Source organism: Streptomyces sp. GLSS-08, from assembly GCF_056387915.1.
In genome coordinates this window covers 113,794-169,419 of record NZ_JBWJAQ010000006.1, presented here as the reverse complement: position 1 = coordinate 169,419, position 55,626 = coordinate 113,794, and the positions used below count along the sequence as shown (strand labels likewise).

Here is a 55,626-nt window from a genome sequence, read left to right as displayed (position 1 = left end):
TCGGCGGCGTACGGCCAGGAGTACTTCGGGCCGGGCCCCGACACCGCCGCGGACGACGGCTCCGCCGGCTGGGTGGGGCCGCTCGCCGGCGGGCTCGGCGCGGCACTGCTCGCCGCGTCGGTCGTCCTGTGGCGCGGACGCAGGGGCTCACGCGGGTACGACGCCTAGGAAGACGCTGGGTACGGCTTCCCGCAAGACGCGGGGGGTTGCACTCCCGGGAAGCCTCCGGCGGCGGGCACCGCGCCCCCGCCGCGGGCGCCCGGCGCGCGTCCGCGCCCCGCTCCGCCCGCGCTACGCGTCCGTGTCCCGGAACGCGGAGACCGTCGCCTTCGCCGCCGCCTCCACCAGCGCGACACCCCTGGCCTTCGTCGAGCTGCCGTACGACAGCGCCGCCACCAGGTAGTCGCGCCCGTCGACCGTGATCCGTCCGATGCTGTTGACGTCCCACAGTCCGGTCGTGCTGCGCGCCAGCCACCCGTTCTTCAGCGCCCACCCGGACTCGGGGGCGGAGGCCGCCGCCGAGACACCCCAGCGCTGCCCCGCAGCTATCCGGCCCATCAGCGTCCGCAGATATGTCCGCGAGGCACTGCCGAGTTCCGAGTCGTCCCCGAACACCTGGCGCAGCAGGACGAGTTGGTCGGCCGCCGTGGTCCGCGTCAGCCCCCACAGGCCGCCGTCCCCGCCCGTCGTCCCGGTCAGCCCGAAGCGGCGGTTGGCGGCATCGAGACCGGCCGAGCCCCCGATGGCGTTCCACAGCGCCGTCGCGGACGCGTTGTCGCTGTCCTCGATCATCGCGGTGGCGTACGTCCGCTCCCGCGCCGTCAGCCGCCGGTCCGCGTCCTGCGCCTGGAGCAGCAGCGCCGCCAGGATGTCCACCTTGACGATGCTGGCCGTGTCGAAGGCGCCGTCCCCGTACGCCGCGCCCGCACCGGACGCCACGTCCAGCACGGCGACCGAGACGTCGGCCGTGTCCTCGACGGTCACCGACCGCATGGCCCCGGCCAGCAGCGCGTCCCGGTCCGCCGAAGGCTCCGACGCGTGTTCCACCGACGCCTCCTCACCGGTCGCCGGCGACGCCGTGGACGACGCCGAAGACGCGACGACCCCCGCGTCGGCGTGCGCCTGGGCCTTCACGTGGGCGGTGCCCGCCGCCGTGGCACCCACCAGCACGGCGGACGCCAGCACGGTGCAGAGGAGGGGGCGGCGTCCGCCCGGCCGGACACGCAGGCGAGCTCTGTGGGAGTCCATGCCCGGGATGCTGGGCGCCGGGCCTGTGCACACCGTGGGACGGAGGTGAGACACGCGTCAGGGAAATCTGAGAAACGTGTGAGCGGCGCTCGCGCCGGGGCGCCGGGGCCGCGGATTCCCGGCCCCACCCCACCGATAGGGTCGTGACCGTGGCGAACAAGAACATTCCCGACCCCGGCTTCTCCGACGACGACGGCTCCGCCGATCCCCGGCTCAGCGCGGCGCTCGCGGCCTGGGCCGAGGACCGCACCGCCGTGACCCCGGTCCTGGAGGCACTCAAGGGCGCCCGGCTGCTCGTGCCCGTGGTGGCCGTCCTCGGCGAGGTCGAGCAGGACGAGAACGGGCTGCGCCACGAGAAGACCAGCGACATGGCGGTGCCGACCCTGAAGGCCGGGAACCGCACGGCCCTGCCCGCGTTCACCTCCACCGAGTCGCTCGCCCGCTGGGACCCGCAGGCCCGCCCCGTCGCCGTACCCCTGCACCAGGCGCTGCGGGCCGCGGCGCACGAGAAGGCCGACACGCTGCTGCTCGACCTCGCGGGACCGGTGCCCTACGAGCTGACCGGCCCCGCGCTGCTCGCGCTCGCGGAGGGGCGGACGAACACGGACCCGCTGCGCGACCCGGCCGTCGCCGGGGCGGTACGCACGGCGCTGGCCGCCGAGCCCGCCGTGCTCCGCGCCCACCTCGGGCCCGGCCGCGGGGACGGCACCCTCGCCCTCGTCCTCGATCCGTCCGCGGCGCCCGCCGAGGCCGTCCGCGCGATCGCCGGGCGGCTGGCGGCCGACGAGACACTGAGGGCCCGCCTGGTGCGCGGTCTCGACCTGGCACTGCTGCCGGCCGAGGCGACGCTTCCGGGCGAGCCCCTGTACGTACGGGACGCGTGAATCAGCCGTAGACAGGACCCGTGTACTTCTCGCCCGGGCCCTGGCCGGGCTCGTCCGGGACGAGCGACGCCTCACGGAACGCCAGCTGGAGCGACTTCAGGCCGTCGCGCAGCGGCGCGGCGTGGAAGGAGCTGATCTCGGTCGCGCTCGCGTCGAGCAGCCCGGCCAGCGCGTGCACCAGCTTGCGCGCCTCGTCCAGGTCCTTGTGCTCCTCGCCCTCCTCCGTCAGACCGAGCTTCACGGCGGCGGCGCTCATCAGGTTGACGGCGACCGTCACGATCACCTCTACCGCGGGGACCTCCGCGATGTCGCGGGTCATGGTGTCGAAGTCGGGGTTCTGGGGAGGGGTCTCACTCATACCTCCCACGATAGGTCCACGCCGGACGTGCTCCCGACGCAGCCCCCGCCGCCCCGGTTAGCCGTGTCCCGCCGGAGCTGCTAACCTTGTGTAACGACCGGCCGGACACTCCTGTGTTCCGGCCCACAAGTGGAGGCTCCGAACTCCCACCCGACTGTCCCCCGGGACGGCGGGTCACCCGGTCAGGCGGCCCCCATCGTTCCGTACGGACGATGGAGTCGCCCGAAGTGCGCCCCGCGGTTGACCGCGGCGGTGCTCCGGTAGTCCTTGGAGCCCCGCCTGTGTCCCGTCCGGGGCATTTTTCATGTCCCGCGATGGTTGGTCCCAGTGTCATCAGAGACATACGCGGCTGTCCGCCAGACCGCCGTGTGGTGCTACCGAGGAGGATCCATCAGCGCCGAGCCCCGCATCAACGACCGGATTCGCGTTCCCGAAGTGCGACTTGTCGGTCCTAGCGGCGAGCAGGTCGGGATTGTTCCGCTTGCCAAGGCCCTTGAGCTTGCTCAGGAGTACGACCTCGACCTGGTCGAGGTGGCGGCGACAGCTCGCCCGCCCGTCTGCAAGCTCATGGACTACGGGAAGTTCAAGTACGAGTCGGCCATGAAGGCCCGTGAGGCGCGCAAGAACCAGGCGCACACGGTCATCAAGGAGATGAAGCTCCGGCCGAAGATCGACCCGCACGACTATGACACGAAGAAGGGTCACGTCGTCCGGTTCCTCAAGCAGGGCGACAAGGTCAAGATCACGATCATGTTCCGTGGTCGCGAGCAGTCCCGGCCGGAGCTCGGCTACCGACTGCTGCAGCGTCTCGCTTCGGACGTCGAGGACCTCGGGTTCGTCGAGTCGAGCCCGAAGCAGGACGGCCGAAACATGATCATGGTTCTCGGCCCGCACAAGAAGAAGACCGAGGCGATGGCCGAGGCCCGCGAGGCCCAGGCGGCCCGCAAGGCGGAAGCGAAGGCCAATCCGGGCAAGTCGCAGAACGCCGCGGAGAGCGACATCGACGGTGAGGACCTCACCGACGACGTCGAGACCGACGAGGCTCCGGCCGAGGCACCCGCCGAGGCCTGATCCCAGGGCGACGGCCCCGGGGCACCCAGGACGAGAGTCCGGGGGCCCAGGGGCGGCAGTTCTGGGATGTCAATCCATACACATGACGTTCTGACGTGCCCGGTTTCGCGACCGGGCACCGGAGCGCCACTGACGAGGAGAGAACGGCGCTATGCCGAAGAACAAGTCGCACAGCGGTGCCAGCAAGCGCTTCAAGATCACCGGCTCCGGCAAGGTGCTCCGCGAGCGTGCCGGCAAGCGCCACCTGCTCGAGCACAAGTCGTCCCGACTGACGCGTCGCCTCACCGGCAACGCCGAGATGGCCCCGGGCGACGCCAAGAAGATCAAGAAGCTTCTCGGCAAGTGACGTACGGGCGCCCACGCGCCCCGCGTCTGGACCGGGACCCTATCGATTTCGGGCCGTGTGACCACATCCACGGCCCCGCTACAAGGAGTTAAAAAGTGGCACGCGTCAAGCGGGCAGTCAACGCCCACAAGAAGCGCCGGGCGATCCTCGAGGCGGCCTCCGGCTACCGCGGTCAGCGTTCGCGCCTGTACCGCAAGGCCAAGGAGCAGGTCACCCACTCCCTCGTCTACAACTACAACGACCGCAAGAAGCGCAAGGGCGACTTCCGTCGGCTGTGGATCCAGCGCATCAACGCTGCGGCCCGCCAGAACGGCATGACGTACAACCGCCTCATCCAGGGTCTGAACGCCGCCAACATCGAGGTGGACCGCAAGATCCTCGCGGAGCTGGCCGTCAACGACCCCAACGCGTTCGCCGCGCTCGTCGAGGTCGCGCAGAAGGCGCTGCCGTCGGACGTCAACGCGCCGAAGGCCGCCTGACACCTGGCGCTGGCGTGAGCCGGTAGTGCATCGGACCCGCAGGCCGTCACGGCCTGCGGGTCCGACTGCGTCCGGAGCCGCCGCGACCGCCCCGGGTGCGCCGGTCCGGCACCGCCGGGTTCACCGCCGCGGCCGGGAAGACGTCCCCGCACTGCCGGGGAAGACTCCGCACCCTCCATGAATCCCGAAGGTGAACCCATGCCCGCCGCCACCGAGTTGATCTCTCCGCGCTCGCCGCGTGTGTCCGCCGCACGGCGGCTGGCCAGGCGGAACTTCCGGGGCAAGGAGCGGCTGTTCCTCGCCGAGGGGCCGCAGGCCGTGCGGGAGGCGGCGGCGCACCGGCCCGGCCGCGACGCCACGCTCGTGGAGCTGTTCGCCACCGTGGAGGCGGCCGACCGGTACGCCGACATCGTCGGGGACGCCCGAGCCGCGGGCGCCCGCCTGCACCTCGCCGACGAGGACGTGATCGCCGACATCTCGACCACCGTCACCCCGCAGGGGCTCGTCGGCGTCTGCCGGTTCCTGGACACCCCCTTCGAGGAGATCCTGGCCGCCCGGCCGAAGCTCGTCGCCGTACTGGCCCACGTGCGGGACCCGGGGAACGCCGGGACCGTCCTGCGCTGCGCGGACGCCGCCGGAGCCGAGGCCGTCGTGCTCACCGACGCGTCCGTCGACCTGTACAACCCCAAGGCCGTACGGGCCTCCGTCGGCTCGCTGTTCCACCTGCCCGTCGCCGTCGGCGTGCCTGTGGAGCGGGCCGTCCAGGGGCTCAAGGACGCCGGCGTGCGCATCCTCGCCGCCGACGGGGCGGGAGAGGACGACCTCGACGACGAGCTGGACAAGGGGACCATGGGCGGGCCCACCGCCTGGGTGTTCGGGAACGAGGCCTGGGGGCTCCCGGAGGAGACCCGCGCCCTGACGGACGCCGTGGTGCGCGTCCCGATCCACGGAAGGGCCGAGAGTCTGAACCTCGCCACCGCCGCAGCCGTATGTCTCTACGCGTCCGCCCGTGCACAGCGCGCCTCCGGAGGGTGCCGCTCCGTCACCGAGAGCTAGTAGGGTGACGGGCTCGGGGGCCCACTGCGCCGGACGAGAGGTGGGGTACGGGGATGGGTGTCGGCACGAGGAGAGCACCGGGGGCACGGGACCTGCGCGGCACCCCCGCGGCCCGGCGCGGTGAACTCGCCGAACTCGGAGCCGAGTCGGGCATCGGCCCGGACGACCTGCCGGACGGACTCGTCGTCGCCGACGAGCACGGCCACGTGATCTGCTTCAACGCCGCCGCCGCCCGGATCACCGCGGTGCCCGCCGCCGACGCCCTCGGGCGCCGCCTGGAGCGGGTCCTGCCGCTGGAGGACCTCGAAGGCCGCCGCTGGTGGCAGCTCACCGACCCGTACGGCGGCCTCGCCATCCGGGTCGGACAGCCCGAGCGGAACCTGCTGCTGCCCGGCGGGCGCGAGGTGCTGGTCTCCGCCCGCTACGTGCGCACCGGACCCACCGGCCCCGTCCACCGCGTCATCGTCTGTCTGCGGGACACCGAGGCCCGCCGCCGCACCGAGCGCAGTCACGCCGAGCTGATCGCCACCGTCGCCCACGAGCTGCGCTCCCCCCTCACCTCGGTCAAGGGGTTCACCGCGACCCTCCTCGCCAAATGGGAGCGCTTCACCGACGACCAGAAGAAGCTGATGCTGGAGACGGTGGACGCCGACGCGGACCGCGTGACCCGGCTCATCGCCGAGCTGCTCGACATCTCCCGGATCGACTCCGGGCGCCTCGAAGTGCGCCGCCAGCCCGTCGACATCGGCGCCGCCGTCGGCCGCCACATCCAGGCGTACGTCGCCGCCGGCCAGCCCGCCGACCGTTTCCTGCTGCGCATCCGGCATCCGCTGCCCGACCTGTGGGCCGACCCCGACAAGGTCGACCAGGTGCTCAGCAACCTCCTGGAAAATGCCGTGCGCCACGGCGAGGGAACCGTCACCATCGACGTCACGCCCTCGGCGTCCCCGCGCGACCGTGCGGACGACGACGGCACGGCGCACGCAGCCACGTCGGTCACCGTGAGCGACGAGGGCACCGGCATCCCGGAGGAGTCCATGAACCGCGTCTTCACCCGCTTCTGGCGGGGTAGCAAGCGCGGCGGCACCGGGCTCGGGCTCTACATCGTCAAGGGCATCGTCGAGGCCCACGGCGGCACCATCACCGTAGGCCGCGCGCCCGGCGGCGGCGCCGAGTTCCGATTTACGCTGCCCGTGGGCACCCCGGCGTACCTCCTCTAGCGCCGCACGGGTCCCACGGGCGCAGCCGCAGCGAGCCTGCCCGGACGCCCAGTCGGGGAGAGGCTCCCACCCCCGTTAGACTCGGCCTTTGGCACCTTTGCGTCCCCGTTTCAGGGACGATGCGTCCCCCCGAGTCGGGACGGGGACCATCCGCCAGCCAACCGGAAGCACGGGAAGAGATGTCGGCACCGAATAAGTCGTACGACCCTGTAGAGGTCGAGGCCTTGAAACCGGAAGAGATCGAGCGCATGCGGGACGAGGCGCTCGCCGCCTTCGCGGCCGCCGGCGACCTCGACGCGCTCCAGGAGGCCAAGGTCGCCCACACCGGCGGCGCCTCGCCGCTGGCCCTCGCCAACCGAGAGATCGGCGCGCTGCCCCCGCACGCCAAGGCCGAGGCCGGCAAGCGGGTGGGCCAGGCCCGCGGCGCCGTGAACAAGGCCCTCGCCGCTCGCCAGTCCGAGCTGGAGGCCGAGCGCGACACCCGGGTCCTGGTCGAGGAGGCGGTGGACGTCACCCTGCCGTACGACCGCGTACCGGCCGGCGCCCGCCACCCGCTGACCACGTTCATGGAGCGGGTCGCGGACGTCTTCGTGTCCATGGGATACGAGATCGCGGAAGGCCCCGAGGTCGAGGCGGAGTGGTTCAACTTCGACGCCCTGAACTTCACGCCCGACCACCCGGCCCGGCAGATGCAGGACACCTTCTTCGTCCAGGGCCCCCGGGGCACGGACGGCGACGAGTCCGGTGTCGTGCTGCGCACGCACACCTCGCCGGTGCAGGCCCGCGCCATGCTCGACCGTGAGCCGCCCGTCTACGTGGTGTGCCCCGGCCGGGTCTACCGCACGGACGAGCTGGACGCCACGCACACCCCGGTCTTCCACCAGATCGAGCTGCTGGCCGTCGACGAGGGCCTGACCATGGCCGACCTCAAGGGCACCCTGGACCACATGGTCCAGTCGCTCTTCGGCGCCGACATGAAGACCCGGCTGCGGCCGAACTACTTCCCCTTCACCGAGCCGTCCGCCGAGATGGACATGCTCTGCTACGTCTGCCGGGGCGCGTCCGTCGGCAACCCCGACCGGCCCTGCCGCACCTGCTCCAGCGAGGGCTGGATCGAGCTCGGCGGCTGCGGCATGGTCAACCCGCGCGTCCTCGTCGCCTGCGGCGTGGACCCGTCGAAGTACAGCGGATTCGCCTTCGGGTTCGGCATCGAGCGGATGCTGATGTTCCGCCACAACGTGGAAGACATGCGAGACATGGTCGAGGGTGACGTCCGGTTCACCCGGCCGTTCGGGATGGAGATCTGATGCGGGTCCCGCTTTCCTGGCTGCGGGAGTACGTCGACCTGCCGGCCACCGAGACCGGCCGCGACGTGCAGGCCAGACTCGTTTCCGCCGGCCTGGAGGTCGAGAGGGTCGAGCAGCTCGGCACCGGCCTCAAGGGCCCCCTCGTCGTCGGCCAGGTGCTGACCATCGAGGAACTGGAGGGCTTCAAGAAGCCCATCCGCTTCTGCACCGTCGACGTCGGCCGGGCCAACGGCACCGGTGAGCCCCAGGAGATCGTCTGCGGCGCCCGCAACTTCGCCGTCGGTGACAAGGTCGTCGTGGTCCTCCCCGGCGCCGTGCTGCCCGGCGACTTCGCGATCGCCGCGCGCAAGACGTACGGCAAGACCTCGCACGGCATGATCTGCTCGGGCGACGAGCTGGGCATGGGCGACGACGGCTCGCACGGCATCATCGTGCTGCCGCCGGAGTACGAGCCCGGCACCGACGCCATCGAATTGCTCGAGCTCGTCGACGAGGTCCTCGACATCGCCGTTACGCCCGACCGCGGCTACTGCCTGTCGATGCGCGGCGTGGCCCGCGAGACCGCCATCGCGTACGGACTGCCGCTGCGCGACCCGGCGCTGCTCGACGTGCCGGCGCCGAACGCGTTCGGGCACCCGGTGCGCGTCCTGGAGCCGCGGGGCTGCGACCGCTTCACCGCCCGCACGGTCACCGGCCTCGACCCCGAGGCGCGCTCCCCGATCTGGCTGCGGCGCCGCCTGCAGAAGGCCGGGATGCGTCCCATCTCGCTCGCCGTCGACATCACCAACTACGTGATGCTGGAACTCGGCCAGCCCCTGCACGCGTACGACCGCTCCCGCATCCAGGGCGCGATCGGCGTGCGCCGGGCCGAGCAGGGCGAGCGGCTCACCACCCTCGACGGCGTCAAGCGCACGCTCGACGCCGGGGACCTGGTGATCACCGACGACCGCGGGCCGATCGGCCTCGCGGGTGTCATGGGCGGCGCCGACACCGAGATCGACGACACCGAGGGCACCACCACCGAGGTCGTCGTCGAGGCCGCGCACTTCGACGCGATCTCCGTCGCGCGCACCGCCCGCCGGCACAAGCTGGCCTCCGAGGCGTCCAGGCGCTTCGAGCGCGGCGTCGACCCCGAGGCCGCCGCGGCCGCCGCGCAGCGCACCGTCGACCTGCTCGTCCTCCTCGCCGGCGGCACCGCCGACGCGGGTGTCACGCAGATCATCGCCCCGTCCGCGCCGCACACCATCGCGATCCCGGCAGACCACCCGGACCGGGTCGCGGGCGTCGAGTACGGCCGCGAGACCGTCGTGCGCCGCCTCCAGGAGGTCGGCTGCGACGTCTACGGGCAGGACGAGCTGATCGTCACCGTGCCCTCCTGGCGTCCCGACCTCACGGACCCGAACGACCTCGCGGAAGAGGTCATCCGGCTCGAGGGCTACGAGAACCTGCCCTCCACCCTGCCCAAGCCCCCCGCGGGCCGCGGTCTCACCGACCGGCAGCGCACGCACCGCCGGTTCGGCCGCGCGCTGGCCGGCGCCGGGTTCGTCGAGGCGCCGAACTACCCCTTCCTCGGCGAGCACGTCTTCGACCAGCTCGGACTGGACGCCGACGACCCCAAGCGAAAGGTCGTCAAGCTGGCCAACCCGCTCTCCGACGAGGAGCCGGCGCTCCGCACCACGCTGCTGCCGGGCCTGCTCGGCGCGCTGCGCCGCAACGACGGCCGGGGCAGCCACGACCTCGCGCTGTTCGAGACCGGTCTCGTCTTCCACCCGCGCGAGGAGCAGCGCGTCGCGGTGCGGCTGCCCGTCGACCGCCGCCCCACCGACGAGGAGATCGCGTCGCTGACCGCCGCGCTTCCCGTCCAGCCCCGGCACGCCGCCGTCGTCCTCGCGGGCGCCCGCGAGCAGGCCGGCTGGTGGGACAAGGGCCGGCCGGCCGACTGGGCCGACGCCGTCGAGGCGGCACGCACCCTGGCCCGGGAGACGGGCACCGAACTCCTCGTCCGCACCGGCCAGTACGGCCCGTGGCACCCGGGCCGCTGCGCCGAGCTCGCCGTGGTGATCGACGGCGCCGAGCAGGTCGTCGGGTACGCCGGTGAGCTGCACCCGCGGGTCGTCAAGGCGCTGGGCCTGCCCGCGCGCACCTGCGCGGCGGAGGTGGACCTGGACGCGCTGGAGCAGGCGAGCGCGGGGCTCCCGAAGGGCCCGCACATCTCGTCGTTCCCGGTGGCCACCCAGGACGTCGCGCTGGTCGTCGAGAAGTTCGTCCCCCACGCGGACGTGGAGGCGGCGCTGCGTGAGGGCGCCGGTGAACTCCTGGAGTCCGTCCGGCTGTTCGACGTCTACGAGAGCGAGCAGCTCGGTGAGGGGATGAAGTCCCTGGCCTACGCGCTGCGGTTCCGGGCCGCCGACCGCACCCTGACCGTGGACGAGGCCTCCGCGGCCCGTGACGCGGCCGTCGCCCTGGCGGCCGAGCGCACCGGGGCGGTGCTGCGCGGGGCGTGACCGTGCTGGGTCACCGCTGGTGACCCAGGTTGACGGTGAGTGAGGGGCACGTCCGGATTGCCGGATGTGCCCCTCACTCGTTCGGGTGACAACTGCGGGCGATCTGGTCCGATCGGGGCATGCGGTCGAAAGAATCGGACCGGCCCCGGGGGTGTCGACGGACACCCCGGGCCATTCTGCGCAGTCAGGGCCTGATGGGGGGCCGTCGGCATGATCCGTATCAAGGCTGGGGCGGTCCGCAGGGCGTGGCCCCGGAGGCACTCCCGGCCGTCGGGGCGGACGGCTCTCCCGGCGCGGGGCCGCCGGGGCGAGCCGGGGACCCGGCTGACGCGCGCGGTCCGCCGGGCCGGGCCACGAGCGCGGCTGGCCCGTGCGGTCCGCCGGACCGGCCGGCAGCCCGCGCGCCGGACCGTCCGCCGTGCCCTGTCGATGGGGCTCCCCATGCTCTGGGGCGCCGGCGCCGTCACGTACAAGCTGAGCTGCCCGCTCGCCCAGCAGACCGGGCTCGGTGCCCGGATCGTCACCAGCGCCGTGTTCTTCGTCGTAGGCACGGGGCTCGTCGTCCACGTCCGGCGGACGCTGCTGCGCGAGCTCCGGCAGATCCGCAAGGTCGCCGGTGCCGCGCAGAGTGTCCTGCTGCGTCCGCCGCCCCCGCGGATCGGCGGCCTCGACATCGCCGCGGCCCAGCTCTCCGCGGAGCGCGGCGCCGTCGTCGGAGGCGATCTGTACGAGGTGACAGCCACCGAGCACGGGGTACGGGCCGTGATCGGGGACGTCCGCGGCCACGGCCTCGGCGCCCTCACGACGGCCGCGGCCGTCCTAGGCAGCTTCCGCGAGGCCGCGCACGACGAACCCGACCTCACCGGGGTGCTTACGCGGCTCGACCGTGCCCTGGCCCGGCATCTGCGGGAGCGGGCGAGAGCCGAGCATCCCGCGGCGGGTTCCGAGCCCGACAGCCCGGTCGCGGAGGAGTTCGTCACCGTACTGCTCCTGGAGATCCGCCGCGACGGCGAGCTGCGTGTCCTCAACTGCGGTCACCCTTGGCCCTATGTGCTGCGCGGTGACCCGGCCCAGGGCGGAGCGGCCGTCCGGGTCGAGCCGCTCTCGTGCGGCGAACCGCTGCCGCCGCTCGGCCCGTTCCCGCTCCCGGCCGATCTGACGCCGTCAGCCCATGGGCGGCTGCTGCCCGGTGACGCCCTCGTGCTGCACACCGACGGGGTCGAGGACGCGCGGGACGCCCGTGGCCGGTTCTTCTCGCTGTCCGCCGCGCTCGCCGAGTGCGTCCGTACGCGGCCCGTCTCACCCCAGGCCGTGCTGGGCGCCGTCTTCTCCGGGCTGCGGCGCCACAGCGGCGGCCCGCCGACCGACGACGCGGCGCTGCTCGTACTCCACAACACCCGTCAACCCGCCCCGCGCCAGGGCGAGCCCGTGGGCCACCGCGCACACCCCGTCGTGTGAGCTCGGCGCGCCGTCCGCCCCGCCGCGGAGTGTCGGGCAGGCGGCCGGGCGGACGGCGCGGAAGCGGGCCGCCGCACTGTACGAGGGGGAGCCGGCGGCCCGCCCGGCCTCTTGCGAGGCAATTCAGTCAAGCGGCCCGAAACGCTCCGCAACAGCGCGTGCACTGCGTGGATTCGGGCATTCCGATCACACCCCGTGTGAAGCCGGACGCACTACGCTGTCGACACCGAGCCATTGGAGGGCCTCCATGCAGCCCAACACTCTGCTCGACGCGATTCTCGACGAGGCCGGGATCTCCCACGCGGGTCTCGCCGCGCACGTCAACCAGGCGGGCCGGGCGCGCGGCCTCGCACTGCGGTACGAACACACGGCCGTGGCGCGGTGGTTGAAGGGGCAGCGTCCCCGCGGCCAGGTGCCCGACCTGATCTGCGAGGTGCTCGCGGGCCGACTGCACCGGCCCGTCACGCTCGACGACATCGGTCTCGGGGTGCCCGGCGAACCCTCCGTCCCGCACGCCACCTCGCTCTCCGGCTTCGTCGAACGGGCCACGGCTCTGTGGCGCTCCGACGAACAGCAGCGGCCGCACATCCTCGGCGCCCCGGCCGTCACCGGTACGCCCGCCGTGATGCCCGTGTGGGAGTGGGAGAACCCGCCCGAGGACGTCGACGTCTCGCGCGGCGGCCGCCACCGGGTCAAGATGGCCGACATCGAGATGCTCCGCGCGGCCCGCGCCCACTACGAGCAGATGTACCGCAAGGCGGGCGGCGTCGCGACCCGCACCCGGATCGTCGGCTTCCTCAACTCCGAGACCGCGCCCCTGCTGCGCGGCAGCTACACCGACGAGACCGGCCGTCAACTCCACCGCGCCACCGGCGGGCTGGTCGCCGTCGCGGGCATCTGCGCCTATGACTCCGACGCGCACGGACTCGCCCAGCGCTACTTCCACCAGGCACTGCGCCTGGCAAAGGCCAGCGGGGACCGGGGACTTGGTGCCTACGTGATAGCGCTGCTCGTCAACCAGTCGCTGTTCATGCGGGAGTACCGGCAGGCCGTCGCCTTCGCCGAGGCCGCGCTGCGTGCCGCGGGCCGGCACATCACCCCGGCGCTCGCCTCCGACCTCTATGCGATGCAGGCCAAGGCGTACGCGCATCTCGGCGACGGCAGCAGCGCGCTGTCCTGCATCCGGCGGGCCGAACTGGCGGCCGAGCGCATCCGGCGCGGTTACGAGCCCGACGAGACCGGCTATGTCCAACCGGGCCTGGTGAACGTACAGGTGGCGGAGGCACTGCTCAGTCTCGGGGACCTGGTGGCCGCGGCCGAGCACGCCGCGGCGGCGGTGGACACGCCGGCGCACGACCGGGGGCGGGTGCACCGGCTCGCGATGCTCAGCCAGATCGAGCTGCGCCAGGGCAACGCCGACAAGGCGGTGGCGACCGCGGTCCAGATGGCCGAGCAGGCGCGGGGGATGGAGTCCCAGCGACTGCGCGACAGACTGCGGGCGGTACGCGAACACCTGGTGACCAGCGGCTGCGCCGGTACGGCCGAGGCCGCCGAACTCATCGACGGGGCCCTGCGCGTACCGCTGTAGAGGACCCGGGCCACCCTGCCGCACGCCCGCGGGGAGCCCGTGGGAGCACCTCATGCCGTGCCGGGGAGACGGGCTGTCCGTTCCCGCGCGCGGAGCACCGCGCCTGCCGCCGCGCCGTGAGCCAACTGCCGCGAGCCTGCTGCCACGACGCTCCTGCTGCGATATTGCCATCTACTCGGCGGAAGGTGGCAGAACCGTGCAGTGGACGAAACAGAACGAACAAACTGTGTATGAAAACCGCTGGTTCAGCGTCAATCTCGCAGATGTCGAGCTGCCGGACGGCCGGCATCTCGATCACTTCCTGATAAGGCTGCGGCCCGTGGCCGTGGCCACCGTGGTGAACGAGGCCAACGAGGTACTGCTCCTGTGGCGGCACCGCTTCATCACCGACAGCTGGGGCTGGGAGCTGGCGGCGGGCGTCGTCGAGGACGGCGAGGACATCGCCGTCGCGGCGGCCCGCGAACTGGAGGAGGAGACCGGCTGGCGGCCGGGACCCCTGCGCCGTCTGATGAGCGTCGAGCCCTGCAACGGGCTCACCGACGCCAGGCACCACATCTACTGGGCCGACGAAGGCACGTACATCGGGCACCCCGTGGACGACTTCGAATCGGACCGCCGGGAATGGGTTCCCCTGAAACTCGTCCCGGACATGGTCGCCCGCGGTGAGGTCCCGGCCGCCAACATGGCGGCCGCACTGCTTCTCCTGCACCACTTGAGGCTCGGTCAGGACGCCGTGCCCTGATCCCCCCGGGCGTCCTGTGGCCCTAGCGGCCGAGGGCCTGCCAGATCGCCACGACGAGTGCGCCCACGGCCGTGACGGCCGCGACCGCGGGCAGCGGCCAGCGGGAGTGTTCGAGGGCGACGACCCGTGCGCTCAGGTCGTCGAGCTCCTTGGCGGTCTGTTCGGCACGGTGACTCAGCAGAGCCAGCCCTCCCTCGACGCGCGCGTGCGCCACGTCGAGGCGGCGCCGTAACTCTGCGAGTTCCCCCTGGACCACGGGATGCTCCCGGTCGACGGTCACGTGATCGCTCCTTTGCGTAGTCATCACATCCCCTTCCTGCGCACGGAAAGTCAACTCGCCTGGTGGGTGCGCGGGGAGCGTGTGCGAAGGGCATATGCGAGCCCGGCGCGCACACGGTGTGTGAATGGAGCGGGCCCGGCTCGCGAAGGAGAGCCGGGCCCGCTTCCCGCCCCATGGTGACGGAGCGTGTTCGCGGGCGCGAGTGAGGTGGGGTGATCGCGCCGCCATGGCCGAGACCGGACGCAGGTGGCCGGATCGAGCGCCTTCGCCCGGTACCGGGGACGACCCGGGAACGGATTCAGGAGTAGGTGTAGAACCCGGAGCCCGTCTTCCGGCCGAGCCGGCCCGCGTCGACCATGCGCTGGAGCAGCGGGGGAGCGGCGTACAGCGGCTCCTTGTACTCCTCGTACATCGAGTACGCGACCGAGGCCACCGTGTCCAGGCCGATCAGGTCGGACAGCTTGAGCGGACCCATCGGGTGGGCGCAGCCCAGCTCCATGCCGTTGTCGATGTCCTCGCGGCTCGCGATGCCCGACTCGAACATCCGGATCGCCGAGAGCAGGTAGGGGATGAGGAGCGCGTTGACCACGAAACCGGAGCGGTCCTGGGCGCGGATCGCGTGCTTGCCGAGGATCTTCTCGACGAGTACCTGCGCCCGGCTGAGGGTCCCCTCGGAGGTGGTCAGCGCCGGGATCAGCTCGACGAGCTGCTGCACGGGCGCCGGGTTGAAGAAGTGGATGCCGATGACCTGGTCGGGACGCGAGGTGGCGACGGCCAGCTTCACCAGCGGGATCGAGGAGGTGTTGGAGGCGAGGATCGCGTCCTGCCGGGTCACCACCTGGTCGAGGATCTGGAAGATCTCGGTCTTCACCTGCTCGTTCTCGACGACGGCCTCGATCACCAGGTCACGGTCGGCGAACTCGCCGAGGTCCGTGGTGAAGGTGAGCCGGTCCTGGGTCGCCCGCAGCTCGTCCGCGGAGATCTTTCCGCGCTCGGCCGCCTTGGAGAGGGAGTTGAACAGGCGGGTACGGCCAATCTCCAACGCCTCGCCGGTGGTCTCGGCGACCTTGACGTCAAGGCCGGCACGGGCGCACACCTCGGCGATGCCCGCCCCCATCTGGCCGCAGCCCACCACTCCGACGCGTTCGATGTCGGTCACATCGTCCCTTTCGCTGATCTTCGTGCCCGCAGGTCCCCCGTTGTCCGGTGCCTGCTCCGATCGAGCACGTTACTCCGGAAGTGCCGGTGATCGATCGTCCGGGTCGGGCATGCTGGGCCGGGAAACGATCCGTGACCGGGCGGATCCGCAGCGTATGGGGGTGCACGGATGGGGCGGGTGTCACGTCGGGCGTTCGCGGTGGCCGCGCTGGCCACGCTGTCGGGCCTGCCGGCCGCGGGGGACGCGGCGGCCGATCCCGGTGCGCGAGGCGCGGGCGCGCGGAGGCGGGCGGTGCGCGAGATGCGCGGCATGTGGCTGGCGACGGTCGCCAACCGCGACTGGCCCTCGCGGGCCGGCCTCACCGCGGCCGAGCAGCGCGCCGAACTCCTGGCCCATCTGGACACGGCGGTCAGCCGCCGCCTCAATGCCGTGATCTTCCAAGTGCGCCCGACGGCCGACGCGTTGTGGCCCTCGCCGTACGAGCCCTGGTCGCAGTACCTCACCGGCGTCCAGGGCCGGGACCCCGGCTGGGACCCGCTCGGCACGGCGGTCACGGAGGCGCACGCCCGGGGGCTCGAACTGCACGCGTGGTTCAACCCGTACCGGATCGCCAACCACACCGACCCGACGCGGCTGATCGCCTCGCATCCCGCCCGGCTGCACCCCGACTGGGTCGTGCCGTACGGCGGGAAGCTGTACTACAACCCGGGTCTGCCCGAGGTGCGCGCGTTCGTGCAGGACGCGATGCTCGACGCGGTGCGCCGGTACGAGATCGACGCCGTGCACTGGGACGACTACTTCTACCCGTATCCGGTGGCGGGCCAGGTCTTCGACGACGACGCGGCGTACGCGGCCCACGGCGCGGGTTTCCCGGACCGTGCCGCCTGGCGGCGGCACAACATCGACCTGCTGGTGCGGGAGACGGCCGCCCGCGTCCGGCGCGTGAGGCCCGGTACCCGGTTCGGGATCAGCCCGTTCGCCGTGTGGCGCAACGCGGCGAGCGACCCGCTCGGCTCGGACACCCGGGCCGGCGTCCAGACGTACGACGATCTGTACGCGGACACCCGGACCTGGGTGCGCAGGCGCTGGATCGACTACATCTGCCCGCAGGTCTACTGGAACATCGGCTTCGCCGCCGCCGACTACGCGAAGCTGGTGCCGTGGTGGGCGGAGGCCGTCAGGGGCACCGGCGTACGGCTGTACGTGGGCGAGGCGCTGTACAAGGCCGGCGACCCGGCCCAGCCCGCGGCCTGGCAGGACCCGGCCGAGCTGTCCCGCCACCTCACCTTCGCCCGGGACCACCCTCGGGTGCGCGGCCACATCTTCTTCTCGGCCAAGGAGGTGTCCGTGGACCGGATCGGGGCGATGGCACGGGTGGTCGCCGATCACTACGGACGGCCGGGACCGAGCCGGTAGCGGGCGCCCGTGCCGCCGACGGCGCACCGGTGGCCGGCCGATGCCCGCCGGACGTGGTCAGCCCGCGGTTCGGCCCCCGGGTGGCGGGAGCCGGGTCGGTCATGCCGGGAGAGCGCGGCTGCCCCGCGGTTCGGCCCCCGGGTCGCGGGAGCCGGATCGGTCACGGCGGGAGAGCGCGGTGCCGCGCAGTTCGGCGCCCGGGTGGCGGGAGCCGGATCCGTCACTGCGGAAAGTGCGGCTGGACCATGGTGTCCCTGTGGCGGATCTCGGAGTCCGGGCCCGGCGACATCACTGCCTCGTGCCCGTCCTGGAAGCGCACACGGTACGGGGGAGTGCCTTCCGCCCCCATGACCTCGGTGATCTCCGCGACCTTGTCGTGCTGGCCGACGATCCTGCCATGCGTCACCAACTGGTCGCCCACGGTTGCACGCATCGTGAGGGCCTCCTCGTCACGTGCCGGATTTGGTCCGTGCGACAAGTCTACGGCCGACGGCTGCCGTTGACACGGCCCGTGGCCGGAGGTCAGCCCCGCGCCCGCTGGGTGAGCGCGATGCAGACCAGCACGGCCCCGGCTGTCAGGGGTGCCGCCGGGGTGAGGTGCTCCCCGAGGAGCAGCACCGACCACACCAGGGTGAGCAACGGCTGTGCCAACTGCAACTGGCTGGCCTTCGGGACCCCGATGGCGGCCATGCCCCGGTACCAGACCACCAGGCCGAGGAACTGCGAACCGGCCGCCACCCACAGCAGTCCGACAACACTGTGCGCCGTGAGCCGGACGGGCTCGTACGACAGCGCGATGAGCGCGCCCGGCACGGAGAGCGGCAGACACAGCACCAGCGCCCACCCGATGACCTGCCACCCCGGCATGACCCGGGCCAGCCGGCCCCCCTCGGTGTAGCCGGCAGCGCAGACCAGCAGGGCGGCGAAGAGATACGCGTCCGCGCCGGTCAGCCTCCCGCCGCTCTGCTGCACGGTGAACGCGATCACCGCGGCCGCCCCGGCGAGCGCGGCGGCCCAGAAGGTCCGGGAGGGCCGGGCACCGGTGCGCGCCGCGGAGAGCAGGGCGGTCGTCAGCGGCAGCAGCCCGACCACGACGGCCGCGTGCGAGGTGGTGGCCGTCTCCAGCGCGAGGGTCGTCAGCAGGGGGAACCCGAGCACGACACCCGCGGCGACCACGGCGAGCCCGGCCCAGTGCCGCCGCACGGGCAACGGGACGCGCAGCGCCAGCAGACAGCCGCCCGCGACCAGCGCCGCGAGGACGCTGCGGACCGCCACGAGGGACCACGGGCCGAAGCCCTCCAGACCCCAGGCGGTGGCGGGGAACGTGAGCGAGAAGGCGGTGACGCCGAGGGCGGCCAGGAGGGTGCCCGTGCGGGCGTCGCCCCGCTGCTGTGCGTCGCCCCGGTGGTCCGAGCGGGCGCTGTCGGGCGGGTCCGGCGGGCCGGTGGGCGAGCTGCCGGGCGGGTCCGGCGGGCCGGTGGGCGAGCTGCCGGGCGTGCTGACCGCTATCGCAGTCCGAGCGGTAGCGCTATCCTGTACTGTCATGCAAGAGCGTAGCAGCGTCGGTGAACTGGCGAATCAGCTGAGGCGGGAACTGAACCGCTACTCTCCCGGTGGAAAGCTGCCGTCGAGTCGGGCCCTGGTCGAGCGGTTCCGGGTCAGCCCCGTGACCGTGTCGCGGGCGCTGGCGCAGCTGGCCGCGGAGGGGCTGGTGGTGACGCGGCCGGGAGCCGGAGCCTTCCGGGCCGCGGCGCGTACCGCTCCCGTCGCGGCCGGCGACACCGCCTGGCAGACGGTGGCGCTGAGCGCGGACGCCGCCACCGAACTGGTACCGCGCACCGTGGACGCCTCCGGCGTGCTGGTGTCACTGGCGGCCCCGCCACCCGGCGTGATCGAGTTCAACGGCGGCTACCTCCATCCCTCCTTGCAGCCCGAGCGGGCGATGGGCGCCGCCCTGTCCCGGGCGGGGAGGCGGCCCGGGGTCTGGGGGCGGCCGCCCGTCGAGGGCCTCCCGGAGCTGCGGGAGTGGTTCGCCCGGTACATCGGCGGGGCCGTCTCCGCGGCGGAGGTGCTGATCACCGCGGGGGGCCAGTCGGCGCTCACCACCGCGCTGCGCGCGCTCGCCCCGCCCGGTGCGCCGGTCCTCGTCGAATCGCCCACCTACCCGGGCATGCTGGCGATCGCCCGCGCCGCGGGGCTGCGTCCCGTGCCGGTGCCGGTGGACCCGGACGGGGTGCAACCCGCCCTGCTCGCCGACACGTTCCGGGCGACGGGCGCCGGCGTCTTCGTCTGCCAGCCGCTGTTCCAGAACCCGACCGGAGCGGTCCTCGCGCCCGAGCGGCGCGGCGAGGTGCTGCGTATCGCCCGGGAGGCGGGGGCGTTCGTCGTCGAGGACGACTTCGTGCGGCGGCTGGCGCACGAGGACGCCGGCCCGCTGCCCCGGCCGCTCGCCTCGGAGGACCCCGACGGAGTCGTCGTGCACGTGAACTCCCTGACCAAGGCCACCTCGCCGAGCTTCCGGGTGAGCGCGCTCGCCGCCCGCGGCCCGGTCCTCGAAAGACTGCGCGCCATCCAGGTCGTGGACACCTTCTTCGTGCCGCGGCCCCTGCAGGAAGCGGCCCTGGAACTCGTCGGCTCGCCGGCCTGGCCGCGCCATCTGCGGTCCCTCTCGGCCGAGTTGAAGCACCGGCGCGATGCCATGACCTCGGCGCTCCGCCTCCACCTGCCCGAACTCGCCCTGCCGCACATCCCGTCCGGCGGCTACCAGCTCTGGGCGCGCCTGCCCGACGGCACGGACGAGGCCGCGCTCGTCGCGGGGGCCCTGCGGGCGGGCGTGGCCGTGACGCCCGGCCGTCCCTACTTCAGCGCCGAACCGCCCGCCGGACAACTCCGGTTGAGCTTCGCGGCCGTCGCGGGCCCGGGAGAGATCACCGAGGGCGTACGGCGACTGTGCGCGGCGTGCGACGAGGTGCTCGGGCGGACCGGGGATCAATGAGGTGGACCGGGACGCCGCTTCCGGCCGGCGCCCTCGGGGGTGATCCCGTCAATACCCTCAGTTACACCTCTTGACCTGCGAAGTTTCGCGCTCCACCATCGCCGCATGCCTCTTCGGGTCACCTTCGTCGCTGCCGCGCGCAGCTCCGCGCTGCTCGCCGAGCGCTTCGAGGACGACCGGCCGCTGGACCAGGCCGGCTGGGACGAAGCGCAGCGTGCCGCAGGCGGACTCGTGCCGCCGGCGGCCGCCGAGTCGCGCTACTGCTCGCCGACCCCGCGCAGCAGGGCGACCGGCGACGCGCTCGGCTATGCGCCGCTCGTCCAGGTCGCGCTGCGCGACTGCGACATGGGGCGCTGGCGCGGCTTCACGCTCGGCGAGGCGATGGCCCGCGAACCCGAGGCCGTCGACTCCTGGCTCGCCGACCCGCATTCGGCCCCGCACGGCGGGGAGTCGCTGGCGTCCTTCGTCTCCCGGGTGGGCGACTGGCTCGACACCCGGCCCGTCGGTGACGGCGGCCGGATCGTCGCCGTGGTCGAACCCTCCGTCGTCCGGGCCGCCCTCGTCCATGCCCTGCAGGCCCAGCCGTCCGCTTACTGGAACATCGACGTCCGACCCCTGTCGACGGTCACCGTCACCGGGCACAAGGGGCGCTGGAACCTGCGCCTGGAGTCCGGGCCCGAGCGCCACCAGGGCTAGTCCCCCTTGGCAGGCGGACGTAGTCGGTGGTGAGGACGAGGTCCTTGGCCGGGCCGCCCACCCGCCACACCGTCCGCCAGCGGTCCGCGTCGTGGACCGTGAACTCGCCCCGGTAGAGGTCCGCGGCGCAGGGGTGGCCGGCGGCATGGCGGCCCGTGGACAGGTCGAGGTCGTGGAAGAAGCGGCCGTCGGAGAACCGTACGACCGCGGTACCCGCGCGGTCCCCGGGCCGGAACCACAGCGTCCGCTCGGCGGGACGGGGAGTGCCCTGCCAGACGAAGGTGCCGCATTCGTGGTGCAGGAGGCCGTCGCTGCCGTCCTCGGGCGGTGAGAAGACCGTAGTGCCGGTGAACCGCCCCTCTGTGCCTGCCGCGAGGTCCGCCACCCGGCGCTCCACCCGCCAGCTCCCGGCCAGGTAACCCAGTACGTCGGCCACCGGCCTGAACTCGCCCATCCCGCCCTGCTCTCCGCCACATCCGACCCGGCACACGCCTGCGCACATCCGATGCTGCGCAACCCATTGACGCGCTTCGGTCACCTTCCTATCTTGCCGTTCGAAGTACTGATCAGCGTCCGGGATTTCGAACAACCTCAGACTACAGAGCCGCGGAGTATCCATGTCACCCACCCGCACCCGCTGGAGACTCGGTCTCACGGCCGCCGCGCTTCTGGTGGCCTCGGCCGTCGTGCCCGGCCCCGCGAACGCCGCCGACGTCACCGACTACTCGATCACCGTCGACCCGAAGGGCTCGGGAGCGAAGATCGACGACACGATGTACGGCGTCTTCTTCGAGGACATCAACCGCGCCGCGGACGGCGGGCTGTACGCCGAGCTCGTCCAGAACCGCTCCTTCGAGTACAGCACCGCGGACAACGCGTCCTACACCCCGCTCACCTCCTGGGACACCAGCGGCACCGCCCGGGTGGTGAACGACGACGGACGCCTCAACGCCCGCAACCGCAGCTATCTCACCCTGGGCGGCGACTCCTCGGTCACCAACTCCGGCTACAACACCGGGATCAGGGTCGAGCGCGGCAAGGTCTACGACTTCTCGGTCCGGGCCCGCGCCGACGCGGCCACGTCCCTCACCCTGACGCTGCACGACGCCGACGGCACACTCGCCCGGGCCCGCCGGGTCGGCGTGCGCGGCGGATGGGCCCAGTACACGGCGAAGTTCACCGCGAGCCGTACCAGCAGCACCGGCCGCCTCACCGTGGCCGCCGGCCGTCCCGCGGCGCTCGACATGATCTCGCTGATGCCGCGGGACACCTACAAGGGCCATGGTCTGCGCAGGGACCTCGCGGAGAAGATCGCCGCCCTGCACCCGGGATTCGTACGCTTCCCGGGCGGCTGCCTGGTCAACACCGGCAGCATGGAGGGATACGACGAGGCCTCGGGCTACGAACGCAGCCGCTCCTACCAGTGGAAGGACACCGTCGGTCCCGTCGAGCAGCGCGCGACGAACTCCAACTTCTGGGGCTACAACCAGAGTTACGGCCTCGGATACTACGAGTACTTCCAGTTCTCGGAGGACGTCGGCGCGATGCCGCTGCCCGTCGTGCCGGCGCTGGTCGCCGGCTGCGGCCAGAACCGGGCCACGGACGACGACGCCCTCCTCGCACGGCACATCCAGGACACCCTCGACCTGATCGAGTTCGCGAACGGCCCCGTCACCAGCGAATGGGGCGCGAAGCGGGCGGCGATGGGCCACCCCCGGCCCTTCCACCTCACCCACCTCGAGGTGGGCAACGAGGAGAACCTGCCCACCGAGTTCCTCGCCCGCTTCGAGAAGTTCCGCGCGGCCGTCGCGGCCGAGTACCCGGACATCACCGTGATCTCCAACTCCGGTCCCGACGACAGCGGTTCGATCTTCGACACGGCCTGGAAGCTCAACAAGGACGCGGACGTCGACATGGTCGACGAGCACTACTACAACAGCCCGCGGTGGTTCCTGCAGAACAACGACCGCTACGACTCCTACGACCGCGGCGGCCCCAAGGTCTTCCTCGGCGAGTACGCCTCGGGCGGCAACACGTTCAAGAACGCCCTCGCCGAAGCCGCCTACATGACCGGCCTGGAACGCAACGCGGACGTCGTGAAGCTGGCCTCGTACGCCCCGCTGCTCGCCAACGAGGACTACGTCCAGTGGCGGCCCGACATGATCTGGTTCAACAACCACGCCTCGTGGGGGTCGGCCGACTACGAGGTGCAGAAGCTCTTCATGCGCAATGTCGGCGACCGGGTGGTGCCCTCCACGGCGAGCGGCACACCGGACGTGAGCGGGCCCCTCTCCGGCGCGGTGGGCCTGTCGACGTGGGCGACCACGGCCGCGTACGACGATGTCCGCGTCACCGGCGCGGACGGGACCACCCTGCTCGACGACGACTTCAGCGGTGACGCCGGACGGTGGACCCACACGGGCGCCGGCAGCTGGAGCGTCCAGGACGGCCGGTACGTGCAGAGTGACGAGGCCGCCACCGACACCATGGTCTCGGCGGGCGACCCCGCCTGGCACGACTACGACCTGCATGTGAAGGCCACCAAGAAGTCCGGCAAGGAGGGCTTCCTCGTCGCCTTCGGCGTCAAGGACACCGGCAACTACTACTGGTGGAACCTCGGCGGCTGGAACAACACCACGTCGGCGGTGGAACAGGCCGTCGACGGCGGCAGGTCGACCCTGCTCTCCAAGCCCGGCTCGATCGAGACGGGCCGCGCCTACGACGTCGACATCAAGGTACGGGGGCGCCAGGTCACCCTCTACCTCGACGGCGAGAAGTGGGGGACCTTCACCGACGACAAGCCGGCCGAGCCGTTCCGGCAGGTCGTCACACGCGACGCCAGGAGCGGTGACCTGATCGTCAAGGTCGTCAACGCCCAGTCGGCGGACGCCCGTACGGCCGTCGACCTCGGCGGCGCGAAGGTCGCCTCCAGGGCGAAGGTCACCACGCTGGCCGCCTCGCCCGACGCGGTGAACAGCGAGAGCGGGACCACCGTCGCGCCCGTCACGTCCACCTTCGTGGGGGTCGCCGACAGGTTCACGTACACCTTCCCGGCGAACTCCGTGACCTTCCTGAGGATCAGGACGCGGTAGGCGCCGAGGGCGCGGACGCCCCGGCCGGACGACGGGTCACCGGCCCGTGGTCCGGCCGGGGCCGACCGGGACCCCCGGACTCCCGAAGCCCGAAGCCCCGGATGTCCCCCCGGTGCCCGCGGGGCCGCCCGGCGCGTCAGCTCACCCGCTCGGCGAGGAAAATCTCCCAGGTGAGCTTGCCGACGTCGTTGCCCCCGAGGGCGAGGTTCTCGCCGGCGCGGTAGGCCCTGCCTGCCTTTCCCGGCATCCGGAGCGGCAGCAGCGGACGGCGCTTGCCGCACGCTTCCAGGTAGTCGCGCAGCAGGTCGCCCAGCGGGTAGACCGTCGGGCCCGCGAGCGGAGCCACCAGGCCGGCGGGCTGTCCGAGGGCCAGCTCGGCCAGCCGGGCGGCCACCTCGCGCGAGTCCACGGGCTGGAACCGCAGGCCGCCCGGGACGGGGACGACCGGCATCTTCGCCATCTTCTGGGCCATCGTGAGGACGAGGTCGTGGAACTGGGCGGCCCGCAGCATCGTCCAGGGAATCCCCGAGTCGGTGATCGCGCGCTCCGCGGCCAGCTGCGTCCTGAACCAGCCCAGCGGCATCGTGTCGGCTCCGATGACCGAGATGTGCACGAGGTGCTTCACACCGGCGCGCTGCGCGGCCCGCACCAGGTTCCGCGCCACGGTGTCGTCGCCCTTGTTGCCGCCCGCCAGGTGCACCACCGTCTCCACCCCGGCCAGCGCCGGCTCGACGCCCCCGCCCTTGAGCAGGTCGACCGCGACGTACTCGACACCGTCACCGGACGTGCCCCCGCTGCGGTTCAGCACCCGTACCTCGCGGCCCGCCGCCCGCAGCAGCGGGACGACGTGGCGGCCCAAGGTGCCCGTGCCGCCGGTGACCAGGATCGGGGAGGTCTTCATGGCAACTCCTGAAGTGTTCGGTCCGGAAGCCGTACTCCCGGGACGCTCGGCTGCGTTGAGTGGATCTACTGTTCTGACACCCGGCGACGAAGGAATGTGACACGGTGGACGAACGTGAATCGCTGACGGCGCGTTTCGAGGAACAGCGGCCCCACCTGCGGGCGGTGGCGTACCGCATACTCGGCTCGCTCGGCGAGGCCGACGACGCGCTTCAGGAGGCCTGGCTGCGGGCCGGCCGTGCCGACGTCGGCAGCGTCGAGAATCTCGGCGGCTGGCTGACCACGGTGGTGGCCCGGGTGTGCCTGAACATGCTGCGTGCGCGTGAGCACCGCCGCGAGGACCCCCTCGACGGACAGTTCCCGCCCGACGGACAGGTGTCGCACCCGGTCGTCCAGCCGGAGTCCGGGCACGATCCCGTGCGGGAGGCGGAGCTGGCCGACTCGGTCGGCCTTGCGATGCTGGTGGTGCTCGACACGCTGGCGCCCGCCGAGCGGCTCGCCTTCGTGCTGCACGACATGTTCTCCGTACCGTTCGACGAGATCGCCCCGCTGATCGAGCGTTCCACGGCCGCGACGCGACAGCTCGCGAGCCGCGCGCGCCGCCGGGTCAAGGGCGGCAGCCCGCAGCCGGCCGCCGATCTCGCCCGCCGGCGCGCGGCGGTCGACGCCTTCCTCGCCGCCACGCGCGGCGGGGACTTCGACGCGCTGGTCGCCCTGCTCCACCCCGATGTCGTGCTCCGGGCCGACAAGGCCGTCGTCCCCAGCGCGGAACCCGTCCTCGTCACCGGCGCCCGTGTGGTGGCCCAGGGAGCCATGGCCGCCATGGACCGCGCCAGGGCCACCGAGGTGGCCCTGGTCGACGGACGCGTGGGTCTCGTCATGGCACCGCTCGGCCGTCTCCGCCTGGTGCTCGCCTTCACGGTCACGGACGGCGGGATCACTGAGATCGAGGTGATCGCGGAGCCGGACCGCCTGCGCCGGGTGGAGCTCGCCGTCCTCGACGCCTGACCACCACCGGCTCGCCCCGCCGTCTCTGGTGGCTCGGTGCGGCTCGGCCCGACCGGCTCGGTCCGCCGTCCCTGGTGGCTCGGTGCGGCCCGGCTCCACCGGCTCGGCCTGACCGGCTCGGTCCGCCGTCCCTGGTGGCTCGGTGCGGCTCGGCCCCGCCGGCTCGGCCTGACCGGCTCGGTCCGCCGTCCCTGGTGGCTCGGTGCGGCTCGGCTCCACCTGCTCGGCCCGACTGGCTCGGTCCGCCGTCCCTGGTGGCTCGGTGCGGCTCGGCCCCGCCGGCTCGGCCCGGCGGCCCCGCCGGCTAGGCCCGCCGACCCCGGCGGGTCGAGCCGGCGGCCGTACGTCCGGCCCGGTGAGCGCCGCCGCTCCGGAAAACCGGTCGACGGGAGCGGCCGATACGGGACAGGATCCGCACTCGTGACGACGCCCCAGCAGCTCCTGGTCGAGGCCGCCGCCCGCAACAACGCCGAATGGTGCGCGGCGATGAGCCGCTCGCACGGCCTGGCGAGCGAGTTCCGTGCGGACGCCTGGGCGGCCCCGGCCCGCACGCCGCCGTACTACCCCGACGCGGTCACGCTGGTCCCGGGGGCCGACCCGGACGCGCTGACGGCCCGGATCGACACCACCGTGCCCGGTGCCTCCGTCAAGGACAGCTTCGCCGACCTCGACCTGACGGGGGCGGGCTTCAGGGTGCTGTTCGAGGCGCAGTGGATCCACCGTCCCGCCAGCGCGCCCTCCGGTGTCCCGGACCTCGTCTGGGACGCGGTCCGCGACCCGGACGCCCTGCGCGCCTGGGCACTCGCCAGGGACGAAGGGAACGGCGGCACGGACCTCTTCCGGCCCGGACTCCTCGACGAACCGGCCACGTACGTCCTCGCCGGACGGTCCCCGGACGGCCGGGTGCGCGCCGGAGCGGTGGTGAGCCGCGGCGATCAGGTGGTCGGCGTCTCCAACGTCTTCGCCCGGGACGGCGGCCCGGACGCGGCCTGGCCCGGCGTACTCGACACGGCGCACCGCCTGTTCCCCGCGCTGCCGGTGGTCGGCTACGAGCACGGTGAGGACCTGGCGGCCGCGGTCCGCCACGGGTTCGAGCCGGCCGGCCCGCTGCGGGTCTGGCTGCGCGGATGACCCGGCTCCGGGCGCCCGCCGTGCCCGGCCGGCCCACGCACCGGGGCCGCCCCCGTCGTGCGCGGCGCGGTCTTTGACCTTGACACGGTGACAAGGTCTTCACTGTCTGCCGAGGAGGTGGTCTCGATGACGATCACCAGGCAGGACACGGACGTGCTGCGAGCACTCCAGGGGCTGGAGGACGGCCGTTCGTCCGCGCGGCTGCGGGCCGCGCTGGCAGCCGGCTCGGCGCCTGACCCGCGCTACGTCGACAAGCTCGTCGAACGATGCGCGGTGGAGCCCGAGTTCTTCGTCCGCGACATGCTCACATGGGCGCTCACCCGCCACCCGGTCTCCCTGACGCTGCCCCCGCTGCTCCGCGAGGTCCGCTCGGAGTGTGCGCAGGCGCGGAGCCAGGCGCTGCACACGCTGTCCAAGATCGGGGACCGGCGGGCGTGGCCGGCGATCACGCGGACGCTGCTCTCCGATCCCGACGACGAGGTGGCGCGCAGCGCCTGGCGGACCGCGGTCGTGCTCGTGCCGCACGGCGAGGAGTCCGCACTGGCCGTGCTGCTCGCGACGCAGCTGGGGCGCGGTGTCATGGAGACGCGGCGGAGTCTCAGCCGGGCACTGGTCGCGCTGGGCGAAGCGGTCGTGCCCGCTCTGCGTACGGCGGCGACGGCGCCGGACCCGCACGTGCGCGCGCACGCGCTGGCCACGCAACGGCTGCTGGCCGACCCGGACGCCGACTTCGGGTTCGCGACCGAGGAGGCGAAGCGCGTCGTGGCCCTCGGCGGGTCCGGTGAGGAGGGACCATAGAACGTGTTGATCGGTGAGGTGGCGCGACGGTCCGGGGTCAGTGCCCGCATGCTCCGGCACTACGAGTCGCTCGGCCTGGTGCGGCCCTGTGGCCGGACGGGCTCGGGCTATCGGGAGTACTCCGGGGAGGACATCCGGCGGATCTTCCACATCGAGAGCCTGCGGTCGCTCGGGCTGTCGCTGCGCGAGATCGGGCGCGCTCTCGACGATCCCGGCTTCACGCCCGCGGCGCTCGTCGGCGACCTCGTCCGCCGGACCCACGAACGCATTGCCGCCGAGACCGAGTTGCTCACGCGGCTGCGCCGGATCGATGCCGCGGACCCCACGGGCTGGGAGGACGTCCTCCAAGTCGTCACGCTGCTCCAGGCATTGGACTCGAAGAGCGCCAACGCGCGGCAGCGCGCGGCCCTTTCGGTCCACCTGGTGCCGGTGCCGGTGGAGGCCCTGGTCGAGGCGGTCCTGGGCGAGACGGAGCCGAACGTCGCCGGAACCCTTCGATGGGCACTGGCGCGATCGGGCGACAACGGTCCGGCCCTGCTGGCGGAGGGCCTCGGCTCACCGCTCGCCGCGGTGCGGGAACGTGCCGTTCGGGCGCTCGCCGAGATGCCCGGCGAGGAGGCCACCGCGCGGCTGTGGCAGGCCCTCACGAGCCCCGACGCCGTGGTCCGCGGACATGCGGCGCTGGCACTCGGGACACGCGGAGTGGCCGACGCGGCCCCGACCCTCGTCGACATGATCGTGGAGGGAAGGAACGACACCGACGCGGCCGACGCGCTGAGCGTGCTGGCCTGCGACACCGCGACGGCGGACCGGATCGCGACCGGGCTCGTCGACCGTCTCGCCGACGGCGCCACGCGGGCGCCCGCACGCGGACGGCTGACCCAGGCGCTGGCCGCCGTACCGGGGACGAAGGCGGCAGAGGCCCTCGAGGCGCTGTCGCACGACGAGGACCGCGCGGTCGCGCTGACCGCGGTGTACCTTCTCCGGCTTCGCGACGCGGGGTGACGCGGGCGCCACCTCGACGGACCGGAACTCCGTCGCGCCGGGAGACCCCGATCGGCGCTCGCGCCCGGCTACTTGCCGGCGTCCTCGGCGAGGGTGTGGGCGACGAGGGCGTTGGCGTGCCCGTGGCCCATGCCGTGTTCGGACTTGAGCCAGCCGACGAGGTCCATGTGCCTGGTGAGCGGGGAGGTCCGGATGAGTTCCTTCCACTCGGCGATCGGGCGGCCGTACTTCTTCTCGATGGAGGGGAAGTAGCTGGCGGGACCCTTTACTGCGGCGGCCATGGTGTCCTCGTTTCCTGTTCGGGCGGTCTGCGTGCTGTCGATGTGTTGTCGTTGCTGTCGTTCATACGACCGGCGAAGATCGGTAAAGTCATCGCCCGGGCGATGTGTGCTGCGTCACACCCGCCCGGCCGTCCCGGCGGACCCCGAATGGATTGCATAAACGTGCAATGAAACGTATAGTCATGCCATCCAGGAGGAGGGTTTCATGGCGGTACGTGCGGCAGTGGCGGGAGCGAGCGGATACGCGGGCGGGGAACTGCTGCGTCTGCTCCTGGTCCACCCCGAGATCGAGATCGGCGCTCTGACCGGCAACTCCAACGCCGGCCAGCGCCTCGGCGCGCTGCAGCCCCATCTGCTGCCCCTCGCCGACCGGGTGCTCGAGGAGACGACCCCCGACGTCCTCGACGGCCACGACGTCGTCTTCCTCGCGCTGCCCCACGGGCAGTCCGCCGCCGTCGCCGAGCGGCTCGGCCCCGATGTCCTCGTCGTGGACATGGGCGCCGACTTCCGGCTCCGGGACGCGGCCGACTGGGAGCGCTTCTACGGCTCCCTGCACGCCGGGACCTGGCCGTACGGCCTCCCCGAACTGCCGGGTGCCCGCGCCGCGCTGGAGGGGTCCAGGCGCGTCGCGGTGCCCGGCTGCTATCCGACGGCCGTCTCACTGGCCCTGTTCCCCGCCTACGTGGCCGGGCTCGCCGAGACCGAGGCCGTGATCGTCGCCGCCTCGGGCACCTCCGGAGCGGGCAAGGCGCCCAAGGCGCACCTGCTGGGCAGCGAGGTCATGGGCTCGATGTCCCCGTACGGCGTCGGCGGCGGCCACCGGCACACCCCCGAGATGATCCAGAACCTGAGCGCCGCCGCCGGGGCGCCGGTGTCCGTCTCGTTCACGCCGACCCTCGCGCCCATGCCCCGCGGCATCCTCGCCACGTGCAGCGCGAAGGCCCTGCCCGGTGTCACCGCCGAGTCCGTACGGGCCGCGTACGAGAAGGCGTTCGCGGACGAGCCGTTCGTGCACCTGCTGCCCGAGGGGCAGTGGCCCGCCACGGCGTCCGTGCACGGTTCCAACGCCGTTCAGATCCAGGTCGCTTACGACGCCGCCGCGCACCGGATCATCGTGATCAGCGCCATCGACAACCTCACCAAGGGCACCGCGGGCGGTGCCGTACAGAGCATGAACCTCGCCCTCGGGTTTCCCGAGGACGCGGGTCTTTCCACGATCGGAGTGGCACCGTGAGCCGGGGGCGCCTCCCGGCGGCCGCCGGGGAAGCGCGCGTGGCCACCGGACCGAAGACGAGTACGGAATCCGCGCCTTTGCGCCGCACGGGCAAGGAAGCGAACGAGGAGATGCAGTGAGCGTCACGGCAGCACAAGGGTTCACGGCGTCGGGCATCGCCGCCGGGATCAAGGAGAACGGCAACCCGGACCTGGCCCTCGTGGTCAACAACGGGCCCCGCCTGGCCGCCGCCGGCGTCTTCACCTCCAACCGCGTGAAGGCCGCCCCGGTACTGTGGACCGAGCAGGTCCTCAAGGGCGGTCTCGTCTCCGCGGTGGTTCTCAACTCCGGTGGCGCCAACGCCTGTACGGGACCCCGGGGCTTCCAGGACACGCACGCCACCGCCGAGAAGGTCGCCGAGACGCTCGACGTGAACGCGGGCGAGGTCGCCGTGGCCTCGACCGGCCTCATCGGCGTGCTGCTCCCGATGGACAAGCTCCTCCCCGGAGTCGAGCAGGCCGCCGCCCAGCTCTCCGCGCACGGCGGCGAGAAGGCCGCCATCGCCATCAAGACCACCGACACCGTCCACAAGACCTCGGTCCGCCAGGGCGACGGCTGGACCGTCGGCGGCATGGCCAAGGGCGCCGGCATGCTCGCCCCCGGCCTCGCCACCATGCTCGTCGTCCTGACGACGGACGCGGACGTGGACGGCGGGACCCTGGACCGGGCGCTCCGCGCGGCCACCAGGGTCACCTTCGACCGCGTCGACTCCGACGGCTGCATGTCCACCAACGACACCGTGCTGCTCCTCGCCTCCGGCGCCTCCCGGATCACCCCCGGCCACGAGGAGTTCGCGGAGGCCGTCCGGGCGGTCTGCGCCGACCTGGGCCAGCAGCTCATCCGGGACGCCGAGGGCGCCAGCAAGGACATCAGGGTCGAGGTCGTGAACGCGGCGAGCGAGGACGACGCCGTCGAGGTGGGCCGCTCCATCGCCCGCAACAACCTCCTCAAGTGCGCCATCCACGGCGAGGACCCCAACTGGGGCCGCGTCCTGTCCGCCATCGGCACCACCGCCGCCGCCTTCGAGCCGGACCGGCTGAACGTCGCCATCAACGGCGTCTGGGTCTGCAAGAACGGCGGCGTGGGCGAGGACCGCGAACTGGTCGACATGCGCTACCGCGAGGTCCACGTCGTCGCCGACCTCGCCGCGGGCGACGCGACCGCCACGATCTGGACCAACGACCTCACCGCCGACTACGTCCACGAGAACAGCGCGTACTCCTCATGAGCACAACTCGTAAGCACACGGCGCTCCCCAAGGCGCAGATCCTCATCGAGGCGCTGCCCTGGCTGACCCGGCACCACGGCAGGACCGTCGTCATCAAGTTCGGCGGCAACGCCATGGTCGACGAGGCGCTGAAGGCCGCCTTCGCGCAGGACGTGGTCTTCCTGCGGCACGCCGGCCTCAAGCCCGTCGTCGTGCACGGCGGAGGACCGCAGATCAGCGCCGCCCTCGACCGGCACGGCATCGTCAGCGAGTTCAAGGCGGGCCTGCGCGTCACCACCGAGGACGCCATGGACGTCGTACGGATGGTGCTGGCCGGGCAGGTGCAGCGCGAACTGGTCGGACTGCTCAACCAGCACGGGCCGTTCGCCGTCGGCATGACGGGCGAGGACGCCCACACCATCACCGCCACCAGGCACCAGCCGCTGATCGACGGCGAGTCCGTCGACATCGGCCGGGTCGGCGAGATCACCGAGATCGACACGGGCGCGATCGAGGCACTGCTCGCCGACGGCCGGATCCCGGTCGTCTCATCGATCGCCCGCTCCGAGGACGACGGACATGTCTACAACGTCAATGCTGATACGGCGGCTGCGGCACTCGCTGCGGCTCTTGGTGCCGAAACCCTGATGGTCCTCACCGACGTCGAGGGCCTCTACGAGGACTGGCCGAACTCCGACGAGGTGATCAGCCGGCTCACCGCGAGCCAGCTGGAGAAGCTCCTCCCGGAGCTGGCCAGCGGCATGGTGCCGAAGATGGAAGGCTGTCTGCACGCCGTCCGCAACGGCGTCAACACGGCCCGCGTCATCGACGGCCGGGTCCAGCACTCGATCCTGCTGGAGATCTTCACCGACGAGGGGATCGGCACGATGGTCGTGCCGGACGACGAAGAGGGGGATGCCGCATGACCGCCAACCAGGACCTGACGCAGCGGTGGCAGGGCGCGCTCATGGACAACTACGGCACCCCACGGCTGCCCCTCGTGCGCGGCGCGGGCACCCGGCTGTGGGACGCCGACGGCACGGAGTACCTCGACTTCGTCGGCGGGATCGCGGTCAACGCGCTCGGACACGCGCACCCGGCCGTCGTCGAGGCCGTGAGCACCCAGATCGCCGCCCTCGGCCACGTCTCCAACCTCTTCGTCGCCGAGCCGCCCGTCGCGCTCGCCGAGCGGCTGCTCCAGCTCTTCGGGCGGGACGGCCGCGTCTACTTCTGCAACTCGGGCGCCGAGGCCAACGAGGGCGCCTTCAAGATCGGCCGGCTGACCGGGCGTTCCCACATGGTCGCCACGCACGGCGGCTTCCACGGCCGGACCATGGGCGCGCTCGCCCTGACCGGCCAGCCCGGCAAGCGCGAGCCGTTCCTGCCGCTGCCCGGCGACGTCACGCACGTCCCGTACGGCGACGCGCAGGCTCTCGCCGAGGCCGTCACCGAGGACACCGCGCTGGTGATCATCGAGCCGATCCAGGGGGAGAACGGCGTCGTCGTGCCGCCCCCGGGCTATCTGAAGGCCGCCCGCGCCATCACCGCCGCCACCGGCAGCCTGCTGGTCCTGGACGAGGTGCAGACCGGGATCGGGCGTACCGGCTCCTGGTTCGCCTACCAGGCGCACGAGGGGGTCCTGCCCGACGTCGTCACCCTCGCGAAGGGACTGGGCGGCGGGCTCCCGCTCGGCGCGACCGTCGCCTTCGGCCGCGCCGCCGAACTGCTGGAGCCGGGCCACCACGGCACGACCTTCGGCGGCAACCCCGTCGTGTGCGCGGCGGGACTCGCCGTGCTCGACACGATCGGGTCCGAGGGACTGCTGGAGAACGTGAAGCGCACGGGCGAGAAGCTGCGCGACGGAATCGAGGCACTCGGGCACCCCTTGATCGACCACGTCCGGGGTGCGGGCCTGCTGCTGGGTATCGTGCTCACCGAGCCGCTCGCCGCCCGGGTGCAGCAGGCGGCTCAGGACGCCGGCCTTCTGGTGAACGCGCCCGCCCCCGACGTCGTACGGCTGATGCCTCCGCTGAACCTGGGCGACGACGAAGTGGACGCGTTCCTCCGGGCCCTGCCCGGTGTCCTCGACGCAGTCGACGGGGACGGACGATCCGGAGAATGAGACGACGATGAGTCAGGCGCAGGAGCACGAGCACGCAGGGCCTGCCGTGCCGCAGACCCGCACCGCACGCCACCGCCGGATCGTGGACATCCTCAACCGGCAACCGGTGCGCTCCCAGAGCCAGTTGGCGAAGCTTCTCGCGGACGACGGGCTGACCGTCACCCAGGCGACGCTCTCCCGGGACCTGGACGAGCTGAACGCGGTGAAGATCCGCAACAACGACGGCGACCTCATCTACGCGGTACCGAGCGAGGGCGGTTTCCGCACCCCGCGCGCGCCGCTGGGCGAGTCGGCGAAGGAGGAGCGGATGCGGAGGCTCTCCGCCGAGCTGCTGATCTCCGCGGAGGCGTCCGCGAACCTCGTGGTCCTGCGGACGCCGCCGGGCGCCGCGCAGTTCCTCGCCTCGGCCATCGACCAGGCCGAGCTGCACGACATCCTCGGCACCATCGCGGGCGACGACACGCTGATGCTGATCAGCCGTGATCCCACGGGGGGCCAGGCGCTCGCCGACCACCTGCTGCGGCTGGCCCAGAACGACCACTGAGGGGTACGGGGGTGGCGGGGCCCGCGGTCTCGGAAGCCCTGCAACTCCCTCGGTCCGTCCGGCCCGGGGGAGCTCTGCCTCAGCCCAGCAGCCGGGCGAGACCGCCGGTGCACCGGACCTCGTCGCCCGCCGTGATCAGCAGCGCCTCCACGTCGGGAAGCGACTCCAGCCACGCCAGCGCCTGCCGCGAGCCCATCGCGAAGGCGGCCGTCGCCCAGGCGTCCGCCCAGGTCAGCCGCGGCCCCACCACCGTCACGGCCAGCAGGTCGGTGACCGCGGGCCTGCCGGTGCGCGGATCCACGATGTGGGCGCCGCGCTCCGCCGTGCCCGAGGTGGCCACGGCCAGCTCGTTGGCACCGGCGGCGGAGACCACCGCCGCCAGCGAACCGGGGCGCAGGGGATCGGACACGCCGACCCGCCACGGGCGCACCGGGCCGGGGGTGCCGCACAGCTGGACGTCGCCGCCGCCGTTCACGCTCACTCCGCTCGCCCCCGCCGCGGCGATGTGCCGGGCCGCGCGCTCGCCCGCCCAGCCCTTCACGATCCCGGTCGGGTCGAGCCGTCCCTCGTACGTCGTGCTGAACCAGCCCTCGCTCAGCCGCTCCGCCTCGGCGCCCAGCGCGAGCACCTCGGCGACCTGCGGATCGCACTCCCCGACGCGCAGCTCGCCGCGTGCCAGCCGCGTGACCTGACTGTCCTCGCGGTAGGTGCTGAACACCTCGTCCACAAAGTGGAGTTGGACGACCGCCTCGTCGAGCGCGGCCCGCACGGCAGCGGGTTCCCCGCCCCGCACGTCGAAGGAGAAGACCGTGCCCATGACCTCCTCCGCATGCCGCAGGACGGCCGCGGCCGCGGGCTCAGCCACCGGCCTCGTCCAGGGCGGCCTGGAGGGACTCCTTGTATCCGGCGCTGGTGTAGGTGGCTCCGGAGACGGTGTCGATGTCGGCGGTTCCGGCCGCGACGGCCTGTTGGTTGAGTTTGGGTACGGCGTTGTCGGTGACCTGGGTGCTGCGTCCGCCGCTGGGTGCCTGGACGGCCTCGGCCCTGGTGATCTTGCCGCCGGTGAGGGTGAGGCGCACCTGGACGGGCCCGTACTGGGTCTGCGAGACACTGCCGGTGACGGTACGGGCCTGCGGGGCGGGCGCCTTCGAGGGCGACGTCGCGCCGGCGGATCCGGACGAGCCCGCCGCGCCGCCGGTGCCCGCCTTGTCGAGGGCGGCCTGGAGGGATTGCTTGTATCCGGCGCTGGTGTAGGTGGCTCCGGAGACGGTGTCGATGTCGGCGGTTCCGGCCGCGACGGCCTGTTGGTTGAGTTTGGGTACGGCGTTGTCGGTGACCTGGGTGCTGCGTCCGCCGCTGGGTGCCTGGACGGCCTCGGCCCTGGTGATCTTGCCGCCGGTGAGGGTGAGACGCACCTGGACGGGCCCGTACTGGGTCTGCGAGACACTGCCGGTGACGGTACGGGCCTGCGACGACTGCTGCGAGCTGCCGCCCTGGGGCGACTCCTGCCCGGCCGCCGACTGCGGGGGCGCGGCCCCGCCCGCCGAGGCGGCCGCGGGGTCCGACGCGGGCTTCAGTGACAGCAGCAGGACGATCCCGGACACGGTGGCGGCCGTGGCGAGCATGACACGCCGGATGGGGTGGCTCTTCTTCATCGCTCCTGACTCCCGTCGCTCACATCTCGAACGACTCGTGATGGATGCGGCGGGCGGGAACCCCCGCACCGCGCAGTGCTTCGTACACCTGCTGCGCGAAACCGGGCGGACCGCACAGGAAGACGTCGTGCCGGTCGATGTCCGGCAGTTTGCGCTGCAGGGTCTCCGCGGAGATGTCCGGGCGTTCCCCCTCGGGACTGTTCACCGCGTACATCAGCCGCGCGCCGCGCTCCTCGGCGATCATCGCCAGCTCGTCCCACAGCGCCAGGTCCTGGGTGCTGTTGGCCCGGTACAGCAGCGTCAGGTCGCCGGACGCGCCGGGCAGCGTCTCGAACAACGCCCGCATCGGGGTGATGCCCACCCCGCCCGCCACGAGCAGCACCTTGCCGCGGCTGCGCCGGGCCGCCGTCAGCGCCCCGTACGGCCCCTCGGCCCACACCCGGGTACCGGGCTCCAGGTCACGCAGCGCGGCACTGTGGTCACCGATCGCCTTCACGGTGATCCGCAGCATGTCCGGGCGCGGGGCCGCCGACAGCGAGTACGGGTGGGAACTCAGCCGCATCCCGGGCGCGAGGAAGCGCCAGCGGAAGAACTGCCCCGCCTCGGCGCCCATGCGGTGCAGCCTGCGGCCGCGGATCAGCACGGACACGATGCCGGGCGTCTCCTCGATGACCGCCTCGACCCGCATCCGGTGCCGCAGGTTCAGCCGGACCGGCACGAACACCCGGTACCAGAGGACCAGGGCGGTCACCGACCCGTACAGCCCGTACCAGACGGTCTTCGCGGTCGGCTCGACGGCGAAGTCGTTGCCGGTGGAGAGCTGGTGCCAGAACGTCAGGAACACGGCGGCGTAGGTGAGCAGGTGCACGTGGTACCAGAGGTCGTACGGGATCCTGCGCCGTACCGGGCCGATCGAGATGAGCCCGATGAGCAGCAGCAGACCCGTCCCGATCGCCGCCTTGCCCATGTCCGGGAGCTGGTTGACGGAGTCGACGGTCTGCTGGACGACGCCGCTGAAGGTACGGCCGGCCTGCAGCGCGTACCCGTACATGATCAACACCAGGTGGGCGAGGACCAGGCACAGCGTGTACCTGCCGCTCATCGCGTGCCAGCGCGCGACCCGGTCCGAACCCACCCGGCGTTCCAGCGCGGGCACCCTGGCCATCTGGAGCACGACGAGGGCCATCAGGTAGCCGGCGAGCAGCCCGGTGATGCGGCCGGCGTTGAGGATCTTGCTGTTGTCGTCCGCGATGGACGGGGTGTTGCTCCACCACAGCCAGATCACCCCGGCGGCGCCCGCCCAGACGGCGAGCAGCAGCGGGACGGCGGGGGAGCGTCGAGGGCGGATGCGGCGCATGGTCTGGCGCCGCGCGGCGCGACCGCCGGCGATCGTGGACACGGTTCCTCCGTGTTCCTCTGTGGGGAACGGGGCAAGGGGAGTGGGCCCCTGGCCCAGAGATACGGCGCGCGACGGCTGTGCGTTCAGTGGTACGGGAGTCCGGTGCGGGCGGGCGGGCACCGGGAGGCCGGCGAAGGGGGCCGGCACCATGCGCCGGCCCGCGTGGGCCGACCCCCGTAACCCGGCCCGTCGGCCGGCCGACAGGCCCTAATACCGAGTGATCGCGGTCGCCCCGCCCGCCGTCCCGATCGCGATGTGCGGGGCCCGCCCGGGATCCGCCCACGTCAGGATCCGCCGCATCGCGGATGCGGAGACGGACACGCAACCAGCCGTCGGTCCACGCCCGTTGACATGGAGGAAGATGCCCGCGCCCCGCCCCCGCACCGGCCGGTCGTAGTTGAACCCGATGACGAGGGCGTACGCGTACTGGGCCCGGTAGGAGATCAGGTGCTCGGACTCCGGGGCGCGGCAGTCGGAAGGCCGCGGCTCGGTCCAGCGGTTGTAGGAGCGGGAGCCGTTGTCCTGACACCACCAGGAGTTTTGGTGGACCCGGCGGTATGGCGTCCTCGTGCCGTGGGGCGCCGCCTCGATCCCGAACGCGTAGGGCAGGTCGTACAGACCGGTCGGGGTCGTGTTGGTGCCCTGCCGGCGGGAGGAGCCCTCGACCAGCCCGCGCGCGCCGAAACGGGCCGCCGCGGAACCGGCCCTCACCCAGCGCCCGTGACGCCGCTCCCACCAGGTGACCGTGCCGGTCCTGGCGGAGGGACGCGCAGCCTGGGCGGTGATCAGCTGGCTGCCGCCGCCGGTGTCCGCCATCCGCTCCACAAGCGTGGGCGGACAGCCCGGTGCCAGGGCGAACAGGGACGCGGACGCGAGTGCGGCGGCAGCGAGGCGCATGGCTCAGACGGTAGTGGGGGGCAGGGGCAACGGCAGCCCGGGTAGGCCGTCCAGGCTCGTCGCCACGTAGTCCTTCTTGCGGAAGTACGCGTCCAGCGAGGCGTCGTCCTCCCGGGCGAAGCGCTTGCTGTGCAGATCGCGGTCCTCGTCGTAGGTCATGAAGGGCACCGCGTAGCCGCAGGTGTCACGGATCAGCTCGGCCGACACGACGATGACGGCGCGCAGCCCGTGCTGCGCCGGGTCGATGTCCGGGAAGTGCGTGAGCAGTTCCTTGAAGCGCGGGTCGTCCCGGAAGACGGGCTCTCCGTGGCCGTGCACCCGGACGATGTTCGGCGGGCCCTGGAAGGCGCACCACATGAGGGTGATGCGGCCGTTCTCGCGCAGATGCGCGATGGTCTCCGCGTTGCTCCCGGCGAAGTCCAGGTAGGCGACGGTCAGTTCGTCGAGTATCGCGAGGGAGCCGGTGAGCCCCTTGGGTGAGAGGTTGACCGTGCCGTCCCCGGACAGGGGTGCGGTCGCGGTGAAGAAGATCGGCTGCGCCTCGATGAACGTGCGCAGTCTGCCGTCCAGGCGCTCATAAGTCTTTCCCATGTCTAACGATTATCGGGCAAGTTTCTTTGCCTGTCTAACGAATTGCGTCATCCGTCTCGGCCGGATGCGGAAGCTGCCGTGCCGGTCCGTGGCCGCCCCGGCCGGCGCGCGGGGCGGCCACGGTGCCCGTCACTTGTTGAGAGTGCAGGCGGCGAGGGAGTCCAGCCCCTGGGGCTTGGCGGCGGTGCGGCCGATGGCGGTGGCGATGCGGTTGATGGTGGCGATGCGCTTGTCCTTCAGCGGGCCGAGGATGGCGTTCTGGACGAAGTTGGGTCCGCCCTGGCCGACGGTGTCGGCGATGCGCTTGTCGGCTTCGGTGATCTGGGTGTCGAGGAGGGCGAGGTTGCGGTCGACCTCGGCCCGGGCGGAGGCGGGGATGGCGGGGAGGCTCGGCGCGACGGCCGGGCAGTTCACCGTGCCCGCGACCGTGGAACCGCTCGCGTCGTCCGCGTTCCCGCCCGTCTGTTCGCCCGCGTCCGAGCCGTTCCCGCCCGCGTCCTGCCCCGCATCCCCGGTGGCGGTCGCGCTCGGAGCCGCGGTCGCCGTCGCGCCGCCACCGGCCGTGCTCAGCCGGCAGGGCGCGAGGGAGTCCAGTCCCTGGGGCTTGGCGGCGGTGCGGCCGATGGCGGTGGCGATGCGGTTGATGGTGGCGATGCGCTTGTCCTTCAGCGGGCCGAGGATGGCGTTCTGGACGAAGTTGGGTCCGCCCTGGCCGACGGTGTCGGCGATGCGCTTGTCGGCTTCGGTGATCTGGGTGTCGAGGAGGGCGAGGTTGCGGTCGACCTCGGCCCGGGCGGAGGCGGGGATGGCGGGGAGGCTCGGCGCGACGGCCGGGCAGTTCACCGTGCCGGGGGAGGCGAGGGTCCTGGCCGCCTCGCCGCCGCTCCTGTCCGTCTCGCCGGCGAGGGCGGAGCCGGCGATCACGGCTCCGGACAGCACCACCGCGGCGGCGCCGCCGATGATCACGGTACGGCGCTTGCGGTACTTGGGGAGAGCCCTGGACATGCGGAAGCCTCATTCGGGTTCGGGGGTGAAGGCCGCCCGGCGGTCGTCCGGGATGCCTGTTCGTTCTCTGCTGTCTGGTGGTGCGAACGCGGCGCCTGCGTCCGCTGAGACATACGAGAAAGCGCATTCCGTCGTTCAAGGGAATCCACTGATTCCCGCCCGGTCTCTCAATTGACGAAGCATGCAGAGTTCTGCATACTCATGCATGGCGGGGTCGCGGGACGGAGAAGAACCCGTGACCGGGCGCGGACCGTGTGCCCCGGACACCTCCGCAGCCGGCCTGTCGGCGGAGATCACCGCCGGGCGGGACCTCGCCGACCGATAGCGTGACAGCCGCCCGTCCGCCCGCGCGGCGAGGAGGCGGCACATCCACAGTCTTGAGGAGCGCAGCGAGTGAGCAGCAACAGCGGTGACGTACGGCTCTGGGGCGGTCGTTTCGCCGACGGTCCCGCCGAGGCCCTGGCGAAGCTGTCCGCCTCCGTCCACTTCGACTGGCGGCTCGCGCCGTACGACATCGCCGGCTCGCGTGCGCACGCCCGCGTGCTCCACAAGGCCGGTCTGCTGACGGCCGACGAGCTGGAGCGGATGCTGGACGGACTCGCCCGGCTCGAACAGGACGTGGCGTCCGGCGCCTTCGTGGGCACCATCGCCGACGAGGACGTCCACACCGCTCTGGAGCGCGGCCTGCTGGAGCGCCTCGGCCCCGACCTCGGTGGCAAGCTGCGCGCGGGCCGGTCACGGAACGACCAGGTGGCGACCCTCTTCCGGATGTACCTGCGCGACCACGCGCGGATCATCGGCGGCCTGATCGCCGACCTCCAGGACGCGCTGGTCGGCCTCGCGGAGGCCCACCCGGACGTGGCGATGCCCGGCCGCACCCATCTCCAGCACGCCCAGCCCGTCCTGTTCGCCCACCATGTCCTCGCCCACGTCCAGTCCCTGTCCCGGGACGCCGAGCGGCTGCGTCAGTGGGACGAGCGGACGGCCGTGTCGCCGTACGGCTCGGGGGCGCTGGCGGGTTCCTCCCTGGGCCTGGACCCCGAGTCGGTCGCGAGGGACCTCGGCTTCGAGCACGGCAGCTCCGCCAACTCCATCGACGGCACGGCCTCCCGTGACTTCGCCGCCGAGTTCGCCTTCATCACGGCGATGATCGGGGTGAACCTGTCCCGCATCGCCGAGGAGATCATCATCTGGAACACGAAGGAGTTCTCCTTCGTCACCCTCCACGACGCCTTCTCCACCGGCTCCTCGATCATGCCGCAGAAGAAGAACCCGGACATCGCGGAGCTGGCGCGCGGCAAGTCGGGACGCCTGATCGGCAATCTGACCGGGCTCATGGCCACGCTCAAGGCCCTGCCGCTGGCGTACAACCGCGACCTCCAGGAGGACAAGGAGCCGGTCTTCGACTCCTGCGACCAGCTGGAGGTGCTGCTGCCCGCCTTCACCGGCATGATGGCGACGCTGACCGTGCACCGGGAGCGCATGGAGGAGCTGGCCCCGGCCGGTTTCTCGCTCGCCACCGACATCGCCGAGTGGCTGGTCAGGCAGGGCGTGCCGTTCCGTGTCGCGCACGAGGTCGCCGGCGAGTGCGTGAAGGTCGCCGAAGCCGGGGGCGTCGAGCTCGACGGGCTCACCGACGAGCAGTTCGCGAAGATCTCCCCGCACCTGACGCCGGAGGTGCGCGGCGTCCTGAACGTCCCGGGTGCGCTGGCCTCCCGCGACGGGCGCGGCGGTACGGCGCCGAGCGCGGTCGCCGTGCAGCTCGCCGAGGTCAGGGCGGACGTGGCGGCGCAGCACGCGTGGGCCACCGCGAAGAAGTAGCACCCCGCGTTCCGCGAAGGCGTCGCGGGTTACGTTGGCCGGAGCCGATCAAGGAGCCGACCCCATGGAGCCCGCGATGCCCTTCGCCCGACTCGCCTCGGCGACCACGCCCACCGCCCACCTCGGCCTGGGCCTCGCCGCCGTCGGCCGCCCCGGCTACATCAACCTCGGCCGGGACCGCGACCTGCCGGCGGAGCGCAGTGTCGACGCCCTGCGTGAGCGCACCCACGAGCTCCTCGACGCCGCGTACGCGCAGGGCGTGCGCTACTTCGACGTGGCCCGCTCCTACGGCCGCTCCGAGGAGTTCCTGGCCGGCTGGCTGCGAGGGCGCCCCGACGCCGACGACGTCGTCGTCGGCAGCAAGTGGGGCTACACCTACACGGCCGACTGGCGCACCGACGCCGACGCGCACGAGATCAAGGACCACGGCCTCGCCACGTACGAGAGGCAGCGCGCGGAGAGTGCCGAGCTGCTCGGCGACCGCCTCGACCTCTACCAGATCCACTCGGTGACCCCGGACAGCCCGGCCCTCACCGACAAGGAACTCCACGCCAGGCTCGCCGACGCCGCGGCACAGGGCGTCTCGGCCGGCTTCTCGACCAGCGGGCCCGCGCAGGCCGACGCCATCCGCACCGCGCTCACCGTGACGGTCGGCGGTGAGCCCCTCTTCCGCACCGTCCAGGCCACATACAACGTGCTGGAGACGTCGGCCGGGCCCGCGCTCGCCGAGGCGCACGCGGCCGGACTCACCGTGATCGTCAAGGAAGGCATGGCCAACGGCCGGCTGGCCGCGCCGCACGCGCCGGGCGTGCTGCGGGACATCGCCCGGGAGACGGGCCTGACCGCCGACGCGGTCGCCCTAGCCCTGGTGCTGCACCGGCCCTGGGCCGGGGTCGTCCTGTCGGGCGCGGCCACCAGCGACCAGCTCGCCTCCAACCTGCACGCGGCCGTCGTCGACCTCGACGAGGACCGGCTCGCCCGCCTGGACGCCCTCGCCGAGGACCCCCGGGCCTACTGGGAGCGGCGCGGACAGCTGCCCTGGCACTGAGCCCCCGCTCACCGCCCGCCATGCGGTGAGCTTCACATGCCTCTGATGAGACAAAGATGTCTCACATGGCCTATTCTTGTCTCATGGCCGTCGACCGTGAGCACGTACTCCGCAGCGCCGCCGCCCTGCTGACCCGCAAAGCCACCGCCACCATGGACGAGGTCGCCAGGGCGGCCGGGATCAGCCGGGCCACGCTGCACCGCCAGTTCGCCGGGCGGTACGCCCTCGTCCGCGCCCTCGAAGACCTCGGCATCCGGGAGTGCGAGTCCGCGCTGGACGCGGCCCGCCTGGACGAGGGGCCCGCGAGCGACGCCGTACGCCGGCTGGTGAAGGAGATCGAGCCGGTGGCGGGACTGCTGGCCTTCCTGGTCACCGAGAACCAGCTGTTCGAGGGCGACGCCCAGCACGAGGGCTGGGCCCGGCTCGACGCCAGGATCGCCGCGCTGTTCCGGCGCGGCCAGGACAGCGGCGAGTTCCGCATCGACCTGACCCCCGCCTGGCTCACCGAGGCCCTCTACGGGCTCGTCGGATCCGGTGCCTGGGCCGTGATGGACGGCCGGGTGGCCGCCAACGACTTCCAATTCATGATCGTCGAGCTGTTGCTCGGCGGCGCACTACGGAGAGTGGAACCATGACCAGCACCGAACAGCAGGCCGTCGCGGCGGAGGAGGTGGGACGGCGCCCCGGGCGCTGGCTCGCCCTCTCCGTCCTCGTCCTCGCTGTGCTGCTGGTGGCCGTCGACGCGACCGTCCTCGGCCTCGCCACGCCCTACATCAGCGAGGACCTCCAGCCCTCCGGCACCCAGCTGCTCTGGATCGGCGACGTCTACTCGTTCGTCATCGCCGGCCTGCTCGTCTCCATGGGCAGCCTCGGCGACCGCATCGGACGGAAGAAGCTGCTGCTCGTCGGCGCCACGGCGTTCGGCGCGATATCCGTGCTCAACGCCTACGCGACGACACCGGAGCTGCTGATCGTCGCGCGGGCACTGCTCGGTGTCGCGGGCGCCACCCTGATGCCCGCCACCCTCGCCCTGATCCGCAACCTCTTCCACGACCCGCGCGAACGCAGCCTCGCCGTCGGCATCTGGGGCGCCACCGCCTCCGCGGGCACGGCGGTCGGGCCGGTGGTCGGCGGTTTCCTGCTGGAGCACTTCTGGTGGGGTTCGGTCTTCCTCATCAACCTGCCCGTGATGATCGTGCTCGTCCTCGTCGGCAGCAGGCTGCTGCCCGAGTCGCGCAACCCGGACCCGGGCCCCTGGGACCTCGCCAGCGTCCTCCTGTCGCTGGTCGGCATGATCGGCATCGTGTACGCGGTCAAGGAAGCGGCCACGCACGGGTTCACCTGGCAGCCGGCGGTCGTGGGCCTGCTCGGCGCCGTCGCCCTGTTCCGGTTCGTACGCCGCCAACTCACGCTGCCCGCACCACTGCTGGACATGCGACTCTTCCGGCACCGCGGATTCTCCGGAGCCGTCCTCGCCGACCTGCTGACGATCCTCGGCCTGTCCGGGCTGGTCTTCTTCCTCTCCCAGTACCTGCAACTCGTCCAGGGCAGGGCGCCGTTCGAGGCGGGCCTCGCCGAAGTCCCGGCCGCGGCCGGCGCGGTGGCGGCGGGCCTGGTCGCCGGCACGGTCGCGCGGCGGTTCTCGGTGCGCGCCGTCGTCTCCGGCGGCCTCGCCGCGGTGGGGCTGGCACTCGCGGCCCTCACCCTGCTGACCGAGTCCACCGGCTATCCGCTGATCGGCGCGGCACTCCTGGTCGTCGGCGTCGGCGCGGGCTTCTCGTTCACCGTCACCGCCGACGTGATCCTCTCCACCGTGCCCAAGGAACAGGCGGGCGCCGCGTCCGCGGTCTCCGAGACGGCGTACGAACTCGGCGCCGCCCTCGGTATCGCCGTGCTCGGCTCGATCGTGACGGGTGTCTACCGGGACTTCAGCGGTCCCGCGGGCACCCCGGCCGAGGCACGCGAATCCCTCGGCGGCGCCGCCGAGGCGGCGGCAAAACTGCCGGCCGGCACCGCCGAGACGATGCTGTCGGCCGCCCGCGGCGCCTTCGTCGAGGGACTGACCCTCGCTGCGGGTGTGGGCGCCGCGGTGCTGCTCGCCGCCGCGGCGGCTGCCTGGTTCCTGCTGCGCGGCCAGCGGTTGGAGAGCACGCCGTAGGGCCGCGGCGCATCTTTGGCACGCATGATGAAGGGGGCCGCACCCGCCGTCCGGCGGGTGCGGCCCCCTTCATGCCCCGAGCGGCTACGCGGCCTTCGCCTTCGTGGCGTACATGTCGACGTACTCCTGGCCCGAGAGGCGCATGACCTCGGTCATCACCGAGTCGGTCACCGCCCGCAGCACATAGCGGTCGCGGTCCATGCCCTCGTACCGGGAGAACTCCATCGCCTCGCCGAAGCGGACCGTGACACGGCCGGGACGCGGGATGCCGGCGCCGCCGGGCTGCAGCTTGTCGGTGCCGATCATCGCGAACGGGACTACGGGAGCGCCGGTCATCAGGGTCAGCCGGGCGATGCCGGTGCGGCCGCGGTAGAGACGGCCGTCGGGGGAGCGGGTGCCCTCGGGGTAGATGCCGAAGACCTTGCCCTCCTCCAGGACGCGGCGGCCGGTCATCAGCGCCGCGACGCCGCCGTTGGCGCCGTCCCGGTCGACCGGGATCATGCCGACGCCGGTGAAGAACCAGGCCATCAGCCGGCCCTTGAAGCCCTTGCCGGTGACGTACTCGTCCTTGCCGATGAACAGCACCTGCCGGTCGCAGACCAGCGGAAGGATCATCGAGTCGATGAACGTGAGGTGGTTGCCGGCCAGGATGACGGGACCGTCGCCGGGGATGTGCTCCACGCCCTCCACCCGTGGGCGGAACATCAGGCGCATGATCGGTCCGAGCACTGCCTTGATGAGCACGAAGCGGGACAACGGGCCCTCCTGTGTCAAGGGATCGGTATGAAGTATGTGCAGGTGAGGACGATACTCGCGGCCGCCCGGTGATTGCACATCGGGTTCACCGAACGGATACGCGGTGTTGACGCACGTTTACCTGCGGGTGGCGCCCCGGGAAGGGTCTCCGGGCGGGAAAAACATGTGACGGACGTCGCGCGAGTCGCCGCCCGCCGGGCGGCCCGGGAAGCGCGGGACTCCCCGTCGTGACACCCGCCGCCGCCGGCCCCACCGGACCCCGGGACTCGGCCACCCCACGCGACCAGGACGGCCGGGGCGACCACCGACCGGGTACCCGTGCCCGGGGTCCCCAACCCGGCGAACCGTCAACTCACGCACCCCGCAGGACATCCGGAGCCACCCACGTGTTCCGTCCGAGGTCTCCCTCCCGTCACCCGCGGGCACCTACGATCGTCCCGCTTCGAACAGGTGCAGCGCGGTACGGCGGAGGAGTGCTCATGGGGACGCAGGAATCGGACGAGCAGGAGCGGGGCACGGCGCGACGGGCACTGCTCGGCGCGGCGGTGCTCGGAGCGGGCGGGGCCGTCCTCGGGCTGCCCGGCACGGCGACAGCCGGCGAACGGCACGGAGGCGGCTACCGGAACCTGCCCAGACCGACCGTCATCGGACACCGGGGGGCCAGCGGCTACCGGCCGGAACACACCTTCGGCTCGTACGAGCTGGCCCTCGACCTCGGGGCGGACGTCGTCGAGGCCGGGGACCTGGTGCCCACCAAGGACGGACACCTCGTGTGCCGCCACGAGCCGGAGATCGGCGGCACCACCGACGTCTCGGCGCACCCCGAGTTCGCCGACCGCAGGACCACCAAGAGCCTCGACGGGGTCACCACCACCGGCTGGTTCACCGAGGACTTCACGCTCGCCGAGCTGAAGACGCTCCGCGCGGTCGAACGCATCCCCGGCACCCGGCAGCGCAACACCCTCTACAACGGCCGCTGGGACATCCCCACCTTCGAGGAGGTGCTCCGCTGGCAGGACGAGCAGACCCGCAAGCGCGGCAAGCAGGTCTGGATCTACCCCGAGCTCAAGCACCCCACCTACTTCCGCAAGCTGGGCCTCGGCACCGAGGAACGGCTCGCCAGGCTGCTGCGCAAGCACGGCAAGGACAGGAAGAACTCGCCGGTGATCATCCAGTCCTTCGAGCCGACCAGCATCCAGCGGATGAACAAGCTCGTCGGCAACCCGCTCGCCGTGCTCCTGTCCGGCGCCGGCAGCCGCCCCTGGGACTTCGTCGACACGGGCGACCCGCGCACGGTCGCCGACCTGGTCAAGCCCGAGGGCCTGACGGAGATCGCGTCGTACGCGCAGGGCATCGGGCCCACGCTCGACCTGATCATCCCGAAGGACGCGAGCGGCAACCTCACCACGCCGACCACGCTCGTCCGCGACGCGCACGCGGCGGGCCTGATCCTGCACCCGTACACGATGCGCAACGAGAACACCTTCCTGCCGGCGAACTTCCGCAAGGGCACCGACCCGAACGCCTACGGCGACGCCTTCGGCGCCTTCCGGACGTACTTCGAGACCGGCATCGACGGCGTCTTCTCCGACAACCCGGACACCGCACTCCTCGCCCGCGAGGACTTCGTCAACGGATGACCGCCCCACCCCGGATGGGGTGACACCCGGCCGCCCCGGCAACCTCGCGCCGGGGCGGCCGCGTCGTGCCGCACATGACACACGAGATGGTTGCCACGCTGCGCCCGCTGCTCGCCGCGGAGGCCTCGGCCGAGGCACACGCGACCGGAGCGGAGCCGGGCGACCTCGAACAGGCGGTCTGGGTGCGCCTCCTGGAGCGCCTCGACACGGACGGGGCGCCCGCCGACCCGCAGGGCTGGCTGCGCCGCGCCGTGCGCTCCGAGGCCCGCCGCAGCCGCCGCACGGCCCGCTTCGAGAGGTCGTACGGAGCCGAACCCGTGGCCGACCAGCGGCCCGGCCCGGAACAGCACGCCCTCAGCGCGGCCCGGCACCGCGCCCTCCACGACGCCGTCCGGCGGCTGCCCGGCCGCTGCCCCCGCCTCATGGCGGCGCTGCTCTCCCCCCGGGACCTGACCTACCGGGAGATCGCAGGCGAGTTGGGTATCTCACAGGGGAGCCTGGGACCGGAACGTTCCAGATGCCTGGGATGTCTGCGTCGATTGCTCTCCCCGGAGGTTGCGGCCCACGAAGCACGGGGATAGGAGTGGGGGACAACCGGTAAACAGGTGAGCGGGAGGCATGCACACATGGGCATGAGCGTGACCATCTCGGGGGCGACCGACCAGGAAGCCGAACAGATCCTGAAGTTGCAGTACCTCTGCTACCAGAGCGAGGCCGAGCTGTACGGCGACTACCGCATCGAACCCCTCACCCAGTCGCTGGACTCGCTCAGGGCCGAACTGGCCCGGGGCGCGGTGCTGGTGGCCCGGCTCGGGGACGAGGTGGTGGCCTCGGTGCGCGGCACCGTCGACGCCGACGGGACGGCACGCATCGGCAAGCTCATCGTCCACCCGCGCATGCAGCGCCACGGCCTGGGCGGCCGCCTGCTCTCCGCCATCGAGACCCGGCTGGGCGCGGACGGCGCCGCCAAGTCCTACCAGCTGTTCACCGGTCACCGCAGCGAGCACAACCTGCGCCTGTACCGCAAGCACGGCTACGCCCCGGTCTCCACGAGGCGCGTCGACGAGCGCCTCACCCTCATCACCCTGGCGAAGGACGCCGACGCGAGCGCCTTCGCCGCCAGCGCCTAGGGCCTGTCTGCGGCCGCTGCCGGGCGGGCCCTGCGGAGCCAGTACATCGCCGTCAGCGGCAGCAGCACCGGGATGAACAGGTAGCCCATCCCGTAGTCCGACCACACCGTGGCGTCGGGGAAGGCGGACGGCTCCACGAGCGTCCAGGTCCCGACGATCAGCACGCCCGCGAGCTCGGCGGCGCAGCACACCAGCGCCGCCCGGCGGGCCGTCTCGCCGCCCCGGACGAGCGAGTACGTGATGAAGCCGTACACCAGACCCGCGACGGCGGACAGCGAGTAGGCGAGCGGGGCCTTGTCGAACTCCGTCGAGATCTGCACCGCGGAACGCGACACCGCCCCGACCACCATCACGCCGTACAGCCAGACCAGCAGCATGCCGGGCCCGCGGATGAGCCGGACCCGCTTCCGCCCGGCCGGCGCCTGTGCCGGGGGCACGTTCCCGTTCTCGTCGGCGGCCGGCATCTCAGCCTCCCCAGATGTCGTAGAGCCGCACTTCGAGCACGGCGAGGACCGCGCCGCCGGCCGCGACCGTGATCGAGCCCCAGCGGGTGCGCTCGGCCAGCGACATGAACCCCGCGGCGGGGACGCACGCGACGGCGCCCAGCAGATACGCCACGAAGATCGTCGTGCCCTGTTCCGGCTTCTGGCCCCGCGACAGCTGGACGATGCCGACGACCAGCTGCACCAGGGCGAGCAGCGACACCACGGCCATGCCGATGAAGTGCCAGTCCTTGGTGGGCTGATCGCGGTAGGCGGCCCAGCCGCACCAGGCGGCGAGCAGGAGTGCGGCGACGGCGGTCGCGACCGTCAGGGCATCAAGCATGCCGCGACCCTATTACGGGCCAAATGGTCCGATGCCCCCGCCCCCGGCGTGCCACGGGAGGGCGGGAGCCCGGCAGGGCTCCGTGGCGTTGGCCACAGCCGTGCCCCACGCGGGCCGGCTCGGGCTCGCCGCCGCGGGCCGTCCGTCCCGTCCGCACTGGTCGCGTGGGCGGAGCGCGCGCCCTCGGGTGCGCCCGGCGTCCACGGCTGTCCGCTATTCGGACAGCGGTGCGGGTCCCCGGGCATACGTCTGCTTTACTGATCGCATGACCACGACGAGCAGCCGCATCCTTGCGACCGAGGCGACCACGACGCCCGGTGCTCGTTGTATGTGTCGAATGTGCGCCTTCTGAGGGCCCCCGCACCACCCCTGAGCCTCGCGCCCCGAAGCGAGACGGCTGTGCCGTGTCCGTAGCTCCTGCGTGACCGAGCCGGCCCCCGCGCACACGTTCTCCCCGGTTCGACCGCCCCTCGCGAGAACCGTGCCGCGTTCCCGACCGCATGCACCCGTGCCGGGGCACACCCACGCCCTGCACTCGACAGTGACGGAAACCCAGTGATCACGACAACGGGCCTGACCAAGGTCTACCGCTCGCGCGGCCGTGAGGTGACCGCCCTCGACGGCGTCGATCTGCACGTACGCGAAGGCGAGGTGTACGGCGTCATCGGCCAGTCCGGCGCCGGCAAGTCCTCCCTCATCCGCTGCGTCAACCTCCTGGAGCGCCCCACCGCCGGCACCGTGACCGTCGCCGGACAGGACCTCACCGCCCTCGCCGGCCGCGGCCCGCGCGCCGGCCGGGAGCTCCGCAGGGCACGCAGCCACATCGGCATGGTGTTCCAGCACTTCAACCTGCTGTCCTCGCGCACCGTGCAGGACAACGTCGAACTGCCCCTGGAGATCCTCGGCATCTCGGGCAAGGAGCGCTCCCGCAAGGCGCTCGACCTGCTCGACCTGGTCGGCCTCTCCGACAAGGCGAAGGCCTACCCGGCGCAGCTCTCCGGCGGACAGAAGCAGCGCGTCGGCATCGCCCGCGCCCTGGCCGGCGACCCCAAGGTGCTGCTCTCCGACGAGGCCACCAGCGCCCTCGACCCCGAGACCACCCGGTCCATCCTCCGGCTCCTGCGTGACCTGAACCGGCAGCTGGGCCTGACCGTCCTGCTCATCACCCACGAGATGGACGTCGTCAAGACCGTCTGCGACTCGGCCGCCCTCATGCAGAACGGCCGCATCGTCGAGTCCGGCACGGTCACCGAGCTGCTCGCGACCCCCGGCTCCGAGATGGCCGCGGCCCTCTTCCCGGTGAGCGGCGACGCCTCCGCCGACGACCGCACCGTCATCGACGTCACCTTCCACGGCGAGGCCGCCACCCGGCCCGTCATCTCCCAGCTCTCGCGCACCTACAACATCGACATATCGATCCTCGGCGCCGCGATGGACACCGTCGCGGGCAAGCAGGTCGGCCGGATGCGCATCGAACTGCCCGGCCCCTACGAGGAGAACGTCGTGCCGATCGGATTCCTGCGGGAGCGGGGCCTGCAGATCGACCTCGTCGGCCAGGCGGCCCAGCAGTCCGCGCTCGCTAAGGAAGGTGCCAAGTGACCTGGTCGGAGATGCAGCCACTGCTGACCCAGGCGTGTTGGGACACGCTCTACATGGTCGGCTGGTCCACGCTCATCGCGATCGTCGGCGGCCTGCCGCTCGGCCTCCTGCTCGTCCTCACCGACCGCGGGGGACTGCTGCAGAACGTCGTGGCCAACAAGGTGATCGGGCAGGTCGTGAACATCGCCCGCTCGATGCCGTTCATCATCCTGATGGTCGCCCTGATGACCTTCACCCGCACGATCACCGGGACGACCATCGGCCGGGACGCGGCGATCGTGCCGCTCGCCGTCGGCGCGATCCCGTTCTACGCGCGGCTCGTCGAGATGTCCGTCCGCGAAGTCGACAACGGACTGGTCGAGGCCGTGCAGTCGATGGGCGGCAGCACCTGGAAGACAGTACGCAGCGTCCTCGTGCCCGAGGCCCTTCCGTCGCTGATCTCCGGCGCCACCACGACGGTCGTCGCGCTCATCGGCTACTCCGCCATGGCGGGCACGGTCGGCGCGGGCGGACTCGGCGACATCGCCATCCGGTACGGCTACCAGCGCTTCGAGACCGGCCTGATGTGGATCACCGTGGCGGTGCTGGCCGTCGCCATCTCCTTCCTCCAGTTCGGCGGCGACTTCGCCGCGCGCGCCCTGCACCGCAGGGGTGCCAGGACCGGCACCCTGCTGCTCTTCCGCCCCTTCAGCGGCATCTTCCCCGGCACGGTCGCGACCGACGCCGTCAGGAAGAGCTGACCCGGACTCCCCGTCCCACCCAGACGGGGCCGCTTCACCCATAAGGAAAGGCACTTTTCGTGCGTAACACCGCCAAGATCACCACCGCCGTCCTCGCCGCCGGAGCCCTCACCCTCGGCCTCAGCGCCTGCGGCTCGGACAAGGACTCCGCCTCCGACACCAGCGGCCCGCTGATCGTCGCCGCGAGCCCCACCCCGCACGCCGAGATCCTCACCTACGTCAAGGACAACCTGGCGAAGAAGGCGGGACTCGACCTCGAGGTCAAGGAGTTCACCGACTACGTCACGCCGAACACGGCGACCGAGGACGGGTCCGTGGGCGCCAACTACTTCCAGAACCAGCCCTACCTCGACGACTTCAACAAGAAGAAGGGCACCCACATCGTGCCCGTCGTCACGGTGCACCTGGAGCCGCTCGGCCTGTACTCGCACAAGGTCAAGAAGGCCGACGAACTCAAGAGCGGCGCGACGGTCGCCGTCCCGAACGACACGGTCAACGAGGCGCGGGCGCTCAAGCTCCTCGACGACAACGGGATCATCACTCTCAAGAAGGGTGTGGGCAACGAGGCGACCCCCGGCGACATCGTCAAGAACCCGAAGAACCTGAAGTTCAAGGAGCTCGAGGCCGCCCAGACGCCCCGCTCCCTGGACGACGTCGACGCCGCGGTGATCAACGGCAACTACGCCATCGAGTCCGATCTCAAGCCGGCCGACGACGCCCTCGTCCTGGAGTCGGCCAAGAACAACCCCTACGGCAACTTCCTGGCCGTGAAGAAGGGCAACGAGGACGACCCGCGCGTGAAGAAGCTCGCCAAGCTCCTCACGTCGCCCGAGGTGAAGAAGTTCATCGAGGACAAGTACGCCGGGTCCGTCCTGCCGTCCTTCTGATCTCCGACACGGGGCCGCTCCCGGCCGGTTGCCCCCGGCCGGGCCCGCCGGTCACCCCACGGGGTCCGCTCTTCACCGGGAGTGGACCCCGTGATGCGGTTCGGTGCTTCCATGCTGCATGCTGGGCAGTTCAGCAGGCCCGACGACATCCGACGGCCCGACAGCTTCCGAAGGTTACGGAGCGGCGCATGACGAGCACCTTCCCCGGCATCTCCATCAGCACGGAGCGGTTGGTGCTGCGCCCGCTCGAAGAGGACGACGTCCCGGCCCTGGCCGAGATGATGAACGACGAACTGGTCGCCGCCTGGACCTCCGTACCGCAGCCCTTCACCGAGGACGGCGCCCGCCGCTGGATCGCCGAGTACGCGCCCGCCGAACGCGCGGCGGGCCGCGGACTCGACCTGGCCGTCGCGGAGTTCCTCACCCAGCGGCTGGTCGGCATCGTCCAACTCGGCAGGACGAACTGGCACGTTCGCTCCACCGAACTGTCGTACATCATCGCTCCCTGGGCCCGCGGCGAGGGCTACGCGTCCGAAGCCGCCCTCGCCACCGCCCAATGGCTGTTCCGCGACCAGGAGTTCGAGCGCATCGAGCTGCGCACGGCCGCCGACAACACGGCCTCCCAGCAGGTCGCCCAGAAGATCGGCTGCATCAGCGAGGGCGTCCTGCGCAACGCCTGCATAGCGCGCACCCGCACCGAGGACGGCACGTGGGCCGACCTGCGCACCGACTTCATCGTGTGGAGCCTGCTGCCCGAGGACCTCGACGGCGTCGCCGAGGAACTCGCCGAGACGACCGGCTTCACGTCGTACTCCGACTGGAACTGAAACCGCGGGACCGCTCCCACCGTGGCGGGGGCCGTCGCCGCACCGCCCAGGTCCACCGGGTACCCTCACGGAGCCCGTGCGCGGGCAGTCCCCCCGACACGCTGCGAAAACCACCTGGAGACTGACGACGATGGCCGACCGGGTCACGGTGATCGGCTGGGACGGCTCGCCGCTGACCGCCGCGGCGCAATCCGCTCTCAGTGCCGCCACGCTGGTGGCGGGCGCCGGCCACCACCTCGAACTCCCCGAAGTGCCAGCGACCGCAGAGCGCGTCCGCCTCGGCAGCGTCGCCCTGGCCGCCCGCCGCATCGCCAACCACCGCGGTACCGCCGTCGTCCTCGCCGACGGGGACCCCGGCTTCTTCGGAGTCGTGCGCACCCTGCGCGCTCCCGAGTTCGGTCTCGAGGTCGAGGTCGTCCCCGCCGTGTCCTCCGTGGCCACCGCCTTCGCCCGCGCCGGAATGCCCTGGGACGACGCCCACGTGGTCGTGGCACACCCTCGCTCGCTGCGACGCGCCGTCAACGTATGCCGTGCCCACACCAAGGTCGCGGTCCTCACCTCACCCGGCGCAGGCCCCGCGGAACTCGGTCTGCTCCTCGAAGGAGTCCACCGCACCTTTGTCATCTGCGAGGAGCTCGGCACCGGCCGCGAGCAGATCAGCGTCGTCACCTCCGACAAGGCCGCCGACCACACCTGGCGCGATCCCAACGTCGTCATCGTCATCGGCGGCTTCGTGGCCGCGGCCGAGGGCGGCGGCTGGATCGCCGGACGCGAGCCGGGCGCGGGCCCGCGCGGCTGGGCGCTGCCGGCGACGGCGTACGGCGGTGTGCTCGGCGAGGGCGAGACGGATCTGCTGCGCGCCGCGCAACTCGCCCGGCTCGGGCCGCGCATCGGTGACCTGGTGTGGGACATCGGCTCCGGCAGCGGCGCCTTCGCCACCGAGGCCGCCCGCACCGGCGCCGCGGTCATCGCGGTCGACCGGAACCCGGCGGCCTGCGCGCGCACCGACGAATCGGCCCGCGTCTTCGGCGTCCAGGTGCAGATCGTGCCCGGCACCGCCCCGCACGTCCTGGAGAACCTCCCCGAACCCGACGTCGTCCGTGTCGGCGGCGGGGGAGCGGCGGTGGTCTCCGCCGTCGCCGACCGCCGACCGCAGCGCATCGTGACCCACGCGGCGACCCGTGACGCCGCCGAACTCATCGGCCGGGACCTCGGCGAGCACGGCTACCAGGTCGAGTGCGCCCTTCTCCAGGCCGTCGACCTCGACACGCGGGCCTGGACGGAGAGGGAGCGGAGCGTTGCGTTCCTGCTCACCGGGCGTCTGCCCGATCGCGCCCCGTGATCCGCTTGTCGTACCGCGCGCGGTAGGCTGGCCGATCGTGGTACCGCACTTGTGCCCGGCGCTTCGTCGGCCAATGTCCGGAAAACGCGCCCCTTTTGGGTCGGGTGTGGTACGGCGTCGGCCGGAGGACGCGCAACGTGGCGCAGTCCACAGTGGACCGTCGCGGATCAAGCTGTCGCGACGGCGGGACGACCGCGACAATGCCAGTTAATGGCTTTGTCTCCTTTGCGGGCGGGTCGTTCGTGCCGCTGGGCACGCACGCTCGTTCTTCTCTGCGGGGGGGCGGTCGGTGCGCCGTTCCGGGCGAGCTGGTCGTAGGAGCACTAACCGATGGGCGAGGGGTACGCATGACCGACACCGGCCAGGTCCCGGGCGAGGGACTGCCTGAGAACGCGGGCGTGGTGGAGCAGCCGGGCGTCTCCTCGCTCGGTGCGTACACCTACCTCGACCCCTCCGGCGCCCCCGCCGAGGACGACGATCTGCTTCTCATGCCGGGCGCACAGGGAGCGTGGGGCAACGAGGTGGCACCGCCCGCCCCGATGCCCCTCGCCCCCGAGCCGCACCCGCTGTTCGTCCCGCAGGCCGCGCACGAGCCCGGTCCGCACGAGACGGGCGGCCGGGACAGCGGCTCGGTCGATCTCGGCGGTGTCCGGACGGCCGCCGCTCCGGCGTCCCAGCCGGCGCCGCCCCGCCGTCCCCTGCATCTCGGTCCGCCCACCCCGGACGGCTCGTCCAGCCCCGTGCGCTCGCTCGCGGACCGCGGCCCGGCGGGTGCGCCTGCCGCCCCCGCGCCCGTACGCCAGGCCGGCCCGCCGGCCAACGGGCCCGAGTACCCCGACGTCCCGCAGCTCGGGGACGTCCCGCAGCAGGGCGCGCCCTGGGGTGCCGCCCCGCAGCCGGCCACCGGGGGGATCCCCGCAGAAACGGTCGTCCCGGAGGCGGCACCGACCGCGGAGGCCGGGCCCGCCCCGGAACCGGCGCAGGTCGCGGACGCGTCCCCGGAGCCGGAAACCGCACCGCCCTCGGAGACCGCAGAAGCCGCCCAGGCCCCGGACGGCACTGAAGCCGCCCAAGCCCAGGACGACACCGAAGCCGTGCAGGCCCCGGACGGCACCGAGGTGCCCCAGGCCGCGCCCGC

At 72.3% G+C, this 55,626-nt stretch carries 56 protein-coding genes (2 of these 56 cut by a window edge); 38 read left to right on the top strand and 18 right to left on the bottom strand.

From position 1 onward, the window contains the following. Positions 1-168, top strand: partial view of a type VII secretion-associated serine protease mycosin gene (gene mycP / locus AC0ZLC_RS12915; RefSeq protein WP_476752066.1) — the final stretch only. 1,005 nt of this gene lie to the left of the window's left edge; 168 of the gene's 1,173 nt are visible here — the last part of the coding sequence; its start codon lies off the left edge, out of view; the stop codon is at positions 166-168. 123 nt (positions 169-291) lie between these two features. Here the strand turns inward: mycP and AC0ZLC_RS12910 are convergent, their stop codons facing one another. Further along, positions 292-1,248 carry a serine hydrolase gene (locus AC0ZLC_RS12910; RefSeq protein WP_476752065.1) on the bottom strand — a complete coding sequence of 319 codons (957 nt, stop codon included), beginning with the start codon at positions 1,246-1,248 and terminating at the stop codon, positions 292-294. Between the two features lie 149 nt (positions 1,249-1,397). On the opposite strand from AC0ZLC_RS12910, the gene AC0ZLC_RS12905 reads away from it, so the two are divergent. Beyond that, positions 1,398-2,132 carry an SseB family protein gene (locus AC0ZLC_RS12905; RefSeq protein ID WP_476752064.1) on the top strand — a complete coding sequence of 245 codons (735 nt, stop codon included), beginning with the start codon at positions 1,398-1,400 and terminating at the stop codon, positions 2,130-2,132. Between the two features lies 1 nt (position 2,133). On the opposite strand, the gene AC0ZLC_RS12900 is transcribed toward AC0ZLC_RS12905, so the two are convergent. Beyond that, positions 2,134-2,490 (bottom strand): DUF1844 domain-containing protein, encoded by a 357-nt coding sequence (locus AC0ZLC_RS12900; RefSeq protein ID WP_476752063.1) that lies wholly within the window; start codon positions 2,488-2,490, stop codon positions 2,134-2,136. 366 nt (positions 2,491-2,856) lie between these two features. Between AC0ZLC_RS12900 and infC the strand changes: the two genes are divergently transcribed. The 10 genes from infC to AC0ZLC_RS12850 all read left to right on the top strand — a co-directional run bounded on the left by infC (position 2,857) and on the right by AC0ZLC_RS12850 (position 14,261). After that, the gene (gene infC / locus AC0ZLC_RS12895; RefSeq protein WP_358855985.1) at positions 2,857-3,561 is read left to right on the top strand and encodes a translation initiation factor IF-3; all 705 of its coding nucleotides are present in this window, start codon (positions 2,857-2,859) and stop codon (positions 3,559-3,561) included. A gap of 151 nt (positions 3,562-3,712) precedes the next feature. Next, entirely contained in the window at positions 3,713-3,907 is a 195-nt protein-coding gene (rpmI, locus tag AC0ZLC_RS12890; protein ID WP_003947156.1) for a 50S ribosomal protein L35, read from the top strand. Positions 3,908-4,002: 95 nt separating this feature from the next. Then, a complete protein-coding gene (rplT, locus tag AC0ZLC_RS12885; RefSeq protein ID WP_358855979.1) occupies positions 4,003-4,386 on the top strand; it encodes a 50S ribosomal protein L20 in 384 nt (127 codons plus the stop codon). 198 nt (positions 4,387-4,584) lie between these two features. Beyond that, positions 4,585-5,442, top strand: a complete 858-nt coding sequence (locus AC0ZLC_RS12880) for a TrmH family RNA methyltransferase (protein WP_476752062.1) — start codon at positions 4,585-4,587, stop codon at positions 5,440-5,442. Positions 5,443-5,495: 53 nt separating this feature from the next. After that, positions 5,496-6,662 (top strand): sensor histidine kinase, encoded by a 1,167-nt coding sequence (locus AC0ZLC_RS12875; RefSeq protein WP_476752061.1) that lies wholly within the window; start codon positions 5,496-5,498, stop codon positions 6,660-6,662. A gap of 179 nt (positions 6,663-6,841) precedes the next feature. Continuing rightward, positions 6,842-7,969 (top strand): phenylalanine--tRNA ligase subunit alpha, encoded by a 1,128-nt coding sequence (gene pheS, locus AC0ZLC_RS12870; protein ID WP_476752060.1) that lies wholly within the window; start codon positions 6,842-6,844, stop codon positions 7,967-7,969. Then, a complete protein-coding gene (gene pheT / locus AC0ZLC_RS12865; protein ID WP_476752059.1) occupies positions 7,969-10,473 on the top strand; it encodes a phenylalanine--tRNA ligase subunit beta in 2,505 nt (834 codons plus the stop codon). Before pheS ends, pheT begins: the two co-directional genes overlap by 1 nt. 441 nt (positions 10,474-10,914) lie before the next feature. After that, positions 10,915-11,931, top strand: a complete 1,017-nt coding sequence (locus AC0ZLC_RS12860) for a PP2C family protein-serine/threonine phosphatase (protein WP_476752058.1) — start codon at positions 10,915-10,917, stop codon at positions 11,929-11,931. A gap of 247 nt (positions 11,932-12,178) precedes the next feature. Beyond that, on the top strand, positions 12,179-13,519 hold the full coding sequence (locus AC0ZLC_RS12855) for a transcriptional regulator (RefSeq protein WP_476752057.1): 1,341 nt from the start codon (positions 12,179-12,181) through the stop codon (positions 13,517-13,519). A 196-nt stretch (positions 13,520-13,715) separates the two neighbouring features. After that, on the top strand, positions 13,716-14,261 hold the full coding sequence (locus tag AC0ZLC_RS12850) for an NUDIX hydrolase (RefSeq protein WP_358854678.1): 546 nt from the start codon (positions 13,716-13,718) through the stop codon (positions 14,259-14,261). Positions 14,262-14,283: 22 nt separating this feature from the next. Here the strand turns inward: AC0ZLC_RS12850 and AC0ZLC_RS12845 are convergent, their stop codons facing one another. Next, the gene (locus AC0ZLC_RS12845; protein WP_476752056.1) at positions 14,284-14,541 is read right to left on the bottom strand and encodes a hypothetical protein; all 258 of its coding nucleotides are present in this window, start codon (positions 14,539-14,541) and stop codon (positions 14,284-14,286) included. A gap of 298 nt (positions 14,542-14,839) precedes the next feature. Next, positions 14,840-15,700, bottom strand: coding sequence for a 3-hydroxybutyryl-CoA dehydrogenase (locus AC0ZLC_RS12840; protein WP_476752055.1), 861 nt, complete (start codon positions 15,698-15,700; stop codon positions 14,840-14,842). Positions 15,701-15,868: 168 nt separating this feature from the next. Here AC0ZLC_RS12840 and AC0ZLC_RS12835 point away from each other — a divergent pair, with 168 nt between their 5' ends. Continuing rightward, positions 15,869-17,116 carry a glycoside hydrolase family 10-like protein gene (locus AC0ZLC_RS12835; RefSeq protein WP_476752054.1) on the top strand — a complete coding sequence of 416 codons (1,248 nt, stop codon included), beginning with the start codon at positions 15,869-15,871 and terminating at the stop codon, positions 17,114-17,116. Between the two features lie 220 nt (positions 17,117-17,336). Here the strand turns inward: AC0ZLC_RS12835 and AC0ZLC_RS12830 are convergent, their stop codons facing one another. Continuing rightward, positions 17,337-17,549: a DUF1918 domain-containing protein gene (locus AC0ZLC_RS12830; RefSeq protein ID WP_476752053.1), complete on the bottom strand. Its 213-nt coding sequence runs from the start codon at positions 17,547-17,549 to the stop codon at positions 17,337-17,339. An 89-nt stretch (positions 17,550-17,638) separates the two neighbouring features. Beyond that, positions 17,639-18,661, bottom strand: coding sequence for a DMT family transporter (locus tag AC0ZLC_RS12825; protein WP_476752052.1), 1,023 nt, complete (start codon positions 18,659-18,661; stop codon positions 17,639-17,641). Between AC0ZLC_RS12825 and AC0ZLC_RS12820 the strand changes: the two genes are divergently transcribed. Beyond that, a complete protein-coding gene (locus tag AC0ZLC_RS12820; protein ID WP_476752051.1) occupies positions 18,660-20,111 on the top strand; it encodes an aminotransferase-like domain-containing protein in 1,452 nt (483 codons plus the stop codon). The genes AC0ZLC_RS12825 and AC0ZLC_RS12820 overlap by 2 nt on opposite strands. A 105-nt stretch (positions 20,112-20,216) precedes the next feature. Next, entirely contained in the window at positions 20,217-20,807 is a 591-nt protein-coding gene (locus AC0ZLC_RS12815; protein WP_476752050.1) for a histidine phosphatase family protein, read from the top strand. On the opposite strand, the gene AC0ZLC_RS12810 is transcribed toward AC0ZLC_RS12815, so the two are convergent. Next, positions 20,743-21,261, bottom strand: a complete 519-nt coding sequence (locus AC0ZLC_RS12810; protein ID WP_476752049.1) for a DUF6314 family protein — start codon at positions 21,259-21,261, stop codon at positions 20,743-20,745. The two genes, AC0ZLC_RS12815 and AC0ZLC_RS12810, sit on opposite strands and share 65 nt — an antisense overlap. Before the next feature lie 163 nt (positions 21,262-21,424). Here AC0ZLC_RS12810 and AC0ZLC_RS12805 point away from each other — a divergent pair, with 163 nt between their 5' ends. Beyond that, positions 21,425-23,899 (top strand): alpha-L-arabinofuranosidase C-terminal domain-containing protein, encoded by a 2,475-nt coding sequence (locus tag AC0ZLC_RS12805; RefSeq protein ID WP_476752048.1) that lies wholly within the window; start codon positions 21,425-21,427, stop codon positions 23,897-23,899. 136 nt (positions 23,900-24,035) lie between these two features. Here AC0ZLC_RS12805 and AC0ZLC_RS12800 read toward each other — a convergent pair whose 3' ends face one another. Beyond that, positions 24,036-24,800, bottom strand: a complete 765-nt coding sequence (locus AC0ZLC_RS12800) for an SDR family oxidoreductase (RefSeq protein WP_476752047.1) — start codon at positions 24,798-24,800, stop codon at positions 24,036-24,038. A 104-nt stretch (positions 24,801-24,904) separates the two neighbouring features. Here AC0ZLC_RS12800 and AC0ZLC_RS12795 point away from each other — a divergent pair, with 104 nt between their 5' ends. The 4 genes from AC0ZLC_RS12795 (at position 24,905) to AC0ZLC_RS12780 (ending at position 28,741) form a co-directional block, all read left to right on the top strand. Continuing rightward, positions 24,905-25,807 (top strand): sigma factor, encoded by a 903-nt coding sequence (locus AC0ZLC_RS12795; protein ID WP_476752046.1) that lies wholly within the window; start codon positions 24,905-24,907, stop codon positions 25,805-25,807. Positions 25,808-26,227: 420 nt separating this feature from the next. After that, positions 26,228-26,938 (top strand): hypothetical protein, encoded by a 711-nt coding sequence (locus tag AC0ZLC_RS12790; protein ID WP_476752045.1) that lies wholly within the window; start codon positions 26,228-26,230, stop codon positions 26,936-26,938. A 126-nt stretch (positions 26,939-27,064) separates the two neighbouring features. Next, on the top strand, positions 27,065-27,736 hold the full coding sequence (locus AC0ZLC_RS12785) for a HEAT repeat domain-containing protein (protein WP_476752044.1): 672 nt from the start codon (positions 27,065-27,067) through the stop codon (positions 27,734-27,736). 3 nt (positions 27,737-27,739) lie between these two features. Beyond that, positions 27,740-28,741, top strand: coding sequence for a MerR family transcriptional regulator (locus AC0ZLC_RS12780; protein WP_476752043.1), 1,002 nt, complete (start codon positions 27,740-27,742; stop codon positions 28,739-28,741). A gap of 68 nt (positions 28,742-28,809) precedes the next feature. On the opposite strand, the gene AC0ZLC_RS12775 is transcribed toward AC0ZLC_RS12780, so the two are convergent. Beyond that, positions 28,810-29,022, bottom strand: a complete 213-nt coding sequence (locus AC0ZLC_RS12775; protein ID WP_476752042.1) for a DUF4287 domain-containing protein — start codon at positions 29,020-29,022, stop codon at positions 28,810-28,812. 205 nt (positions 29,023-29,227) lie between these two features. On the opposite strand from AC0ZLC_RS12775, the gene argC reads away from it, so the two are divergent. The 5 genes from argC to AC0ZLC_RS12750 all read left to right on the top strand — a co-directional run bounded on the left by argC (position 29,228) and on the right by AC0ZLC_RS12750 (position 34,168). Next, positions 29,228-30,256, top strand: a complete 1,029-nt coding sequence (gene argC, locus AC0ZLC_RS12770; RefSeq protein WP_476752041.1) for an N-acetyl-gamma-glutamyl-phosphate reductase — start codon at positions 29,228-29,230, stop codon at positions 30,254-30,256. A gap of 115 nt (positions 30,257-30,371) precedes the next feature. Beyond that, positions 30,372-31,523 (top strand): bifunctional glutamate N-acetyltransferase/amino-acid acetyltransferase ArgJ, encoded by a 1,152-nt coding sequence (argJ, locus tag AC0ZLC_RS12765; RefSeq protein WP_476752040.1) that lies wholly within the window; start codon positions 30,372-30,374, stop codon positions 31,521-31,523. Next, positions 31,520-32,428 carry an acetylglutamate kinase gene (gene argB / locus AC0ZLC_RS12760; RefSeq protein ID WP_476752039.1) on the top strand — a complete coding sequence of 303 codons (909 nt, stop codon included), beginning with the start codon at positions 31,520-31,522 and terminating at the stop codon, positions 32,426-32,428. Before argJ ends, argB begins: the two co-directional genes overlap by 4 nt. Next, positions 32,425-33,624: an acetylornithine transaminase gene (locus AC0ZLC_RS12755; protein WP_476752038.1), complete on the top strand. Its 1,200-nt coding sequence runs from the start codon at positions 32,425-32,427 to the stop codon at positions 33,622-33,624. The genes argB and AC0ZLC_RS12755 overlap by 4 nt, the downstream gene beginning before the upstream one ends. Before the next feature lie 7 nt (positions 33,625-33,631). Further along, positions 33,632-34,168 (top strand): arginine repressor, encoded by a 537-nt coding sequence (locus tag AC0ZLC_RS12750; protein ID WP_476752037.1) that lies wholly within the window; start codon positions 33,632-33,634, stop codon positions 34,166-34,168. Between the two features lie 79 nt (positions 34,169-34,247). On the opposite strand, the gene AC0ZLC_RS12745 is transcribed toward AC0ZLC_RS12750, so the two are convergent. From AC0ZLC_RS12745 to AC0ZLC_RS12720, 6 genes are all read right to left on the bottom strand, one after another. Continuing rightward, positions 34,248-34,985, bottom strand: a complete 738-nt coding sequence (locus AC0ZLC_RS12745) for an FAD:protein FMN transferase (protein ID WP_476752255.1) — start codon at positions 34,983-34,985, stop codon at positions 34,248-34,250. A gap of 40 nt (positions 34,986-35,025) precedes the next feature. Continuing rightward, complete coding sequence (locus AC0ZLC_RS12740) at positions 35,026-35,823, bottom strand: FMN-binding protein (protein ID WP_476752036.1); 798 nt, start codon at positions 35,821-35,823, stop codon at positions 35,026-35,028. 19 nt (positions 35,824-35,842) lie between these two features. Then, entirely contained in the window at positions 35,843-37,180 is a 1,338-nt protein-coding gene (locus tag AC0ZLC_RS12735) for a ferredoxin reductase family protein (RefSeq protein ID WP_476752254.1), read from the bottom strand. Between the two features lie 249 nt (positions 37,181-37,429). Next, positions 37,430-38,119, bottom strand: a complete 690-nt coding sequence (locus tag AC0ZLC_RS12730) for a L,D-transpeptidase family protein (RefSeq protein ID WP_476752035.1) — start codon at positions 38,117-38,119, stop codon at positions 37,430-37,432. A 3-nt stretch (positions 38,120-38,122) separates the two neighbouring features. Beyond that, on the bottom strand, positions 38,123-38,710 hold the full coding sequence (locus tag AC0ZLC_RS12725; RefSeq protein ID WP_476752034.1) for a pyridoxamine 5'-phosphate oxidase family protein: 588 nt from the start codon (positions 38,708-38,710) through the stop codon (positions 38,123-38,125). A gap of 129 nt (positions 38,711-38,839) precedes the next feature. Then, complete coding sequence (locus AC0ZLC_RS12720; RefSeq protein ID WP_476752033.1) at positions 38,840-39,715, bottom strand: hypothetical protein; 876 nt, start codon at positions 39,713-39,715, stop codon at positions 38,840-38,842. 393 nt (positions 39,716-40,108) lie between these two features. On the opposite strand from AC0ZLC_RS12720, the gene argH reads away from it, so the two are divergent. The 4 genes from argH (at position 40,109) to AC0ZLC_RS12700 (ending at position 44,742) form a co-directional block, all read left to right on the top strand. Next, positions 40,109-41,536, top strand: a complete 1,428-nt coding sequence (gene argH / locus AC0ZLC_RS12715) for an argininosuccinate lyase (RefSeq protein ID WP_476752032.1) — start codon at positions 40,109-40,111, stop codon at positions 41,534-41,536. 76 nt (positions 41,537-41,612) lie between these two features. After that, entirely contained in the window at positions 41,613-42,584 is a 972-nt protein-coding gene (locus tag AC0ZLC_RS12710) for an aldo/keto reductase (protein WP_476752253.1), read from the top strand. Between the two features lie 83 nt (positions 42,585-42,667). Continuing rightward, entirely contained in the window at positions 42,668-43,219 is a 552-nt protein-coding gene (locus AC0ZLC_RS12705; protein ID WP_476752031.1) for a TetR/AcrR family transcriptional regulator, read from the top strand. Beyond that, entirely contained in the window at positions 43,216-44,742 is a 1,527-nt protein-coding gene (locus AC0ZLC_RS12700) for an MFS transporter (protein ID WP_476752030.1), read from the top strand. The genes AC0ZLC_RS12705 and AC0ZLC_RS12700 overlap by 4 nt, the downstream gene beginning before the upstream one ends. 84 nt (positions 44,743-44,826) lie before the next feature. Here the strand turns inward: AC0ZLC_RS12700 and AC0ZLC_RS12695 are convergent, their stop codons facing one another. Further along, positions 44,827-45,498, bottom strand: coding sequence for a lysophospholipid acyltransferase family protein (locus AC0ZLC_RS12695; protein WP_476752029.1), 672 nt, complete (start codon positions 45,496-45,498; stop codon positions 44,827-44,829). A gap of 479 nt (positions 45,499-45,977) precedes the next feature. On the opposite strand from AC0ZLC_RS12695, the gene AC0ZLC_RS12690 reads away from it, so the two are divergent. From AC0ZLC_RS12690 to AC0ZLC_RS12680, 3 genes are all read left to right on the top strand, one after another. Continuing rightward, positions 45,978-47,138 (top strand): glycerophosphodiester phosphodiesterase, encoded by a 1,161-nt coding sequence (locus tag AC0ZLC_RS12690; RefSeq protein ID WP_476752028.1) that lies wholly within the window; start codon positions 45,978-45,980, stop codon positions 47,136-47,138. A gap of 74 nt (positions 47,139-47,212) precedes the next feature. Further along, positions 47,213-47,719 carry an RNA polymerase sigma factor gene (locus AC0ZLC_RS12685; protein WP_476752027.1) on the top strand — a complete coding sequence of 169 codons (507 nt, stop codon included), beginning with the start codon at positions 47,213-47,215 and terminating at the stop codon, positions 47,717-47,719. Between the two features lie 45 nt (positions 47,720-47,764). Further along, positions 47,765-48,268 (top strand): GNAT family N-acetyltransferase, encoded by a 504-nt coding sequence (locus AC0ZLC_RS12680; protein ID WP_476752026.1) that lies wholly within the window; start codon positions 47,765-47,767, stop codon positions 48,266-48,268. On the opposite strand, the gene AC0ZLC_RS12675 is transcribed toward AC0ZLC_RS12680, so the two are convergent. Both AC0ZLC_RS12675 and AC0ZLC_RS12670 read right to left on the bottom strand, forming a co-directional pair. Then, entirely contained in the window at positions 48,265-48,732 is a 468-nt protein-coding gene (locus AC0ZLC_RS12675; RefSeq protein WP_476752025.1) for a hypothetical protein, read from the bottom strand. The two genes, AC0ZLC_RS12680 and AC0ZLC_RS12675, sit on opposite strands and share 4 nt — an antisense overlap. Before the next feature lies 1 nt (position 48,733). Beyond that, positions 48,734-49,093, bottom strand: a complete 360-nt coding sequence (locus AC0ZLC_RS12670; RefSeq protein WP_476752024.1) for a hypothetical protein — start codon at positions 49,091-49,093, stop codon at positions 48,734-48,736. Positions 49,094-49,648: 555 nt separating this feature from the next. Here AC0ZLC_RS12670 and AC0ZLC_RS12665 point away from each other — a divergent pair. From AC0ZLC_RS12665 to cobT, 6 genes are all read left to right on the top strand, one after another. After that, positions 49,649-50,692: a methionine ABC transporter ATP-binding protein gene (locus tag AC0ZLC_RS12665; RefSeq protein ID WP_476752023.1), complete on the top strand. Its 1,044-nt coding sequence runs from the start codon at positions 49,649-49,651 to the stop codon at positions 50,690-50,692. After that, on the top strand, positions 50,689-51,432 hold the full coding sequence (locus AC0ZLC_RS12660; RefSeq protein WP_476752022.1) for a methionine ABC transporter permease: 744 nt from the start codon (positions 50,689-50,691) through the stop codon (positions 51,430-51,432). The genes AC0ZLC_RS12665 and AC0ZLC_RS12660 overlap by 4 nt, the downstream gene beginning before the upstream one ends. Before the next feature lie 59 nt (positions 51,433-51,491). Further along, a complete protein-coding gene (locus tag AC0ZLC_RS12655; RefSeq protein WP_476752021.1) occupies positions 51,492-52,319 on the top strand; it encodes a MetQ/NlpA family ABC transporter substrate-binding protein in 828 nt (275 codons plus the stop codon). Positions 52,320-52,507: 188 nt separating this feature from the next. Further along, positions 52,508-53,146: a GNAT family N-acetyltransferase gene (locus tag AC0ZLC_RS12650; RefSeq protein ID WP_476752020.1), complete on the top strand. Its 639-nt coding sequence runs from the start codon at positions 52,508-52,510 to the stop codon at positions 53,144-53,146. 130 nt (positions 53,147-53,276) lie between these two features. Next, on the top strand, positions 53,277-54,488 hold the full coding sequence (cbiE, locus tag AC0ZLC_RS12645) for a precorrin-6y C5,15-methyltransferase (decarboxylating) subunit CbiE (RefSeq protein WP_476752019.1): 1,212 nt from the start codon (positions 53,277-53,279) through the stop codon (positions 54,486-54,488). Positions 54,489-54,835: 347 nt separating this feature from the next. Next, on the top strand, positions 54,836-55,626 hold the 5' end (the start) of the coding sequence (cobT, locus tag AC0ZLC_RS12640; protein ID WP_476752018.1) for a nicotinate-nucleotide--dimethylbenzimidazole phosphoribosyltransferase. The gene runs 3,364 nt beyond the window's last position; only the first 791 of its 4,155 coding nucleotides appear in the window; it begins with the start codon at positions 54,836-54,838; its stop codon lies off the right edge, out of view.

Excerpts from the sequence above, each read along its gene's own strand:
- AC0ZLC_RS12910 (WP_476752065.1), bottom strand. The coding sequence starts at position 1,248 with ATGGACTCCCACAGAGCTCGCCTGCGTGTCCGGCCGGGCGGACGCCGC.
- AC0ZLC_RS12900 (WP_476752063.1), bottom strand. The coding sequence starts at position 2,490 with ATGAGTGAGACCCCTCCCCAGAACCCCGACTTCGACACCATGACCCGC.
- rpmI (WP_003947156.1), top strand. The coding sequence starts at position 3,713 with ATGCCGAAGAACAAGTCGCACAGCGGTGCCAGCAAGCGCTTCAAGATC.
- AC0ZLC_RS12880 (WP_476752062.1), top strand. The coding sequence starts at position 4,585 with ATGCCCGCCGCCACCGAGTTGATCTCTCCGCGCTCGCCGCGTGTGTCC.
- AC0ZLC_RS12875 (WP_476752061.1), top strand. The coding sequence starts at position 5,496 with ATGGGTGTCGGCACGAGGAGAGCACCGGGGGCACGGGACCTGCGCGGC.
- pheS (WP_476752060.1), top strand. The coding sequence starts at position 6,842 with ATGTCGGCACCGAATAAGTCGTACGACCCTGTAGAGGTCGAGGCCTTG.
- pheT (WP_476752059.1), top strand. The coding sequence starts at position 7,969 with ATGCGGGTCCCGCTTTCCTGGCTGCGGGAGTACGTCGACCTGCCGGCC.
- AC0ZLC_RS12860 (WP_476752058.1), top strand. The coding sequence starts at position 10,915 with ATGCTCTGGGGCGCCGGCGCCGTCACGTACAAGCTGAGCTGCCCGCTC.
- AC0ZLC_RS12855 (WP_476752057.1), top strand. The coding sequence starts at position 12,179 with ATGCAGCCCAACACTCTGCTCGACGCGATTCTCGACGAGGCCGGGATC.
- AC0ZLC_RS12835 (WP_476752054.1), top strand. The coding sequence starts at position 15,869 with ATGGGGCGGGTGTCACGTCGGGCGTTCGCGGTGGCCGCGCTGGCCACG.
- AC0ZLC_RS12830 (WP_476752053.1), bottom strand. The coding sequence starts at position 17,549 with ATGCGTGCAACCGTGGGCGACCAGTTGGTGACGCATGGCAGGATCGTC.
- AC0ZLC_RS12820 (WP_476752051.1), top strand. The coding sequence starts at position 18,660 with ATGCAAGAGCGTAGCAGCGTCGGTGAACTGGCGAATCAGCTGAGGCGG.
- AC0ZLC_RS12825 (WP_476752052.1), bottom strand. The coding sequence starts at position 18,661 with ATGACAGTACAGGATAGCGCTACCGCTCGGACTGCGATAGCGGTCAGC.
- AC0ZLC_RS12815 (WP_476752050.1), top strand. The coding sequence starts at position 20,217 with ATGCCTCTTCGGGTCACCTTCGTCGCTGCCGCGCGCAGCTCCGCGCTG.
- AC0ZLC_RS12810 (WP_476752049.1), bottom strand. The coding sequence starts at position 21,261 with ATGGGCGAGTTCAGGCCGGTGGCCGACGTACTGGGTTACCTGGCCGGG.
- AC0ZLC_RS12805 (WP_476752048.1), top strand. The coding sequence starts at position 21,425 with ATGTCACCCACCCGCACCCGCTGGAGACTCGGTCTCACGGCCGCCGCG.
- AC0ZLC_RS12800 (WP_476752047.1), bottom strand. The coding sequence starts at position 24,800 with ATGAAGACCTCCCCGATCCTGGTCACCGGCGGCACGGGCACCTTGGGC.
- AC0ZLC_RS12785 (WP_476752044.1), top strand. The coding sequence starts at position 27,065 with ATGACGATCACCAGGCAGGACACGGACGTGCTGCGAGCACTCCAGGGG.
- AC0ZLC_RS12775 (WP_476752042.1), bottom strand. The coding sequence starts at position 29,022 with ATGGCCGCCGCAGTAAAGGGTCCCGCCAGCTACTTCCCCTCCATCGAG.
- argC (WP_476752041.1), top strand. The coding sequence starts at position 29,228 with ATGGCGGTACGTGCGGCAGTGGCGGGAGCGAGCGGATACGCGGGCGGG.
- argB (WP_476752039.1), top strand. The coding sequence starts at position 31,520 with ATGAGCACAACTCGTAAGCACACGGCGCTCCCCAAGGCGCAGATCCTC.
- AC0ZLC_RS12755 (WP_476752038.1), top strand. The coding sequence starts at position 32,425 with ATGACCGCCAACCAGGACCTGACGCAGCGGTGGCAGGGCGCGCTCATG.
- AC0ZLC_RS12750 (WP_476752037.1), top strand. The coding sequence starts at position 33,632 with ATGAGTCAGGCGCAGGAGCACGAGCACGCAGGGCCTGCCGTGCCGCAG.
- AC0ZLC_RS12745 (WP_476752255.1), bottom strand. The coding sequence starts at position 34,985 with ATGGGCACGGTCTTCTCCTTCGACGTGCGGGGCGGGGAACCCGCTGCC.
- AC0ZLC_RS12740 (WP_476752036.1), bottom strand. The coding sequence starts at position 35,823 with ATGAAGAAGAGCCACCCCATCCGGCGTGTCATGCTCGCCACGGCCGCC.
- AC0ZLC_RS12735 (WP_476752254.1), bottom strand. The coding sequence starts at position 37,180 with ATGCGCCGCATCCGCCCTCGACGCTCCCCCGCCGTCCCGCTGCTGCTC.
- AC0ZLC_RS12730 (WP_476752035.1), bottom strand. The coding sequence starts at position 38,119 with ATGCGCCTCGCTGCCGCCGCACTCGCGTCCGCGTCCCTGTTCGCCCTG.
- AC0ZLC_RS12725 (WP_476752034.1), bottom strand. The coding sequence starts at position 38,710 with ATGGGAAAGACTTATGAGCGCCTGGACGGCAGACTGCGCACGTTCATC.
- AC0ZLC_RS12720 (WP_476752033.1), bottom strand. The coding sequence starts at position 39,715 with ATGTCCAGGGCTCTCCCCAAGTACCGCAAGCGCCGTACCGTGATCATC.
- AC0ZLC_RS12710 (WP_476752253.1), top strand. The coding sequence starts at position 41,613 with ATGCCCTTCGCCCGACTCGCCTCGGCGACCACGCCCACCGCCCACCTC.
- AC0ZLC_RS12705 (WP_476752031.1), top strand. The coding sequence starts at position 42,668 with ATGGCCGTCGACCGTGAGCACGTACTCCGCAGCGCCGCCGCCCTGCTG.
- AC0ZLC_RS12700 (WP_476752030.1), top strand. The coding sequence starts at position 43,216 with ATGACCAGCACCGAACAGCAGGCCGTCGCGGCGGAGGAGGTGGGACGG.
- AC0ZLC_RS12690 (WP_476752028.1), top strand. The coding sequence starts at position 45,978 with ATGGGGACGCAGGAATCGGACGAGCAGGAGCGGGGCACGGCGCGACGG.
- AC0ZLC_RS12685 (WP_476752027.1), top strand. The coding sequence starts at position 47,213 with ATGACACACGAGATGGTTGCCACGCTGCGCCCGCTGCTCGCCGCGGAG.
- AC0ZLC_RS12680 (WP_476752026.1), top strand. The coding sequence starts at position 47,765 with ATGGGCATGAGCGTGACCATCTCGGGGGCGACCGACCAGGAAGCCGAA.
- AC0ZLC_RS12675 (WP_476752025.1), bottom strand. The coding sequence starts at position 48,732 with ATGCCGGCCGCCGACGAGAACGGGAACGTGCCCCCGGCACAGGCGCCG.
- AC0ZLC_RS12670 (WP_476752024.1), bottom strand. The coding sequence starts at position 49,093 with ATGCTTGATGCCCTGACGGTCGCGACCGCCGTCGCCGCACTCCTGCTC.
- AC0ZLC_RS12650 (WP_476752020.1), top strand. The coding sequence starts at position 52,508 with ATGACGAGCACCTTCCCCGGCATCTCCATCAGCACGGAGCGGTTGGTG.
- cbiE (WP_476752019.1), top strand. The coding sequence starts at position 53,277 with ATGGCCGACCGGGTCACGGTGATCGGCTGGGACGGCTCGCCGCTGACC.